Below are 57,671 nucleotides of genomic sequence, written 5' to 3'. Positions count from 1 at the left end.
TTTTAGCCGTTTTAACCCGCGCTTTTTTCGAGGTAAGCATGACCGATTCTACTCATAGATTTTTAACAGCAGAAGAACAACTCAAACTCATCCAACGTGGTACGCACGAAATTATTTCGCAAGACGATTTAATTAAAAAACTCAAAGAAAACCGCCCACTGCGAGTCAAAGCAGGGTTTGACCCGACCGCACCCGATTTGCACTTGGGTCATACGGTTTTAATCAATAAACTCAAGCATTTTCAGGATTTGGGACACCAGGTGTTGTTTTTGATTGGGGATTACACCGCTCGCATTGGCGACCCAACGGGTAAAAATGCCACTCGTCCGCCGTTGTCTGAAGAAAAAATCCTGGAGAATGCCCAAACTTATAAAGAGCAAGTATTTAAAATCCTTGACCCTGCCAAAACCCAAGTGATGTTTAACTCCGAGTGGTTTAGCAAAATGTCGGCAGGCGACATGATTGGTTTGGCAAGCCAGCAAACCGTGTCTCGTATGCTCGAGCGCGATGACTTCTCAAAACGCTATCACAGCCAAACGCCGATTTCGATTCACGAATTTTTGTACCCACTGGTGCAAGGTTATGACTCAGTCGCCATGCAGGCCGATGTTGAGCTAGGTGGTACTGACCAAACCTTTAACCTACTCATGGGTCGCACCTTGCAATCTCGCTATGGTCAAGTGCCACAAGTCTGTATCACCGTGCCGATTTTGGAAGGCTTAGACGGCGTACAAAAAATGAGCAAATCGCTTGGCAATTACATCGGCATTTATGACAGCGCAGGCTCCATGTACCAAAAAATCTTGTCCATGCCAGACACTTTGATTGCGCGTTATTTTGAGCTACTTAGCTTCAAACCCATGGATGAAGTCGAAGCCTTGCTAAAAGACATCGAAAACGGGCGCAATCCGCAAGAAGTCAAACGTATTTTGGCACTAGAGCTGATTGAGCGTTTCCATGACAAAGAAGCCGCCGAAAACGCGCACAAATCAGCAGGCAATCGCTTGGTAGAAGGTGAGTTGCCAGTGGATTTGCCAGAAGTGACGATTAGCCTTGATGGGCAAGCGCAGTTATTTATCACCCAAGTGTTAAACCAAGCCAATTTGGTAAAAAACTCAGCGCAAGCGAAAGACTTTTTGAAAAACCAATCGGTGAAAGTGGATGGGCAGGTGGTGGATGCAGGATTTGCCCTCACTGCAGGACAAACGGTGGTCATTCAAGCAGGCAAAAAAGCGTATGCCAAAGTGACGATTTCCTAAAGTATATTGCTTAACCAATGGTTTTATTTTAAAATGTAGTGACAATATCACTACATTTTTGCTTTTTATAGAGGTCAGTAGCTATGACACAATCAACTATGTATCAATTTCGACTTGATGCCAATGAAAAGCGCCAAGCCTTTGAAGTGTTTGACGAACTGGGTATTAAGCCTGCGCAAGCGATTCGTCTATTTTTACGTCAAGTTACGGCAACAAAGTCTATTCCGTTTGACGTCGCAATTCCTAACGCCACCACGCAACGTGCGATGCAAGACGTTGAAGCCATGATTGCAGACAAGCAAGCCCGATTTAGCAGTAACAAGGAATTGTTTGATGCCCTCGAAAAAGCCGATTAATTCAAAACGCACGAATTTACCAAGAGCCTCAGATTTTACCAAAGATTTTTTGAATGATTGGCAAAGGCTAGTGAAAACAGGGCGTTATGACATGGTCAGGCTCAAAGAAGTCATGCTGTTATTAATTGCCAATAATGAGCCGTTAGGGGCAGAGTGGAAAGACCATGAACTAAAAGGAAATTGGGCAGGATTTCGAGAGTTACATGTGGGTGGCGATTTTTTATTAATCTACAAAATTCAAACCATCACAAAATTTGAAACAGTTTATTTTACTCGTGCAGGAACACATAACGAATTATTTGAATAAAAAGGGATTTAAAAATGAAAGCCATCTTCCTCGACCGAGCCACCTTTTCCGCTGATTTAGCATTAGCACCCCCACACGAACTGAGCGACTATCAAGTGTATGCGCAAACGCCCAATGACCCCAAAATCATCATTGAGCGTTGCCAAGACGCGGATATTGTCATCACCAATAAAGTTGAGCTTACCGCCGAAATTATCGCGCAGCTCCCAAAGCTCAAACTCATCCAACTGACCGCCACAGGGATGAACAACGTCGATAAAGACGCTTGTGACAAGCACGGCATTACTGTTAAAAACGTCGCAGGCTATGCGGTCAAAAGCGTCCCCGAGCATACCTTTATGCTGATACTCTCAGCCATGCGAGCGGCTCGCCACTATCATCATGAAGTGGTCAAGGGTGACTGGCAAAAAGATGGTCGCTTTTGTCTGCTCGATACACCACTCATTGACCTTGAAAGCAAAACGCTGGGCATTATTGGCTATGGCACGATTGGCAAACGGGTTGGGGAAATTGCCAAAGTCTTTGGTATGACAGTATTGATAGCCGAACACCAAAACAAACCGCCAAGAAATAGCGACTATAGCGCGTTTGATGATGTCCTTGCTCAGTCCGATGTCATTACCCTGCATTGTCCATTGACCGAGCAAACGCAGCATTTAGTGAATGCCGATAGCATTGCCAAGATGACAAAAAAACCGTTGATTATCAATGTCGCGCGCGGTGGCGTGGTCGATAGTCAGGCAGTGGCTGATGCCGTTACACAAGGTAAATTATTGGGCTATGGGGCAGATGTGTTTGAATATGAACCGATTAAAGACAACGACCCATTACTCACACTTAAAGACCACCCAAGAGTGATTTTTACCCCCCATAATGCGTGGGGAAGCGTCAATGCCCAGCTTAACCTATGGGACATACTGTGTCAGCAAGTGCAAGAGTTTATCCAACTATCGCATAAGGGAAAATAACGAAAATAACGGAAAATAAATATGACAAGTAAACTGCAATTTCAGGACCTAATTATCGGCACAGGTAAAACTGCCGAGCGTGGGGCACTGATTACCGCGCATTACACGGGCTATCTGCCAGATGGCACGGTATTTGACTCATCGCATCACCGCGGGCAACCCTTTGAAGCTGTGATTGGCACAGGGCGGGTGATTAAAGGTTGGGACGTGGGCGTTTTGGGTGGCGAATACGCCCAAAAAATCGGCTATCAAGCCCAAGTTGAAAACCCTGCCAATCTCATAGCCATGCAAGTTGGTGGCAAGCGCAAACTCATTGTGCCAAGTCACTTGGCGTATGGTGAGCGCCAAATCGGAAAAATCCCGCCAAATTCAGACTTAACCTTTGAAATTGAATTATTGGATGTCAAAACTCGTGATTGAGATTACATTGGGTATTTATCAGCACTACAAAGGCAATCTGTATCAAGTGCTGCACATCGCCAAACATAGCGAAACTGAAGAGGAGTTGGTCGTCTACCGTGCGCTCTACCAAGCGTATGGGGTTTGGGTGCGACCGCTTGCGATGTTTGCCGAAACGGTGGAAGTCAATGGCGAAGCTGTGCCAAGATTTAAGCTGATAAAACCGCTAGACAGTTAAGTTTGGCGGTAATTGATATAAAAATAACCGACAACAAAAAACCCCAAACTAATAAGCTTGGGGTTAATCGATTTATACCTAAGACAAATGATGGTGGCGTGGGGCAGGATCGAACTGCCGACACACGGATTTTCAATCCGTTGCTCTACCGACTGAGCTACCGCGCCATGTTTGTCAGCATCAGTATTTGAGCGGCTATTAAACTAAAAATCGCCAAAGGTGTCAAGCACTATTTTAAACTTTTTGCAAAAAGTTGCTAGTAACTGGCAAAATACCCATTTATATCAACTCGTACATGGCTAAAATACGATGAATCGCACCGCAGCCCGGTACAAACTTGGTATTGCCTTTTTTGCGCTCAATGTCGGTGACTTGTTTGACAAATTTGGGGGCAAGACCGCGCCCGCGATTGGCAGGATGTAGTACGATGTACTGTAGCAAGCGGCTAGACTCGATGCCTTCATTGAAGCAGCCAATCGCGGCAATCGGTTTTTCATTAAACATCCCCAAATAAAGGATATCACCTTTGGCGAAGGCCTTTTCAAAAAACGCCACAGCATCACGACCTGTAGTAAACTCAGGCGAGCTGTCGTACAATTTTTCCACCCGCAATTTGAGTTCAGGGTCGTCAATGCTGTTGTTTTCAAAGTTATTGATGGCAACGGATTCTAATGGCATAAAGCCCTCCTTGTTAATTAGCTCACGTTTTAATTAGCGCACGTTTTAATTAGCGCATGGTGATTTAGTATAAAATAGTCACTAGGATACCAACAAACTTATAAGTGTTATTCCGTGTTTTTTGCTAAAAATAAAAGCTTGCAAGGCGTTGGTAAGGCGTTGGCAAGCCGTGATGGCTTTTTTAGCTTAACCAAATCTTGGATAGACTCTGTGAAATGATGATGTGTTTTTCAAAACAACCTGCTCGATGCCGTCCACTAACGGCGGGCGAAAAAGTCATCGCGGGTAGCGTATTTGGTGATACGTTACAGCTTGATAGTATACGCCTAAAAACCGCATGGTGGGTGCTCAAAGGCTATGCGGTCAGTCCCAACGGTCATGTGTATTTTCATCCAGCAGATTTTTGTGATGATTTTAGTCAGCAAAATGTCTATCTGCGCGCGTGGCTGGTACATGAATTGACCCATGTTTGGCAAATCCAACAAGGCATTAAGGTGTTTCGCCGCGCCCTGCTTAATCGGCGCTATCGCTACGAGCTGCAAGCCAATAAGCCATTTGGTCGTTATGGCATAGAGCAGCAAGCGCGTATGGTGGAAGATTATTATCGAAAACGTGAGCTCAAACAGGATTATGAGCCATTACTCGCCTTTATTCCGTTTGCCAGTTTACAGTCTGCCACCGCTTAGCGTTATCAACTCTCTGTGTCGCTGTCACTACCTAATGTTTGTAGCGATTGCGGTGGTTTTTTTAGCATAATTGCGGGATAGATGGGTGTCTTAAGGTTCAGTTAAGCTAAATCTGTATGATAGCCTCATCCTAAATTTAGTTATTATATAATGGCTATTTTTTGGTGCATTTGGATAAGGTGAGTAATCGTATGTCAGTGAATAACTCTCGATGGGTAGCATGGCGTCAGCAAGGTATTAATGCTTATGTGATGATGGGTATTGTCGCGCTATTTTTGACCCTGACCGCAAACGTTACTTTCTTTGATAAAGCCACTGAAGTCTATCCGTTTGCCCAGCATATTGGGTTTATCGGCTCATTGCCGTTGGTACTATGTGGTGTGATGCTACTGGTTATTGTGCTGCTTAGCTATCGTTATACCCTTAAAGCGGTATTGATTTTTTTGCTATTGACCGCGGCAGTCACGGCGTATTTTACTGATACCTATGGCACTGTCTATGATGTCAATATGCTACAAAACGCGCTACAAACCGATAAAGCAGAAAGCGCTGATTTGTTTAACGTCAATTTTATCTTACGCATTTTATTGCTTGGGGTATTGCCTAGTGTGTGGGTGGTGTGGCAAAAGGTCACATTTCCGCCCATTAAGCGCAGCATATTGCAGCGCGGCTTGACGTATTTGGTCAGCCTTGGCTTGGTGGTGTTACCGATTTTGGCGATGAGTAAAAATTACGCCAGTTTTTTCCGTGAGCATAAACAGCTTCGTAGCTATACCAATCCTGCAACCCCTGTCTATGCACTGGGTAAACTTGCCAGTATACAGCTCAAACAAGCACAAGCTCCCAAAACCCAAATCATGCATGCCACCGATGCGGTACAGGTGAGCAATCCCAGCACCCGTAAGCCAAAACTGGTGGTATTGGTGGTCGGGGAAACCGCGCGCGGCGACCATGTGCAGCTAAATGGGTATAACCGAACCACCTTCCCGCAGATGGCAGCGACGGCTGGGGTAACTAATTTTAACCAAGTCATCGCCTGTGGTACCTCAACCGCTTATTCGGTGCCTTGTATGTTTAGTTATGTCGGTATGAAAGACTACGATGTGGATACCGCCAACTACCAAGAAAACGTACTTGATACCTTACATCGCCTAAAGGTCAATATCTTGTGGCGTGATAACAACTCAAGCTCAAAAGGCGTCACTAATCGTTTGCCCGCGGCAGATTTTGTCGATTATAAAACCGCGCGCAACAATACGATGTGTAATACCAACCCCTATGGCGAGTGCCGCGATGTGGGTATGCTAGTAGGCTTAGATGACTACGTCAAACAACTAGCTAACCAGAATACGCTTAACCAGGACACCCTAATTGTGCTGCACCAAATGGGTAATCACGGACCTGCGTATTTTAAACGATATGATAAGCAATTTGAAAAATTCACCCCAGTCTGCCAAAGCAATGAACTTGCCAAATGCGACCCACAAAGCGTGATTAATGCCTTTGACAATGCGCTACTTGCCACCGATGACTTTTTGGCAAAAACGGTGAACTGGTTAGGCAAATATGACAGCACCCACCAAGTAGCGATGCTGTATGTCAGTGACCACGGTGAAAGTCTGGGCGAAAATGGCATTTATTTACATGGTATGCCTTATAAAATCGCACCTAAAGCGCAAAAACACGTCGCATCGATGTTTTGGGCAGGTAAACACTCAGGCATTCAAGCAGTGCCATCTAATACTGAGCTCACCCATGATGCTATTACCCCAACCTTGTTAAAACTGTTTGATGTGCGTGCGCAAACCGTACAAGGCAAACCCTTGTTTATCAAGTAAAGTTATCCAGTAAAGTTATCCAGTAAAGCTATTTGGGTAATTAGAGCCATTTAAGTAATGTTAGACATAACAAGTGCGTCCAACTCCAGCGACAGTGATGGCAAGATAGATGGTTCAAAATAGATGAGTATACAGATCGCTAAATTAAAAAATTTTGCCAGTAGGCAGACCGCGCTCGGACTGGTGCTGGCGATTATCTTTACGCTAACGCTGGAGCACAGCGCCATTGATGTAGCCATCAGTCAGTATTTTTATTCCCCCACAGATGGCTGGCTGCTTGCCAAAGAGTCACTACTCCCTAACTTAATTTTTTATACCATTCCCAAAAGATTATTAATTGCGTTTGAAATCTATATGGCAATCGCATGGCTACAACGCTACTTATTACAACGCCATCCATCAAGTCACTGGCTTGCCAAGCAACAGGTATGGTTTAAGCCTTTTAAGCGACTATCACTGACCGAAATGGGCTATCTATTCGTCGTGATGGTATTGGTACCTTTGATTATCGCATCGCTTAAAGGGGTGACGCATGTGGTGTGTCCCAATCACTTGCAAATTTTTGGCGGTGAATATCGCTATCTCACGATACTAGAAGATATCCAAGCCGGCACCCGCTCAAAATGTTTCCCTGCGGCGCATGCCAGTGCTGGGTTTGCCCTGTATGCTTGGGCGTTTATCCCAAGTCTTTGGCACAAGCGCTGGCAAATCGCAGCGATGGTGACGGTGATAGCTTGGCTAATGGGTGGGTATAAAATGTTGATAGGTGACCATTTTTTCAGTCATACGCTAGTATCTATGAGCTTGGCATGGGGGATTTGCGCGGCAGTGGCATGGGCTTGGTGTCGGTTCTACGCCAAAGATGCATCCGCAAAAAATTCATAATGCTAACAGTTCATCGTATAAAAGCATAAAGGTATAAAAAAGCGTTGAGGAATACCCCACGCTTTTTTTGGTTTCATGGCTAGCTTAACCGATTGATGGTCATCACTACTTTATAGCCACCCGGATGACTGGCAGTTAAGCGAGAAGGCAGTTTATCGTTACTGTTGCTATAGCTAAAGCTGGCTGTCCAATCGCCATTTTGGGCACTGATTAGACGATTAGTGCTGTCTTTTTTACCATTGGCATCACTGGGTGCTGGCTGTCCTTGAATCCAGTAAGGCAGCTGTGAGATGGGCGCTTGCCAACCGGTTGCACGTAATAGCAATTCTTCAGGGTTAGCGGCATTGATGGTGCCTTTTTCGTTGGTTAACGTCGCAGATTGACCATTGTAGCTGATTTTGGTTTGACCGGCATTCATCGCACCGGCAATCTCAATCGCAAAGTTCTGACCTTGCTGTGTCCAAATATAAAACGCACTGCCTGCCTGCTGCGGCGTGGTCATGCCAATTTTACCATTGATGGTAAATTGCGCGCTTGATAGCGTACTTGTGTCCGCTTGCTCAGTAGTGGTAGTCGATGGCGCCGTGGCAGTTTGGGTATTGACCATAGGGGTTGTCATCCCTGTGGCGACAGGCTTGGCTGGGATTGGCTTAGTTGTTGCCTGTACTGACTGACAGCCTGTTAGCAGCATACTACTGATGCCCAAACAGGCAATAGTTAACCCCGTGACTTTGCTGGTGACCGCTGGTAATAAATGCATAATATCCTCAAATGTTAATCAAATTTGTTAATCAAGTTTTCATCAAATGTTAACTGGTTTTGCTCAAGTATGATTGTTTAAAAAACTGATGGGTAAACTATAAATAGCCATTGTTAAGCCTGTTTTGCTTAACTGCTCAAATTGGTGAAAAAGCGGTTATTATTTATCTCTCGTTTTCCTGCTATTTACCTGTCATCTATCTGCTTTACAACCTTCATTGCTCGCTAGTCGTCATGCTTAGAGACGATTTTAGACAGCGCTATTGTAGATTTTCGGGTTGATAACCGAGTTCATTGACCAAAATTTGGTTGATGCGAGCCGCTTCTTTTTGGTTGCCCAAATTTAAGTAAGCTTGTTGTAGCAGCAGGCCGCTAATCACATCGGGTACGATATCAAAATTATCTGATAACAGACTAATGACGATAGCGTTATCAGACTGATGCAGCGCTTGTTGCGACAATATTTGCCGCGCCTTTAAACCGACTTCTTTGTCATTGATTAATGCCGTCAGTAGGGCGGTCACCTCTTCATTATTTTGTTTTAAATTGACCAAGGTTTGCGCATATTCGAGTTGATAATCCACATTTGTCGGTGCAAGGCGAATCAACTCTTTTAACAGTCGCAGTTTACTGACGTCATCATCATCGGGCAGTAACAATACCTTGGCAAATAAAATATCGGTATTATTGGGTAAACTGGTTTGTGCGCTATTAAGTAAAGCTAACGCTTGCGCGGTTTGGTTATTTTTTTGCAAAATGTTGGCTTGCATGATGTAGCTTTGCGGTGCAAAACTGTCAAATTGTTCCCGTAATTTGATGCTACTGGCAATCGCTTCCTCAAAACGATTTTGCGAGATTAATAAATCAATCTGTTGCTGTCTGGCTTTGAGCACCAAGTCAGGTTGCATCACTTTGCCATAGTAGCCAATCGCATCATTGAGTAGGTTCTGGCGTTCGGCACTGACAGCCAAATAATAATTGGCTTGGTCCTTAAAGTTGGGGCTGGCAATCAACGCTTTGAGCAAGCGATCTGCTGCGGCGTATTTTTTTAAATCAATACCCACCAAAGCGGCCAGTAGTTTGATTTCTTCATCTGCCAAAAACTGCTGATTAGTACGGGCATTGAGCTGTTGCCAGACCTGCGCGCTTTTGCCTTGCTTTAGCATATAGCGAATTTGATAGACAAATAGCGCTTTATTGTCAGGCACGGTTTTACGCGCCTGCGCAATAAACACAATCACTTGATTACTGGGCGATAACGCTTGCAGAATATCTGCTTTTAACGTCAAAAAAGCCGGGCTTTTTGGGTTGGTTTTAAGCGCCCGATTAATCGCCACTAACGCGGCTTTGGGCTGTTGAAACTGTAGCAACAGACCTGCTTTCATGACCAGTAGTGAAGGGTTGTTTTTGATGTCTAATCGATTGAGCGTAGCAAGCAGTTCAGCTTGGTCACGGGTTTCGGTGGGATAAATCCCAATCAAAATCTGACTTAAATCAGCGTCAGGATCGTACTGTAAAATTTGATTGAGCTTTTCACCGGCTAATTCATACTCGTGCGCTTTGAGTGCCAAATGGGTCACATAAAAAATCGCCGGCACATGGTCAGGGTTTTGCTGCTGCCAAGCGTTGGCAAAAGCGAGCGACAACTGTGGCGGTTCATTTTGTAAAGATAAACCCAGTGCGCGTTCAAAGACGGGGGCAGCATCCGCTAAAAAAGACTGCTGCTTATAGGTCGCTAACGCCTGATCGATACGACCGCGATCTGCGGCAAACTCTGCCATCAAAATCGCATACAGGCTGGGCTGGGTGACGGCATTGGCAACATTTTTCTCTAGGCTAGTAGGTTGCAATATCGGCGGCGTAGGACGCGCCGTAGGTTTGGCAGCAGCTTTGTGGGTGCTGACCACAGCACTCGGCTTATTAACAGACTGACTAGCGGATGCAAAATTTGCCCCCGCACTAAAAACCGCTGGGCTAAACAATAAGCTCGCCAACGTGAGCGTAGTCGCGACTACATTTTTGCCTAAAGCAGTAAAATTAAATACATCAAGTGGTTTTAGGTTAGATTTCAGATTAGGCTTTAGTTTGACAAAGAGTTGATACGGTGTTGATAAATGCATCGGTAAATAAATCGATAAACAATAAGGCTTGACATATTTCGACGCAAAAAAGCGTGGATTGATGGTACAACCACGCATAGCACAACAAGCCGATGAAATAACCGCTGGAAACAACTTTCGCATTTAGCTCGCTTGGACAGTAACGTACCTAAAAATCACAGTCAGTATTACAATCAGTGACAAGTAAGATGTAACAAAATGTTCATGATAAAATTGAATTATACGGCTACGACGGGTTCAACTATGTAGAATTATGGTTAAATCGTATGGGTAAATAGCAACCAAACGAGCAGATGTGGCAGAGTTAAGTAAAAAAATACCATAATAGCTCGACTGACTGTTCAAAATTCTAGGCATGCTAGACATGTTAATGCGTTAAATTGTAATGCTTTAAAGCGTGGCTAAAGAATTTCCCTGAATCAAAAAAGCAGGATGTTTTTCATTTGTTATTAGCAATGGTATAATAATCCACTTTTCTACTTTACTTTTATTAAGTGGTTATTATTAAGTTGCTGTAGGTTTGTTGATATTGCCACTTTTCCCCCTGTGTTATCAAGCATGACAAATGTCGATAGGCTGATATGGGCTGGATGTCGCTTAGCTAGCACACTTAGCTAGCAAACTTGGGTTCACAAAAATCGGCTTTGATAAACGCGGTCATTTTTAAGGTCATTACGTTATATGCAGCTTCTGGTTATTGGGTTAAATCATAAAACAGCGCCAGTTGCCATGCGTGAGCAATTGGCGTTTGCTGCTGAAGATTTGCCGATTGCCCTAGATTCGCTCAAAGCGATCACCCAAGGCGCGGTGATTTTATCGACCTGCAACCGCACTGAAATCTATGCGCTAGCCCCCGAAGGACAGACCCTTACTAGTACGATGTCACAAGTGATTGAATGGCTAGCGGCTTTTAAAAACACGCCCATGCAAAAAATCGCGCCACACCTGTATCAATATCAAAATAACCATGCACTGCTACATTGGGTACGGGTAGCGTCTGGGCTAGACTCGATGATTTTGGGCGAGCCGCAGATTTTGGGACAAATCAAACAGGCGGTGCGCCAATCCCGTGCCAAAGAAGCTATCTCGAGTAAGCTTAGCTGGGTGATTCAGCAGGTATTTGCCGCCGCCAAACAAGTGCGTAACGAAACGCGGGTAGGCTCACAAGCGGTGTCGTTAGGCTTTGCCGCCGCCAAATTGGTGACCCAAATTTTTCAAAAACCTAGCAACAACACTTTGCTGGTGGTCGCGGCAGGTGAGATGAATCGGTTGGTTGCGACCAATATTGCAGGTTTAGGTGTCGGCAAAGTCATCATCTGTAATCGTAGTCCTGAGCGTGCCGCGCTGCTTGCCTCTGAGCTTGAAACGATTGTGCCGCAGATTGAGATTACCCCGCTTGATCAATTACCCAGCGTGTTGCCGCAAGCGGATATTGTAACCAGCTGTAGCGGTAGCTTATATACCTTGATTGATAAAACCATGGTGAAACAGGCGTTAAAACAGCGCCGTCATCAGCCCATGTTAATGATTGATTTGGCCGTGCCTCGCGATATTGACCCTACCGTCAGTGAGCTAGATGACGTGTATTTATACTCAATCGATGATTTACAACATGTGATTGCAGGCAACCTTGAACAGCGTCGCCAAGCTGCCGTAGAAGCAGAATTATTGGTGAGCCAAATCGTGGTGGCGATTGAGCGCAAATACTTGGTGCGCCAAGTGGGTCAGGATATTCAGCAGTACCGTGAGCAAGCCAAACACCATGCGGATATGATTTTAAGCCAATCCTTACAGCAGCTTGCCGATGGTCATGCAGCCGAAGCCGTGTTAACCGAACTGACCCGTAAACTCACCCAAACGTTAACCCATGCACCCTCTAAACTATTGCGAGAAACGGCCAGCGAACAGCCCGTAGAAACCGTCAATTTTGTCGCACAACATCTGACCCATGCCTTTCGCAAAGACAAATGCCCCTATCTCACCCATAACAACACCCTGCTTGATGACGAGCCAGCGTCACCGTCTTTTGACAATCAATAATTAACAAGCAATAATTTTCCTATTGCTGAGCTTTTAAGCCCAAGTTTTTAAGCGCAAGTTTTCGCTACAAGCGGCGGCTAGCTTTTTTGCATCAAATTTGTAATACTTAAAATTGCTCTGCTAACTCTGATAACAATGGCGTCGATTAGGATTTGCTATGTTTACTTGCCCACCGATACTACCGTATTTTACCCCACTGCCTGTGCTTAGCCTGCAAGGCGAAGCCAATCTTGGCATACCCGCTTGGTTAGCAGTAGTGGAAGCGGACTTGGATAAGGCGTTGGTATCTGGCACACCGATTCGCCAAGTCGTCATGGGGCGCTGCTGTGCGATTGATAGTATGATGGCAGCCTTATTTGAGTTGTATGAACTCGATCAAACCGATTTGACGCTGTTTGCCACAGGAGGGTATGGGCGTGGGGAGTTGCACCCGTTTTCGGATGTGGATTTATTGCTGTTAAGTCCAAACCCGATTGATGAAGCATTGAATCAAAAAATTTCGCCGTTCGTCGCCAAGCTTTGGGATATTGGGATTGATCCTGCTTTGGTGGTGCGCTCCGTTGAAGAATGCGATGAGGCTTGTCACGATGATATCACGGTAGCAACAAGTCTGTTAGAAGCACGAATTTTGGTAGGCAATGTTGCCCAAGCTGGGTTGCCGATGCAGCTACTCAATAAAAACTGGTCACAAACCAAGTTTTATGAGGCCAAAATGGCAGAAGCCAAAGAGCGCTATCTTAAACATAATTCGACGGAGTATAACCTAGAGCCTGACCTTAAAAACGCGCCTGGGGGCTTGCGAGATATTCATACTGTCGGCTGGATTAGTAAGCGCTATTTTCGCGTGACAAACTTGTTTGGACTGGTGCAGCAAGAATTTATTACCGAAAAAGAATTTGATGAGCTGCAAGAAGCAGAAGATTTTTTGTGGTTGATTCGCCATCATCTGCACAAAATTGCCAAACGCAATGAAAACCGTGTTTTATTTGACTATCAGCGCCTGATTGCTGAGCGCATCGGTTACCGTGACAATTCGCATCCCAATGCCGCAGTTGAGCAGTTTATGCGCGATTATTACCGCTATGCCATGTCAAACTCAACATTGTCTGAAATGCTCACCCAGCACTACTATGAAACGTTGATTGAGGCGCGTCTACCTGATGAACAGCGCCCGGTGAGAAAGGTGATTAATGAGCGCTTCAAACTGGTCGGTGATCGCATTGCGGTGACGCATACGCGGGTGTTTGCCCAACATCCGACCGCGATTTTAGAAATGTTTTTGTTGATGGGTCAGCAAAATATTCGCCATATTCGTACCCGCACGCTAAGGATTTTGAAAATCGCTGCACGCGGCATTGATGAGCATTTTCGCAATGATCCCGTCAATAAAGCTATGTTTATGGACAATCTCAAAGAGCAAAATCTGCTATTTTGGCGACTGCGAGTCATGAAACGTTATGGCGTGCTAGGTAGCTATTTGCCTGCTTTTGGGCAAATTACTGGGTTGATGCAATATGACTTATTCCACCGTTATACGGTGGATGCCCATATTTTGATGTTGATACGTATGTTGCACCGCTTTACCGATGACAATTATGTTGATACCTATCCGCTTGTCAGTGGTATCTACCGCCGTATTGACCGTAAAGAGATGCTGGTGTTGGCCGCGATTTTTCATGATATTGCCAAAGGTCGGGGCGGTGACCACAGTGAACTTGGTGAGCAAGATGCCATCAAGTTTTGCTTGTCCCATGGCTTGAGCCAAGCCGATGCCGAGCTTGTCGGCTGGTTGGTGTCTCAGCATTTATTGATGTCGATGACCGCGCAGAAAAAAGACATCTCTGACCCCGAAGTTGTCGCAGAATTTGCCGATAAAGTCGGAAATGTGACTTATTTGAATTATTTGTATGTGCTCACCGTTGCCGATATGAATGCCACCAACCCACAGCTTTGGAACAGTTGGCGCGCAACCTTGATGCGTCAACTATATACCCAAACCCGCCGTATCCTGCGGGCTGATATCGATGCGCCGATGAACCGCCAAGACATGATTGCCAGTAACAAGCAAAGTGCCCGTGATTTGCTAGCGGTTGATAATGGCTTGGCTGACATTGAAAGCCTGTGGGACGGGCTAGGGGAAGAGTATTTTTTGCGTGAAGTCCCAAGCGATATTGTTTGGCATTCCAAAGCCATCATGGCGCATGATGAGGTACAAAAACAACGCACAGAGAGCGAGCAACCCGAGCCGCTGATTATTTTGCGTGAACATCGTGAGTTGGCACTCGATGCTGTGCAAGTGTTTATCTATACCCATGACCAATCCAATTTATTTGCGGTGACCATGACCGTGTTTGACCAAATGGATTTGGACGTACTCGATGCGCGCGTCATCACCGCCTCGCGAGATTTTGCCCTAGATTCTTACGTACTGCTTGACCGACATGGCACACTGCTCACTGATACCGAGCGCCAAACTGAGCTCGTTGAGCGTCTAAAACAAGCCTTTATTAGCCCAACGCTGCCTGAGGTGGCGCAGCGACGCATGCCCAGACAGCTCAAGCATTTTCATGTGCCCACCAAAGTGTCTTTTAGTTTTAACCCGCAATCCAATCAGCATATGATGATTTTGGAAACCCTTGACCAGCCAGCCTTGCTTGCGCGTGTGGGGCAGGTGTTTTTGGCGCATGATATTGAAGTGCATTTTGCCCGCATTACCACATTGGGTGAGCGCGCCGAAGATATGTTCTTTATCACTGACCATGAAGACAAACCGCTATCGGATGAGCGACTAGAAAAACTCAAACAGGCATTGGTAGAAACGCTGAATGTCAGTTAACTTGTCAGTGGAAAAATTCGGTGGCAAGCAAGCCCAATCGTAAGCCTAAGTGCAAGCCCAATTACAAGTAAGCTACTGGGTTTGATTACTTTTGGTTGCGCGCCAAATACACCATTAGGCAAACCATGGCAATGAGCGCGATACCTGCCCCTACATAACCCACCATCGCCAGTCCTAGGCTGGCAATCACCAATCCACCGACGAACGCGCCGCCGCCGATACCGATGTTATAAATTCCTGAAAAAATTGACATCGCTACATCAGTGGCATTCGGCGCAAGCTGCAATACGCGTAGCTGCAAAGCAAGGCTAATCGCCGTAATTGCCAAGCCCCATAGCATCGCTAAGGCAAGCCATAAGATTGGCACATGGGGCAGCCAAGCGGATGCCAACAACGAAAACAGCAGCGTTGCCATCGCGCTAATCAAAAACGCCCGTGGAAAACGGTCATAAAAGTGCCCAAATAGCCAGCTCGCTAGCAACCCTGCCACCCCAAAACTCAGCAAAATCACCGTGGCAAATTGCTGACTAAACTGACTAATCGTCAGCATATAAGGCTCAATATAACTATATGCCGTAAAGTGTGCCGTCACACATAGCACAGTGAGTGTATAGACAGTGAGCAAGGGGATATTATTAAAAATACTGGGTAAACTTGCCGCTGAGCCGACATCTTTGCTCGGCAGTTTTGGTAAAATCCACCACACCATAATCATTGCCAACAGCGCAGCCGCGCCAATCGTACCAAACGTCATCCGCCACCCAAGCCACTGCCCAACCATCCGACCTAACGGCAGCCCAAGCACCGTCGCCAGCGCGCTACCCATCGACAGTAGCCCCAAGGCCTTGGTTTGACGATCTTTGGGCGCCACACGCACCACAAGGCTTGCGGTAATTGACCAAAACACCGCATGCGCTAGCGCAATCAATGCCCGTCCAACCAACAGCATGGCAAAACTTTGCGCCATCACCGACACCGCATGCCCCCCGATAAAGATAACAAATAATGCTATCAATAGCTTGCGCCGTTCGATACGGGCAGTGACAAGCATGGCAGGGAGCGACAAAATAGCCACAATCCAAGCATAGATGGTGATCATATGCCCCACCGTTTCTACCGGCATAGCAAAGCTATGACCAATGTCAGACAGCAGCGCAATTGGCACAAATTCGGTGGTATTAAAAATAAATGCCGAAATCGCCATGACAATCACGCGCCACTGGCGAATTTGGTTGGGATAGTTGGGATTGGACTGGGTGTGTTGACGTAACTGGTGAAAATGACTCATTGCGGACAGGATGGCTAAGGCTGATGGCATACCTTAGCGGCTCACTCTATAAAATAAAAGCAATTTTACGTTATTTTATGATGAAAATAACTTTGACAGTAAAAAATCGACTCATAGGGTATCGCGATAACCCAATGCAGAGCGGATAAATTACTCATACAGTCATCCGCTATACCCACTAGCCAAGCCACATAGGGATGAGGGGTTAGAAAACTGGCAGTCAATCTAACTATTTACCTTTGGACAAAATCGCCACTTGACGGATATAAGTGTGTAAATCAGCCACACTCTCTTCCATCAGTTCATCATCTTGGGTGTATTCGGCGTAGGCAATCCAAATCAGTAGCTGCTTGATGGTGTTGAATTCACTGTCAAAAAAGGTTTTGGTAAATTGTTTTAAGGTATTGTCATCTTGCAAATTTAGGCGCGTTTGCCAACTTTCAATTTTGGCTTGTTGCTCAGGGCTAAAGGTATGGCGAAATAAAAATTCGACAATCGCATGCGGTTCTTCTTCAGCCAGTAATTTGCCCAAACGCTTGATGTGACGTTTACGTGCTTCATGGCTGGTGATATCGGCAAGCTGCAGCAAGTCATCCAAAAAAAACTCACTGGCAGGGAGTGCCTTCATTTGTTTTTTTGACAAATTGGCAAGCGGCTCAGCCAGTCGCTGTAGGCGTTCATGGGCTTTTTTTAGTTCGGTACGGCTAACCGCCATATCCATTTCAGCAAAATTAATCATTTATCAATCTCAAAGTTATCAATCATCAGTACAAAGTTGATTCAAAACGTGCTACCAGCGATTTTTTTCACGGTGCTTGATACGTACTACCATCTCTTTGGGTAGCGACTGGGTCAGTGATTCGCCCAATTTCTCTGCGATATACACAGAGCGGTGTTTGCCCCCAGTACAGCCGATAGCGATGGTCACGGTATGGCGATTGTTGTGCAAAAAAGGCGGCAGCCATTTTTTAAAAAAAGCGATAATATCATTCGCCATGTCATCTACTTCGCTATAGTCATCAAAAAATGCTTTGACATCATCATCTAACCCTGTCTGGTTGCGCAGTTCAATCTTCCAATGGGGGTTTGGTAGGGTACGCACATCAAAAATAAAATCGGCATCAATCGGTGCCCCATATTTAAACCCAAAGGATAAAATATTGACGGTTACCGCATTATCCACGCCCAAATGATCGCGGATGACTTCTTTGAGTTGGTGGATATTAAGCAGGCTTGTGTCAATTTTGATATCAGCGCGGATGGCAATCGGCTCTAAAATATCGATTTCTTTTTTGATGGCATTGGGTAGATTACCCGACACCGCCATTAACGGATGCAGACGGCGCGTGGCATCAAACCGTGCCACCAGGACGCTTTCTTGGGCAGTCACATACAGTATTTTAATCGCCGGTTTGCTATAAGTCTCTATCAGCTTATGATAAACCTCGGCAAACCGCGATAAGTCCGCTTGTGGCGAGCGTACATCGATACCAATAGCGATTTTATAAATTTGGCTGTCATGTACAAGTTTATCAATGGCACTAGGGACTAGCGAAAGTGGCAAATTATCAATTGGATAATAGCCAAAGTCTTCCATAATATTGAGAACCGATGTCTTACCCGAGCCTGAACGTCCTGAAACAATGATAACTTGTAGCGTTGACATAGTTAATCCTTCACAGATGCGGTGGTAGGTTGTCGATTAAAATCACTAGCCGATTGCTGACCCAATTGCTGATTCAATTCCGGACTAAATTCCTGATTTAACTCCCGGCTAAACTCTAAATTATCTAAAAGCCGTGTTTTCTTGCCCAAAAAAGCGGCGGTCAAAATTACCAAGTCTTTATCAGTGGGCTTCGGCGGTTGTAATAAGCGATTTTTAACTTCCAAATAATCCACTTTAAAGCCTGAATCAGCCACCGTCACGCGATTTAACTTATCGATTGCGCCGGCAATAATTTTGTCAAAATCGGCAAAATTGGCAGTTGTTAACTCATTGGCAAGCTGTTGCAAGCTTTTTTGCAAGGTTGGGGCAAGTTGACGTTCTGCTTCGCTTAGGTATTGATTGCGAGACGATAATGCCAAACCGTCCTCAGCCCGCACGATATCTACCCCGACAATCTCAATCGGGAAATTTAGCTCAGCGACCAACTGGCGGATAATCGCAAGTTGTTGATAGTCTTTTTTGCCAAAAACAGCCATGTCAGGTTGGACGATATTAAACAGTTTACTGACCACCAAGCCGACACCATCAAAGTGGGTGGGGCGAGTGTTGGCACACAAGATTTTACTGATATCGCCTGACAGCACTTGCACGTTGTTAGGGTAGGTTGGGTACATTTCTTCCACGCTTGGGGCAAATACAAAATTTGCCCCCGCCTCGGTAAGTTTTGCCACATCGGCCTCTAGCGTGCGTGGGTAGGTATCAAAGTCTTCACCCACACCAAATTGGGTTGGGTTAACAAACACACTGACCACCACGATATCGGCAAGTTCCTTGGCTTTTTTGACGAGGGTCACGTGACCGCTGTGCAAATTGCCCATCGTGGGGACCAGCGCTATCTTTGGCGCGGCCGCTTGATGGCGTAAAGGTTTTAAGGTGTCACGTAATGCGCTGATGGTATGAAATACTTGCATTTTTTTGCCTTTATGATCACTAAAAACTATGGGCTGGCGTTGGGAACGTACGGTCTTTGACCGCTTTATGATAGGCTTTAAACGCTCCGGTGATATCTTTGGTTTCGTTATGCTCGTCGGTCAAAAAGTCTTTGACAAATTTCGCAGGTTTACGGGTATATACCCCAAGCATATCGTGCATGACCAGCACTTGACCATCACACTCCACGCCTGCGCCAATACCAATCACTGGCACGGGGAAAGTGTCACGCACTTTTTTGGCAAGCTCAGCAGGGACGCATTCGAGCAGTAAAATAGCTGCACCCGCCTCTACCACTGCTTGACAGTCAGCCATGAGTTTTTCCGCTTGGGCATCGGTTTTGCCTTGTACTTTGTAGCCACCAAACACATTCACGGATTGCGGCGTCAAGCCTAGATGCACACAGGTCGGCACGCCGTTGTTGGCAAGCACCGACACGATTTCGGCAAGCTCGGCACCGCCTTCGATTTTGACCACATGCGCACCGGCTTGCATCACCGCTTGGCTGGCATCGAGTGCGCGCTCAAGCGTGGCAACGCTCATAAAAGGTAAATCACATAAAATCAGTGCATGACTGTTGGCACGAGTCACGTTTTGGGTATGATACACCATGTCTGCGATGGTCACCGGCAAGGTTGAGGTTTGTCCTTGCACCACCATGCCAAGGCTATCGCCAATCAAAATCGTATCAATCGCTGCAACTTGCATAGCTGCTGCAAAACTGGCGTCATAACATGTCAAACACGAGAACGTCTCGCCATTGGCTTTGAGTTTGTTTAAGGTGGATAAGGTCACAGGTAATTTAGGCTTGGTCGTCGCTGCGGCAGATGTTGACTCAGTTGTTGAATCAGGGTTAGATTCTAGGTTGCTAACGTAGCTCATGCGGTTTCCTTTAAAAAAGCAAGGTTAAAAGAATCAAGGGTAAAAGAAGTAAAGCTAAAAGAAGCAAGGGCAAAAGAAACAGGCAAAACAAGAAATAGCGAAAACAAAAAACGTTACTTTATCAATGGTTTAATTTTTTGCGATTTCAAATCCATAGCACCAATAATTTGTTAATTTTTACAAAAATCTATGTTAACTGATATGGGTTAAACTACGGTCAATTTTTCCAAGCCCTGCCACTGTTGACTGGTCGGTAAGTCTGCCAATTTTTGCCCATTTACCATAAGGGTCGGGTCAAGCTCTAGCATCGGAATCAGCACAAAATTACGCGCAAATAAACCCTCATGTGGCACGGTTAAACGTGCATGGTTGATTGTGTCATCGCCATACAACAGTACATCGACATCCAAACTACGTTCACCCCAGTGGCGCAAACGTGTGCGCTTGGCAGCGCTCTCCAAACTTTGGCAAAAATCCAATAAGGCTAAGGGCGCCAAATCGGTATCAACTTTTACCACGGCATTAAAAAAATCGGGCTGGTCGGTGACCCCAAAGGCTTTGGATTGATACAGTGATGATGCTGTAACATTGGCAAAGTGCGGCGATGCGTAAAACGCCGCAATAGCATTGGCAATATGCTGCCTTGGCGTACCAAGCGCGTTTGCGATATTGCCACCCAAACCGATATAGCACGTAATCATGGCTGATGACCGTCGATTTTGACCGCGCGTTTGCGGGTGCGTTTTGGCGCTACCGGTGCCTCGTCCTTCGTCACCGCTTCTGCTGAGATTTTGCTATCAGCAACCGCTTTTTTACGCGTTCGTGGCGCTCGCTTTGGCTTTGGCTGTACCACGCCATTGTCAATCATTGATTCATTGGGTGCCGAGTGCTTGACGGTGTCAGTGTCAGTGCGAATGTCAGTACCAATATCAGTATTGGCATGAGTATGAGTCACCGCCTGATTGTCGGTGCTTTGTCTGACGGGCGTTGGGCTGACAGGTTCGCCACGCAAATCAATAGCAGATGTTGTGATATCCGCTTGCTGGCGTTGCTCCAAAATCGACCAGTTTGAGCTGGGGGTGCGTCGCGCACGTTTGGCAGGTACACTGGCTGCCGATAAATAGGCTTTGTCGCGTTTGCGTGAGCGACTTAGTTGTGAATTATTTGGGTGTGAATCATTTGGGTGTGAACTATTTGGGCGTGCACTTGTCTCAGCATAAGCTGATACCGAATCAGGAACTATCGGCTGGTAAGGGTGGTCATGGTTTTTTGGCGCTATGATTGGCGCTACGATAAGTGACTTAGCGGGTGCCGAGTTGGTGTGGCTGGCAAGCGATAACTGCTGCAGCTGGGCTTTTTCAAGTTGCTGCTGCTGTGTTAGTTTGTGCGCTTTGCTAGATAGCGCGGTATCTTGCAGCAGTTCATGCTCGATTTGGCTATTTGCTGCCAATGGCAAACCACGTCGTTCGCGGCGGCGCTTTCCATGACTCAAATCGCTACCCATGTCTGCCTCATTATCACGCACTGCATCGCTAGTTTGGTAAGCAACACTGTCGTCCTCAAAACTGGTTTGATTGACAATATTCGCAAAGCGCAAACGCACCAATTCAAGGTCAAACTCATCAATCGCTTGTTGCTGCTGTTTGGCACCTAGGGTTTGAAACCACGCCCACCAATGTCCCATGCCGTTGGTACTTTCATCATCAAGCGTAATGGGCACGCCATGTTGTTTGGCAAGCGCTTGGTTTTTGGCTTCCACTTGCTCACGCATCATCAAAAAGTCATAGGCAGCGCGAAAACGCGGGTTTTCAAACAGCTTTTGCAGATTTTTTTTGCGCGGCTGGGCAAGTCTTGGCTGCATGAGCCAAATATCTTTAATAAACTGCTCGGCAAACTTGGGCATGGCCGTGTGCTGGCGCTGCTTGTCCAAGACTTTATTGGCGGCTTGGTTTTGCGCATCGCTAAACGGTGTGTTCTTTTTAAACTTATCCAATAAATACAGATAGTTTTCCCACAAAATAGTCGCATAAAAGAACGCAGGGTTAATGCTTTTACCACTACCTATGCGCCTATCGGTATTTATGGTGACTTGGTTGAGTAGTGGTGTCACGGTTGTTGGTGGATAAAACAACAACTGGGAAAACGCACCATAATCAAATAGCAGCGGTAACATCGGCACCAAGTAGCCGCCTGTAAACATTTTTTGCGTTTCATCGTACAAGCGGTGAGGGGATACTTGCGCCAATAATGCCCAGTTTTGCGCGTTAAATTGTTGGTTTAAGGCATTGTCAAAATCAAACTGCAATTTTGCTTTAAAACGCAGGGCACGTAACAGACGTACAGGGTCTTCTTCCACCCGTTTTTGGGTGTCTCCGAGCAGACGGATGGTGCGGTTTTCAACATCTTTGAGCCCCCCACAAAAATCATAAACGATATCGTCAAATGGCTGATAGTACAGGGCATTGATACTAAAATCGCGGCGCACCACATCTTGATAGATATCACCCCACACATTGTCACGCATAATCATGCCGTCTTCGGTGAGATGATTGTTGTCCTTAGGCGGCGCGCGAAAGGTGGCAACTTCAATCATATCGCGACCAGAATACACATGACACAGCTGAAAACGCCGTCCGATGATGCGGCAGCGTTTGCCAAATACTTCTTTGATTTGGTTGGGGGTGGCGTTGGTCACAGCATCAAAGTCTTTGGGCTTTAAGCCTAACAAGGCATCACGCACCCCACCACCGACGATGTAGGCTTCAAAACCCGCCTGCGTCAGTGTGCTAATCACTTCTTTGATGGAGTTGGGTAAATCAGCTTTGTTTAAGCCCAGTTTTTTGGCATCACGCCGAGCCGACTGTCTATCTAAAATATAATCGGTTGGGATATTGCCAGCAGCGGTTGCCGTGCTAGGTGATTTGCGAGTTTTTTTTGCCATGTATAGTAACCAAAATCCATGAAAACGGCAGAAATTTATTAGCGGTTAGTGTACCAAATTTCTGCCTAACTAGGGATATTAATTCACGGTTACAAAAAATCCAGTGAGCGAAAATATTGTCTACTGATTGATTATCTGTAGGACGTGAGCGCTACAGGATGAGATGGTTTGCTTGCTAGTACAGAATATATAAAAGATGAGAATAGGCTTGTGATGATTGTCAATGCTTTATTGAACTATCATTATTGGGTGGTAATGCGGTGGCGATTTTTATCGACAGTCGCTTTACCGATACCTTTGACGTTGGCTAGGTCATCCGCTGTGGCAAACGGCGCTATCATTTGCCGGTATAAAATAATTTGCTGGGCTTTTTTGGCGCCGATACCATCAAGCTGTGTAAGCTGTGCTTCACTGGCGGTATTGATATTAATCACTTTGGGCGAATTGGCAAGGACATTTGCAGAGGGTTTTGTGGTGCCACCGTTAGTCCCAGTCAAATTTGTCACTGCCAAAAAAGCCTGCTCGGGCGTCAAGGTTGGGGTACATACTTGCGCCTGTGCGGGCATTGCCCATATACTTAGAACTAAAATGGCTAGAACTAAAATGGCAAAAATCGAGCCAACTAATAATCGAAAAATCATTGCTTTAACGGTCAAATCCCTTTTGACTCAGTATACCTTGCCAACGCCTCTGTAACAATCAATCTTGGGCAATAAAAAAGCCAAACTTAGCACAAACTTAGCTAAAAAACTGTTTTAGCAAAAAAATGTACACGGCTTGTAAACAGGGTATTAGCTGTCAATAACACTAGGCCCTAAAACCTAAAACCTAAAACCTAAAACATAGCCCGTGCTCAAATCCCTTATACAAATTTTTCATGCTGTTTTGCCAAATCCCACAAGTTATCCATTTCCTCTAAGCTAGCAGTTTCAGGGGTTTTACCGATTTTAGCGAGCTCATCTTCAATAAAGCCAAAACGAGAGCGAAATTTATGCACGGTGGTCAAAGTCGCTTTTTCGCTATCAATGCCCAGTTTGCGGGCAATGTTGACTAGGGCAAAAAAACAATCCCCCAGTTCTTTTTCTAGCAGCGCTTTTTGCGCAGGTGTCGGTTTTTGACCATCGATTGGTAAGATTTCTTTGAGCTCTGCCACTTCTTCATCCAATTTGTCCACCGCACCCGACACCACATCCCAATCAAAACCGACTTTATTGGCAGTTTTTTGTAGTTCTTGCGCTTGCATCAAAGCTGAGCCTGCCTTGACCGCATCAAGGGTGCGGCGATGGTTTGCCAGTTTACCCTGTTTGGCTTTTTCGGCATTTTCCAAGGCTTTGATTTCATCCCAGCGTTTTTTGACATCTTCATCGGTTTTCAGATTTTCTTTGTCGAACACATGCGGGTGACGGCGAATGAGTTTTTGTTGTAAGGTGAAAATCACCTCACTGATATCAAACTGCTGCTGCTCTTGGTATAAACAAGCGTGAAAAACCACTTGTAGCAGCACATCGCCAAGCTCACCCTTAATGTCGTCAATGTCGCCTGATTGTATGGCTTCGACAAGCTCATAGGTTTCTTCTAGGGCGTAGGGAATGAGGCTATCGTTGGTTTGTTTTTTATCCCAAGGGCAGTCTTGGCGCAGTCGTGCCATTAAGGCAATGAGGTCGGCAAAATTGGAAGTTGGTTGCATCGTTATCTCTAAAGGGTGATTGATAGTAAATGATGAAAAATTCACAATATAATTGACCTAGCTATTTTAGCGCATTTGACATGGCAATCTAAGTCCATTGGTAAGTATTTGCCTTGACAGTCTAGATGCCTAAAATACAGAGGCTTTAAATACAAATACCTAAAACACAGAGGCTGCAAAATAATCGTTGTCATTGCTATGCCATTTTGTCAAACTATAGTGATATTGGCAAAAACTTACCTAATTTAAAAATAAAAGAGATATCAAGGCTAAAAATACGCGACGGTTTCGCTAATTTTTGCTGCGATTTGTAAGGTTCCATCACCCATGATTACAACTATCTTTGTCATTGGGGCAGGCTATGTCGGTCTGTCCAATGCGGTACTTTTAGCCCAGCCCAAACTTGCTAACCAAGTCACCTTGGTCGATATCGACGCCCAAAAGATTGCCCAATTACAACAGCAAGCGTCGCCGATTGACGATGCGTTGATTGCGCAGTTCTTGGCAACCCAGTCACTGAATTTAGCGGCGCAGTTGGTGAGTGAGGCGGATTTTTCAGCCGCAGATTTGGTGATTATTGCCACACCGACCAACTACGATGTCGCCACTGGCAAATTCGATACCTCATCGGTAGAGGCCAGTATCCAAACCGTACGCGCTCACAACGCACAAGTACCGATTGTGATCAAATCGACTGTGCCGATTGGATTTACCCGTGACATGCAGGCAAAATTTGATACGCGTATCTTATTTATGCCGGAGTTTTTGCGGGAAGGCAAAGCGTTATATGACAATCTTCATCCATCACGTATTATCGTTGGCTGTGATATAAACCATGTGCCAGCGCTGCAAGATGTTTGTCACCAATTAATCACCCAATACCAAACTGCCAGCGAACAAACCGACACGCCAAGCCAAATCATGCCGCCCACCGAGGCGGAGGCGGTCAAACTATTTGCCAATAGCTACCTTGCCACACGCATTGCATTTTTTAACGAGTTAGATAGCTTTGCCGAAAGCATGGGGCTTGATAGTGAGTCGATTATCACCGGTGTGAGCTTAGACCCGCGGATTGGCATGCATTACAACAACCCATCATTTGGGTATGGTGGCTATTGTCTACCCAAAGATACTCAACAGCTCAAAGCCAATTATGAAGGGATTCCTGCCAATGTGATTCATGCGGTGGTGGATGCCAACAATACCCGCAAACGCTTTGTTGCCCGTCAAATTATCGCCAAGCAGCCTAATACCGTGGGTGTGTACCGCTTGAGCATGAAAAAAGATGCCGATAACTTTAGAGATTCTGCAATTTTGGACATTATTGAACTGCTCAAACAACATGCCATTGATGTACAAATCTATGAGCCCAGTCTGTCGTCACCGCAGTTTATGGATTGTCCCGTAGTCAATGATTTAGCGAGTTTTTTGGAAACGAGCGATGTGATTGTCGCGAACCGATTACATCCCGAATTAGCGCACGTCGAGGCAAAAGTGTATAGCCGCGATGTGTTTGGTGATAGCTGATCATTGCCAGTGAATAACTGATTGTGAATAATTAACAGTTAATTGAATGACATTCTTAATTCTTAATCCCATGAGCCACGTATATGAATGATTTTTCTCCCATCACAATTTCGTCTTTTAAAGCCTATGACATCCGCGGCGAACTCGGTAAAAATCTTGACGAGGACATCGCCTACCGTATCGGACGTGCTTTCGCCCAATTTTTAAGTGCACCGCTATCAAATCAGCAAAAATCAGCGATTGTGATTGGCTGTGACATTCGCCCCAGTAGTGAAGCCCTGAAAAAAGCCACCATACAAGGTATATTAGATGCAGGCATCGATGTGATTGATTTGGGCATGACAGGCACTGAAGAAGTGTATTTTGCCACCAGCCACTATGGCGCGATTGGCGGTATTGAAGTGACCGCCAGTCACAACCCCATTAATTATAACGGGCTAAAATTGGTGCGTGAACAGTCAAAACCCATTAGCGCGGATACCGGCTTGGCAGACATTCAACAAATCGCAGAAAAAGGCGCGTTCAAAGCGGCAGCCAGTAAAGGCGAGTATCAGTTAAAAGCAGACAAAACCGCCTATATCGACCACCTGATAAGCTATATTGACGTTAACGCGTTACGACCTTTGACAGTGGTCGTCAACTGTGGCAACGGTAGTGCTGCGCCAACGATTGATTTGCTTGAGCAGCGTCTACAAGCTGCCAACGCGCCTATTAATTTTGTCAAAATCAATCATGCGCCCGATGGCAGTTTTCCCAATGGTATTCCCAATCCCATGATTATTGCCAACCGTAAAGTGACAGCAGACAAGCTGTTGGCGGAGAAAGCGGACTTAGCGATAGCGTTTGATGGCGATTTTGACCGCTGTTTTTTCTTTGATGAAAACGCTCGATTCTTGGAAGGCACTTATGTAGTGGGGGTGCTTGCCAAAGCTTTCTTGGATAAAAATCCTGCCGAGGCGATTGTCTATGACCCGCGCAATATCTTAAATACCGAAAGCGTCATCGCGGCGGCCGGTGGCAAAGCGACCATCAGTAAGTCAGGGCATTCTTTTATCAAACAAGTCATGCGTGAAAACAACGCAGTGTATGGCGGTGAGATGTCTGCGCATCATTATTTTCGCGATTTTAACTACTGCGATAGTGGCATGATTCCTTGGTTATTGGTGATTGAGCTGCTATCAAAATCAGGTAAAACAGAGGCGCCAAAAAAACTGTCGCAACTGGTTGATGAGATGATTGCCGCTTTTCCTATCTCAGGTGAGATTAACTTTAAATTAGACGGTATCACTGCGCCTGCGGTGTTGGCAAAACTTGAAGATAGCTACCCACAATTTGATAGCCAAACGGCGACCTTTGATAAACTCGATGGCTTGTCGGTCAATTTTCCACGCTGGCGCTTTAATGTCCGCGCTTCCAACACTGAGCCACTGATTCGTCTCAATGTCGAAGCAAGCGGTGATAAAATGCTATTGGATGAAAAAACCAAACAGCTAGAAAATTGGATTGTGGCACAAGGCGGCACGCCAGCCGACCACTAGGTTTTATTAACTACCATAAAAAAGCCGTTTCAACGTTAATTCATTGAAACGGCTTTTTACTATTTAAGCTAAAACCATCTGGGCTAAAACTATTAATCTTCAGCAAATGGCTGTCGGATTATTTACCACCACGCTCAGCACGGGCTTTATTGATGAGATAGTTAACTACTTGTGGCACTTTACCATCCTCACCCTCCACAACGTATTTGCCATCAACGACAACCGCAGGCACCCCTGACAGTTGGAAGCGCTGCGCCGCATCTTTTGAACGCGCGATACGGGTATTCACCGCAAAAGAATTGTACATGCTGTTAAATTTATTGATATCCACGCCTTTTGATGCGTACCATTGACCGATAGAGGCTTGGTCAAACAATTTTTGGCGGTCTTTTTGAATGGCGTCAAACATCGCTTGGTGGGTTTTGCCTTGATAACCTAATAACTGTGCGGCATAAAAACCGCGCGCGTTTTGTTCCCACACAGGGTTCATCGCAGCTGGCGTCTGCATAAACACCACATCAGCTGGCAATTTTTTTGACCACTGTGCCATGTAAGGTTCTAATTTGTAGCAGTGAGGGCAACCATACCAAAAAAATTCACGAACAATGATTTTATTGCCTTCAATTTTCTCTGGGTTTGCAAGCACCTTATAGTCTTGACCCGCTACAAAATCTGCAGCTTGGGTTGATAAACTGGTCAAGCCGATTGCAGCGGCGATTGCGGTCATTGCTAATTTTTTCATGGTTGCCTCATTAACAGTCAAATCATAGGGTCTAGCACGGCTCATATCTTATAGTATGTTATAGAAAATCGCTTGCTAGCAGGGCTCAAAATACGAAAATACCTGCGCGTTATACTATCATAAATTAAGGACGTGCCTAAGTGTAATACTTTGTAAACTAAAAAAAACTACACTGGTGAAAAAAATAAGCAATATGTTAATTAAATTTTCTAAATAAAAAAGCATACTTTTTTAAGTTTAATTTATCAGTCATATTTAAAGTTGGAAGGTTATGAGATTATGCAGCAATAAGCTACTTTACCCTACAAATTTATTCTACAATTTTACGCTATCAGCCTGCCACATAAATTCTACAGCGAATGGGCTAAAAACTGTTAGAATAAGGCTATTTTTGATGGCAATTGTGGTTAGCAAGCAACCGCATTTCAAAAAACGCGATAACACGCTATTGAAGTAACGCTATTAAAGTAAAAAGTATCGAATTAAAAAAATAGCGAAGTAAAAATCAAACGGAACTATCATCATGACACAACCGAATCTACAGCAAAACGTCGACTTACAAGAAGTACAAAAATTCACCGACCTTGCCAATGAATGGTGGGACAAATCAGGTGCGTTTGCCACACTGCACCAAATCAATCCGCTACGCTTAAACTGGATTGAACAGCAAACCATCGCCCGCCAGCAATCAGGCTTAACAGGCAAAAAAGTGTTAGATGTCGGCTGTGGTGGTGGTATTTTGTCGCATAGCATGGCAGTGCGAGGCGCCACGGTGACGGGTATTGATTTGGGAGAAGCCAACATCAAGGCAGCACAAATCCATGCCGAGCAAACTAGCCAAGCGATTGATTTTGCTTGTGTTGCTGTAGAAGATTTTGCCAAAGCGCACGCTGGTGAGTTTGATGTGGTGACTTGTATGGAAATGCTCGAGCACGTGCCAGACCCACAGTCCATTATCAATGCTTGTTTTACCCTGCTCAAACCCAATGGCGTATTGGTACTATCGACCATCAATCGCAACCCAAAATCCTACCTGTTTGCGGTGATTGGCGCTGAATACTTATTACGCTTGTTGCCACGCGGCACACATGATTATGAAAAATTCATCACCCCAGCCGAGCTAGATCGCTTTGCCCAGCGTGCAGGCTGCAAACGTCAAGATTTAATTGGCTTACATTACAATCCACTTATCAAGCACTATTGGCTGGCACAAAATGTTGACGTTAACTACATGATGGCGGTATATAAGCCTCAGTAGTTGGCTTTACCTAAATATTAATCGTTGATTTGAGCAAAAAATGACTGAAAAATGCCAAGCCGTATTGTTTGACCTTGATGGTACCTTGATTGATACGGCACCTGATTTTATCCGGATTATTAAGGTGATGTGCGCCAAACACCAGCACCCAGCGCCCAGTGATACCGCCATTCGCGAGCAAGTTTCTGCAGGCGCCAGAGCGATGGTCAAGCTAATGTTTGGCGAGCTTGCCGATGTGACTGAGGATGACCCAACCTTGTTGGCTTATCGGCAAGAGTTTTTGGACACCTATGAGGCCGATATCTGTGTCGATAGCCGCTTGTTTGATGGGCTTGATTCGCTGCTAAAAAACTTGGAATCACGTGGTATTGTATGGGGCATTGTCACCAATAAGCCGCGTTATTTGGCGGAAAATTTGTTAGAGAAACTTGAGCTAACTGAGCGCTGTGCGGTACTGGTATGCCCTGATGATGTCAAACATACCAAACCTGACCCAGAGCCCATGTATTTGGCAGTAGCGCGGTTGAACGAACAACTCGGGCGTCAGCTACAGCCTGAAAATTGTGTGTATGTCGGTGACCATATCCGTGACATTCAAGCGGGCAATGCGGCGAATATGCGCACGATTTTGGCAGCTTATGGCTACATTCCCCCTGAAGACCAAGCGGATTTGGGCAGTTGGGGTGCAGATAACATAATCCATAGCGTCGCTGAATTGACCGCTTTGCTGGGCGATTGGACGGATGCTTTAGCGGACACTTAAACAAGCAACTAGGCGCTTGATGCATAGACAAGGTGTTAACAATTTGCCCGATTTTTAGGGAATTTTTTAGCGAGCTTTTGAGAAAAATTTTGAGGAAACTATGACTTTAGCAACCCATGATGATATCCGTAACTTTATCCCACCTGCCGATTGTCTAAAAGGTAAAAATATTTTGGTCACAGGGGCAGGTGATGGCATCGGTAAAGCAGCAGCGCTAAGCTATGCAAAATATGGCGCGACCGTGCTACTACTCGGCAAAACCGCGAGCAAGCTTGAAGCTGTATATGACCTAATTGAAGCAGAAGGCGGTGCACAGCCTGCCATGTTACTGATGAATCTAGAGAGCGCAAGCTACACAGAAATGCAGCAATTGGCGATTTTGATTGAGCGTGAAGTCGGGCATTTAGACGGTGTTTTACACAATGCAGGGTTGCTCGGTGTATTGACCCCACTTGAAATGTATGACCCGATTATTTTTGAGCAAGTGATGAAAGTCAATTTTAATGCCACCTTTACCCTTACCCAAGCTTTGCTACCGCTACTCAAATCTGCGCAAAGTGGCTCAGTGGTGTTTACCTCTAGTAGTGTCGGCAGCCGTCCACGCGCGTTTTGGGGGGCGTATGCGCTGTCAAAATTGGCGGTAGAGGGGATGAGCGATATTTTCACCCAAGAAACCCAAAAAACCACCACCCTGCGCTTTAACTGCATCAATCCCGGTGCCACGCGTACCCAAATGCGGGCTGCTGCCTATCCGAGCGAAAACCCCAACACCTTGCTTGCGCCCGAAGACTTGATGAGTGCGTATGTTGCCTTGATGAGTGATGAAGCGGCAGGTATCAAAGGTCAGGTGATTGATTTACAGCCACAATAAAATGGCGCGATGACGGCGTTAATACGCTATTGAAATTTGATAAAACCACTACCATATTATTATGGTTAACCTATTAAAATCTAAGGAAAAATATGGCAAGTGGTTGGGCTGCGGATGGCGCAGAAAACGAGCAAATTGAAGCGACTATTAATGATGCGATTGAACGGGCAAAACGGGCATTGCCACAGGGTGAGAGTCTAACTCATTGTGAGGAGTGCGATGCCCCAATCCCTGAAGCACGGCGTCTTGCGATGCCTGGGGTGCACTTGTGCGTGCGTTGTCAACAATCGCTAGAACAGCATCAGCAAAAAGTTGAGCTATTTAATCGCCGTGGTAGTAAGGATAGCCAATTGCGCTAAGCACATTGGCTAACGCTACAGTTCATAATAATGACAGCTTATAAAAATTTTTCAAGCGGCAGGTGCGATAGCATCCATACTAATGTACGCTGCCAAGGCTTGGTTTGTGGCTCTTCATCATAGGTGACGATTTGACCGTTCTCGAGCGTTGACCACTGAATATTGTCATCTTTGAGCGACAAGGTGTAGCTGGTTGTTGGCAAGGCTTGCAAAAATTCATTGCGGATTTTGTTGGCAAGTATAGGGTGGGCGATGGCAACGCCAAGTTCGGTATTGGTCAAGGCTGAACGCGGATCAAAGTTGAACGAGCCGATATACACCTTTTCACCATCGCTTTCAAACGTTTTGGCATGCAAGCTGGTGGCAGAGCTTCCCGTCAAGTATGAATCACGCAGATTGTCTTTGATGGCATTGGGCTTTAGTTCATATAGCTTGACCCCAGCTTTGAGTAAGTCTTTGCGGTGTTTGGCATAGCCAGAATGCACCAGCTTGACATCGGTAGCGCTCATGGCATTGGTCAAAATATTCACCGCTACGCCTTTTTTTGCAAGGTTGATAAAATAGTCTTTGCCTTGCTCCGTGGGCACAAAATACGCAGAGATTAAATTGAGTTCACGGCTGATTTTACCTAAGCTTTGGTTGATGTCTAACCCTTGGGTATTGGCTTTGCTACCCAGTTTGTCAGGATTGTCCGTCAATAGCTGGACGCTTGCCCAGTAGAGCGGCAATTTTTGTTTTTTGATTTGGTTGACGAAGTCGATTGCCACCAAGCGCTTTAGATAGTCGTTTTTCAGCTTTAGCACTGGGTCGAGTTGTTGTGATGCGGGTTTATCAGCTTTTTGGGTTTTTGGGGTGAACACTTGGTTTAGGGCAGATGGCTCAGGTTTTTTGACCAAATCGGTGATAGGAAAAGCCAGTTTATGGTTCCAATATTGGTCAAATGCTTGTGACATCTGCGGCACAATATGCCCAACCATCAGCACATCTAGGTCAGAAAATACCATCTCTTGGTTTAAAGAAAAATACTCATCCCCGATATTGCGCCCGCCCGTGATGGTGATTTGGCTATCGGCGGTGATGGATTTATTGTGCATACGATGATTGAGCCGCTCAAAATCGCCCACAAACCCTAGCCAGCGCCACGAGCGAAAACGATTGCGGTTCATCAATCTCACTTCAATATTGGGGTGTTCATTGAGTACCCACAGCGTTGGGTCGAGACCACGGGTATTGTTGTCATCTATTAACAATCGCACGCGCACACCGCGCTCTGCCGCTTCTTTGATGGCTTGAAACATCAGATTGCCAGTGATGTCGTTATTCCAAATATAGTACTGCACATCTAGCGTTTTCTCTGCGGTGCTAATGAGCAGCATACGAGCGGCAAACGCATCCATGCCATCTGGCAAGGGATAAACGCCCGTTTTTTGTGGATTGCTTTTAACCAACTCTGCGATGCCATCGGCCATGCTTTGCGAGCCAAATTGGCGAAAACGGCTGGAGGGCTCATCAGGTGGCATATCGGTTGCCACCGTTTTTTGATGGTCTTTGGTAATGACAGCGGTTTGATAGGTGCTGGATTTGCCCGTGTTGGCAGGCAGACGACCCCACCAGGCGATAAAAAACAAAATCGCCATAGCTACCAAAAATAGGCTGGCTAAAAAAATAAGACGACGTTTGAACAGGGGTCTTAGCATGATGGCACTCACCAAGGTCAATTAAGCCATGGGTTAAATTAGTTAAATTGACGCCCAATAAATTTGACGGTTTCATCCTTGGCTTTTTTGACGGCAAGCTTGCGGTTTTGTCCCAGCAGTAATTTGATTTGCCACAGTTTTTCTTGATACAAGGTTGTTGCAGGCGTGTGATACATGGCATTGATGATGCGTTTGCTCGCCAAGACGGCATCGGGGGAGCGATTACTTAATTCTGTGACCAAATTCTTCGCAACTGCCATTGGCGTGTCGCTTAGATGGCTGACCACACCGTAGTCAAAGGCCTGCTGCCCATCAAAAATCCGTGCCGTCATCGCTAACTCCTTGGCGATGTCCGCGCGTAGCACCCCCATCGCAGACCGGGTCAATCCCATATCCGCTACCAGTCCCCATTTGGCTTCCATAATGGCAAATTGGCAATCCGCTGTGGCGATACGAATATCGGTCGCCAGTGCCAACTGTAGTCCTGCGCCAAGGCAATGTCCATGCAATATACTGATGACAGGCATCGGCAGTTCTCGCCACACAAGGCACACTTTTTGAAATTTACTTTGAAACGGTTTGATAAGCTCCCAAGCGACCTGTTTTAGGTTTTTTGGGTTGTTTAAATCCGCCAAATCAATGCCGGTAGAAAAGCTTTTACCTTCACCTGCCAAAATCACCGCCCGCACGTCCGTCCATGTGGTGAGCAGGTGGGCTAAATCAGTGAGTTTATCCATCAACGCAAAACTTAACGCATTGCGCTTGTCAATCCGTGTCAGCCAAACAATGACGCTATCATCACCGCTAAGTTCCAACCGCACATCGGGCGCAAGGTTATCGTTTGCCGCTTTGATCCGCTGCGCTAAAGACACAGCAGTAGCACGCTGATAAAATGGCAAAAACCCTACACCCGGCAATATTTTTGATACCGACAAAACCGACATATGCATCCTTAAAATTTAACTGTCCCAATAAACTTAAAAAAATGTTGCGAAAACGCAAAGATTTGCAATCATTAATCTCACTTTACTGATTTTGTTGGTTGGGCACAAGAGGCGATATCGGACGATACGTTTAAGAAAGGTAACGTGAAATGGCAAGTATGCTAAACCTAGGCGGCATTATGGTGATGGGTGTCAAATCATCTTCCAAGTCATGTCGTTTTCTTTGAGCTGGGCATATTTGAGTGCAGGGAATTGACTCAAATCAGCCTGTGCCAAGTTATCAAGCGCTTGTAGCATTTGCTCATAATAAGGTGCCAAAATGGCAAATTGCGCAGGTGAGCTATTGTTGATATTTAGCAAGCACTTGTCTTCAAGATTTTGGCTAGCTTGACGTAGCTGTGGTACGCCCGTATAACGACTCGCCCCTAAAATGCGATGCGCCGCGTGGGACAAGGCTTGTCTGTCGTGGCGCTGCCAAGCTTGCTGCAAGTCACTTTTTTCCTGCTCAATTGATTCAATCAGCAGGGTAATTAAATTGGCTGCCAAATCAGGCTTACCTGCTACCCGCATCACCGCATCATCCCAATCAATGACCGCAAGACTTGCTAGTGACTCAGCGCTATGCTGACTGCTGACTGATGGTAGGCTTGGCAGATTAGCGTTGTCATCGGTGGTAGTCGCTGAGGCGGCTAATGGCGTATGAGCAAATACGGCACTCTCTTTGGGGGTTGCAGGTGCAGTACGCAGGTTATTTGCCCCAGAGGCTATAGGCGCTATCGACCGCGCCGAGATGGGTGAGTTGATAGCAGATTTGTCAGAAGCCACATCAGCGGTTGAGTCAAAAGTCACATCAGCGGACGCGGACGTGCTGTGTTTGCCCAACCAGCGTTGCAGGATTTGCAATAACTGGGCTTGACTGATTGGTTTGCCCACATAGTCGTCAATCCCAGATGCCAATAATGTATCGCGTTCATCCGATAGGCTATGCGCGGTCAGGGCAATAATCGGAATATGTTTATGTCCTGCTTGCGTTTCAACCTTACGGATTTGGATGGCGGCTTCACTGCCTGACATTCTTGGCATTTGAATGTCCATAAAGATCAAATCCACGGCGGTATCGCTTTGCGACTGGTGGGTGGTGATGTACTCAATGGCGTCAAACCCACTATTAACCGTCACCACATTAATGCTCAGCTCAGCCAATAACGCTTCTAGTACCAATAAATTGGGAAGATGGTCATCTACGGCAAGCACAGTAAAGCCATGCCACTGCGGCAGTGTGGGCTCTTGGCTGCTGGCAGAATTGCTATCGAGCAGCTGATAAAGCTGGCGACGATCGAGCGGCTGATACAAGGCTTGTGCTTGGTAACGCGACAACAATTCTGGCTCAAGATTGACCTGATAGCCAAATAGTAGCAATTTACCGGCATAATGTAAGCGTACTTGTTTGAGCAGCGACGTGGTGTCCTCAGTGGTACCATTGTCCACGATGACCCAATCCCAATGATTGCCTGTTTCTTTGAGCGATTCAAGTAGGCTTGCTAGCGTACTTGCGGTAGTAATGGCAATCGGCAATTCGCGCAGCGAGCCTTTTAACACTTGTAAGCTTGCAGGATGGTCAATCCAAACCAAAATATTTACCGCAGCAGTGGTATCAGCCGCCACATAACCGGCATCGGTTTTTGGCGGGACGATGGCAGGTAACTGCCAAATGGGGTCATGGATAAGCAGCCGCTGCTGCTCTTGGTTACTGATGGTCATCGGCAAGGTAAACCAAAACGTCGTGCCTTTGATTTTGTGCGATTGGCTCGCATCACCCGCTTGCTCAGTGGCGTTGTCATAAAAACCAATATTGCCGCCCATCAGATAGGTAAGCTGTTTTGAAATCACCAACCCCAACCCCGTACCGCCGTACTGGCGAGTAATCGAAGGATCGCCTTGCGAAAAACTTTGAAACAGCACTTTTTGATGCTCAGGCGAAATCCCTCGCCCTGTGTCTTGCACACTGATATGAATTAAATCATCAATGTCATCATCCAGACTGACCCGCACAATGACCTCGCCATCATCGGTAAATTTGATGGCGTTGTTAACAAGATTGGTCAAAACCTGCTTGGTGCGTAACGCATCCCCTACTAGATAATGCGGCACATCGTCATAGAAGAACACCGCCAGCCGTAAATCTTTCTCTGCCGCGAGTGGCGATAGCATATCCACCACATCGTAGATACTGGCATACAGGTCAAATTCATGACTATCCAGTACCAGTTTGCCGGCTTCAATCTTAGAAAAATCAAGCACGTCATTGACCAGTGCTAATAGGTGCGCTGAAGACTTACGAATCGTTTGCACGTACAAGTCTTGCTCGGCATTTAAGCCGCCATGACGGGATAATAGGTTGATAAAGCCGTCAATACTGTTAAGTGGGGTGCGTAATTCGTGACTGATATTGGCTAAAAATGCTGATTTGGTTTGACTGGCTGAAACCGCCGCATCACGCGCATTGCGAATTGAGATGTTTTGCATTTCCATCTCGTCAAAAGCCAATCGCAAATCATCTTCGGTCTGTTCGGCGTGATTTTTGAGTTCTTGGAAACTTTTATGCAGACGTCTTAAGGTCTTGACCAAGTCCTGTTGCAGCTGGTTGATTTCACCACTGGCGTTGATGGTCATCGGTTTATACAGGTTGTTGGCGTTGGTGCGCTGCAAATGTAACCGCATCTCATAAATCGGCGCAATCCAGCGTCTGGCATATATGTGGGTGGTCAATAGCAGCAGTAAAATAGTAAAGAGTCCGGTAATCGCTAACGCCAACATCACTTGATAGCGAGCCACTTGTAGCGGCTCATTATCAATATTGACAATAAGCCACAAGGTCGGTAGTGGGGCAGTCGCATTGACGGGCGGGCTTAATACCAATTTTCGACCAAATAAACTACTATCCTTGCTATTAAATAGGCTGTTGGATTGGGTGTTGAGCTGCGTGAGCAAATAAGTTTGCTGTGTATTGCTTTGCGCCTCAAGGTGGCGTCCCAAAAAAGGCAACAAGCGCGGATTGGGCTGTTGTGACAAATCACCAAAACTGACCAACACGTTGCTTTGTTCGTTGACAATCGCCACGCCTTGCAAGTGTTTGTCGTTGATGGCATTTTGTAGGGCAAATTTCACACTGGCTTGTAGCGCCGCCAGTTCTTTGGGTGACAGCTCAGCTTTATTTGCACTGTCTTTGTTTAAGTCATTAGTCTGAGTGCTAGTTGTAGATAGTGCTTGGTTGATTTTAATCAGATTCGTCTGCATGGAAGCGGCGACTGGCTGCAGAGTCACCAGCAAATTATCGGCGGTTGATTGCTGAATGGTACGCGCAGCACGACTGGTATCCGATAACACCAAAAAACCACCCGTCAACGCGAGTGCGCTAATCGGCAAAAACACCAACAGTATCAACTGTCCATAAGCGGTGGAAAAATCCAAGTGAAATCGTTTGCTCACATTGCTAGCCTTGCATCAGCCTAATTTAGGCATCAGATTTTTTATCAGGGTTTTGGGGTATAGCGTTTCATTTTATAGGATTTTAGCCAATTTTGCTTGTGTCGCTGGGGTTTTTGTCGCAAGTAAATTTTTGACAAGTCTATACCCCAGCAAAAAATCGAGATAAAATCAGATGGGGTAGCGGTTGAAAAATGACTGGCACAATAATCATGATTCGCAACTGACGGGTGATACGAATTTTGCTAAACTACGCGCGCAATCCAAAAAATTTACTGTTAAAAAAACTAATCAACGCTAGCTAATCTATAAGCTAGACTAAATGCGTCTGCGCAAAACTCGTATTATCAAAAGTTCATGGCCAAAAACTAAGGTTGTCTTATGACCCATAATAATTTCATCACTGAAACCAGCACGCTCAATGACTGCATTGGACATACACCACTGGTCAAGCTGGCGCGATTTGCACCGCAAACCGACCAAGGTACAGCCACACTGCTTGCCAAACTTGAAGGCAACAATCCAGCGGGCTCAGTGAAAGACCGCCCTGCCTATAACATGTTTTATCAAGCGGAACTGCGTGGCACTATCAAGCCAGGCGACACCATCATTGAGGCCACCAGTGGCAATACAGGCATCGCCCTTGCCATGGTCGCGGCAATGCGCGGCTATGCCATGACGCTGATTATGCCTAGCAACTCTACCCAAGAGCGTAAAGACGCGATGGCAGCGTATGGGGCGACACTGATTGAAGTCGATAACATGGAATCGGCACGCGACCTTGCTCAGCAAATGCAGGCAGAAGGCAAAGGCATCGTACTCGATCAGTTTAACAACCCTGACAACAAACAAGCGCATTATCTGACCACAGGTCCTGAGATTTGGCAGCAAACCAATGGCACGATTACCCACTTTATTAGCTCAATGGGGACCACAGGCACCATCATGGGCGTGTCCAAATACCTAAAAGAACAAAACCCAAACGTGCAAATTATCGGTTTACAGCCCGCTGAAGGTGCTAATATCGCAGGAATTCGTAGATGGCCAGCCGCTTATTTGCCAAAGATTTTTGAGCCAAGTTTGGTGGATAGGGTGATGGACATCGATCAGCACGATGCGGAAGTGTTTATGCGTAAGCTTGCCCGCGAAGAAGGGATTTTTGCGGGGGTATCATCCGGTGGTGCGGCGTGGGCAGCGTACCAAATCGCTAAAGAACACCCGGATGCGGTGATTGCATTTATCGTCTGTGACCGTGGCGATCGTTATCTATCAACAGGGTTGTTTGGTGTTAAAGATGACGCTTAATACCCAATAACCTAAAGAAGAAACTAACAAGGAAGTATTATGGCTACGCCAGCGCCGATTTTAGTATTTGATATCGAAACCATACCCGATGTTGCCACAGGCAAGCGGCTATACCCTGAGTTGGCTAGGTTATCGGATAACGATGCCATGACCAAGCTTATGGCACTGCGTGAGCAAGATGTTGGGCATCCTTTTATGCCCCTGCCCTTGCACCAAATCGCTTGTCTTTCGGTGTTGTGGGTCGCGGGCGGCAAAATGACCCTCAAATCGCTGTCGCTGGCTGACCATAGCGAAGCGCAAATGATTCAAACCTTTTTTAATGCCATTGAAAAAAATCCGTTGTTGGTGAGCTGGAATGGCAAGGGCTTTGATATACCCGTCATGGTGTATCGAGCGTTACAGCATGGTCTAACCGCGCCCAAGCTGTTTAGCCAAACCGGTGAGATGAGATACAACAACTATATCAACCGGTATCATGACCGTCATACCGATTTGATGGTGAAGCTTGCCATGAATAGCACGTCGCAAAAACTCGATGTCGTGGCATCCCTATGCGGCTTTGCAGGCAAGCAAGCGTTGGACGGCTATGATGTGGTGCCTATGGTGCAAGCAGAGGCATGGGATAAGCTCACCACCTATTGTGAAAGTGATGTGCTCAATACTTGGCTGATTTTTTTGCGCTACCAACGACTGACGGGACAATTTTCAGCGCAGCAAAGCGAGCAATGGGAATCCACCACCCGAGACTATCTGCAATCGTTCACCAATCAAGACAATAGCCTGCGCCATGATAAATTTTTGCAAGCGTGGCAACCTGCTAGCAATTTAGCCGCTGACCAGCATGTCACTGATATTGCCATCACTCAGCCGCCATCTGATACCCCAACCACCCAAGTAGAATCATCATGAATACCATTTTTCCACCCAGCCAAGTGGTGGCACTGCCCATCCATCAATCTGAGCAAACCTTTCCTGTCCGCCGCGTGTATTGCGTGGGGCGCAACTATGCCGACCACGCCCGCGAAATGGGCAGTGACCCAGACCGTGAGCCGCCATTTTTCTTTTGTAAAGCCGGTGACAGCGAGTCGATTATTGCGGTTCGACCCGATAGCATTGCCCAATTGCCTTATCCGACTAAAACGCAAGCGCTACATTATGAAGTAGAATTGGTGGTTGCGATTGGCAAAGCGGGTGCCAATGTGAGTGTATCACAGGCACATAACTTGATTTTTGGCTATGCCGTGGGGCTCGACATGACGCGCCGCGACTTGCAAAACGAAATGAAAAAATCGGGTCGCCCGTGGGAGATTGGCAAGGCGTTTGACTATTCGGCACCCATTGGCGAAATTTATCCCGTTGCTAGCGTTGCTGAGATACAACAAGCAAATATTTCACTGGCGGTGAATGGCGAGCCCAAACAACAAGGCAATATCAATCAGTTAATCTGGAATGTGGCAGAGACCATTGCCAATTTATCTGAGTTTTTTGAGCTCAAAGCAGGGGATTTGATTTTTACAGGGACGCCAGCGGGCGTCGGTGCGGTGGTCAAAGGCGATACCATCCTCGCGCAAATTGACGGACTGGGTAAAATTGAGTTGCTGGTTGTGTAAAACTTCGAGTATAAAAGATGAAAAAAGGCGCTAATAACAGCGCCTTTTTTATTAAGATGATTAATTTTATTGTTACGTTTGTTATAGCACTTTTTCAATCTGAAAACCCATTTTTTGCATGAGTTCAGCTTTATCAAACGGCGCAAGGCTGGCACGAGTAAATGGCTTGTCTTTAAGATAAGTTCTTGTTACCCGCTGTAAATCATCAAGGCTGACCGCCAAGATTTTGGCACGCATCGCTTGTTGCCACTCTTTGCCGCGACTATGCAACTCAGCAAACAGCGCCTTCACCGCTTCACCCGCCGGACTTGCGGGCTTATCCATGCCTGCCATCAATCCTAAAATCGCTTCTTCAATCCAAGCATCGGTTTTTTCGCCTGTAGTTTGCGCGAGTAACCAATCAATACTACCCAAGAAGTCATCAAACGTGGCTTGGTCACGCGGGTCACGGTAGCTATAAAACTTGAAAGAGCAGGCATTGCTATCATAGCTCGCGCCGCCGCCATACGCCCCGCCTTGCTCGCGAATGGTACGATGCAGATAGTTGTTGCGTAGTACGCTTGAGAGCACCATCAAGGCAGGGGCATCTGGATGGTTGGTCGGCACGGCATCAAAGACAAGCGCATGATGAAATACATTGGTTTGCGCAAGCCACGCGATATCGCTACTGTCAGTGGTAATGGGCGATTCGATTAAGGTAGCGGTAGGCTCGTCAACAGGCGCTTGCCAGCTCTCGCTAATCGCTTGTTGCAGCGTGGGTAATATCTCTGCTTCGGCGATGATGAGTGCTTGTTTTGGCAAGGCTTTGATGTAGCGATGTAAATTGTCTAAGCGCTCTCCCAGCTTTTGCCACGCACTGCTATCTTGCTCCGCTTGCTGCAAAAATTCAGTTAAGCTATTTAATGCAGGCAAACCACCGCGTACATATTCAAGACGGGCGATTTTACTGGTGTTACGGCTCGCTGTTTGCATGGCATACGCATGACCTGCATTGGCAAGACGCGATTGCCAGCCCATTTGTTTTTGGGTCAGTAGCTCTTCCATCCGCGCATATTCAGTAAAAATAGTGTCGTTGAGTACTTCTTTAAGCAACTCAATCGCTTCAAATTTACGTGACAATGAGCGGGTAGCGACCACCAAAAAGCTATCCATTTTTTCGGGATTATCAGGTGACGTGCGCTGGCTGATTCTGACAGTCACACCGCTTGAATGACGTGCTTGCCGCGCTTGAAATGCCAAAGCATCGTGTTTGCGCGTGCCCACTTCGCTGATCAAACTCAGATACGTTGGTAAATCTGGGTGATTGATGAGCGCTTCATGTCCCTCTAGGGGCATAATCACTTGATAATAGTACAGACCGTTGGTGCCTGCTTCATATTCATACAACGTACTTGGCACACCGCTTAAAATGATATCGCGCTTTTTACCTGTTTTAAATTGAATTTGGGCAGGAATATCCGCCAATCCCACTTTGGGTAGCAAATCCACATCATCAGGCGTAGCTTGGCGTTCGGCAAGGGCTTTGGCTTGGCTGATGAGCGCATTACGGGTGTCATCGGTCAGTGCCGCTTCAATGGTGTCAAGTTTGGCTTGCTCATCCTTGGCTTGTTGCTCAGATTTGCTCGCATCAGGGATGAGTGTCAAGCGCACGCGGTGCGGATTGTCGAGCAAAAATTTGCGAATCAAATCGGCGATAAAATCAGGATTTTGTACTTGCTCACGTAGCCAGTTTAGGTTTTCATCGATATCCCACACATGCATGGGGTCGCCGTCGTGGATAGCAGTACTAAAGCCTTCTAGCATCAAATTTAGACCATATGGCATACTATCGCCACCGATATGACGTTGGTCGATTTCGATTTGGTGCAAAATGGTTTCAATCGCTTCACTGTCCACAGGCTGGTCCGCCACTTGTTTGAGTAAGTCCAAAATCCCTTGCTCAATGGCATCGCCATGCTCAGGCTCAGAGCCACGGACACCCGCATAAAACACCATCTGATAATGGCTGTCATCCAAGCCCAGTAGCGGCGTCGGGGCAGATGCCAGCGGATGGCTATCGAGATACGCCCGCAGCGGCGAACCTGCATGTTCAACCAATACGCCTTCAAGTAGTCGCATAGCCAGACGCTGCTTACCGTCTAAAATCGATGGTAATAACCATGCCATGACGTGGTGCGTTTGTTTGGGTTTCACCGTATCGACACTGTAAGTGTCGGTCACGCTGATTGGCGCGGTCAATGATTTTTCGAGTCGTGAGGCGTGTTTTTGCCCTCTAGCAAACGCTTTGCCTGCTACCGCCAATCCATCCTCATGGATACGGGCTTGGGTCTCTGCCACAGGGATATTGCCGAAGCTCATCACCACCGCATTGCTTGGGTGATAGTGACTTTGATGAAACTTGACCAAATCAGCGTGGGTCAGCTCGGTAATGGCAGCAGGCTCACCGCCAGAATTGTAGTGATAAGTGGTTGTGGGGAATAAATGACGCGCCAGCGTGTGATACAACTGGTCAATCTCGCCACTCATCGCGCCTTTCATTTCATTAAATACAATGCCTTTATACTGTGGTTTGCCGTCATCATCAAGCTCCACACGAATCCCTTCTTGGGCAAAATCGAGCGGATTTAAACTTGGGAAAAATGTCGCATCTAAATACACCGACAACAAGTTAAAATAATCTTGACGGTTTTGGGTGGCAAACGGATACGCCGTCCAATCTGCCGCGGTAAACGCATTCATAAACGTATTGAGCGAGCGCTTAATCATGCTAAAAAACGGGTCGCGCACGGGATATTTTTCAGAGCCACATAGACTGGTATGCTCCAAAATATGCGCCTCACCGCGGTCGGTCATCGGCTGGGTGCGAAAGCCAATCATAAAGGCATTTTCATCACTCGGGTGGGCGAGATGATAATGAATCAACCCAGTGGCGTTATGTTCGCTCACCAGCACATCAAGCGATAGCGCATCGATGCGCTCATGAGAGCGTAGGGTAAAAGCAGGGTGTAGAGTCAAATCTAAAGCAGAGTCGTGAGAAGTTGCGGGCATGAAGTTACCTGTGTGTCATCATAATATTTGTCAAAATTTATCAGCAAAACCAACGATAAAAACAAACAGAAAGTATAGCAGTTTTGTCGGATTTATTTTGAGTTAAATGGGGTCAAAACCTGCTTTATAAAGGCAAAAAAAACACAGATACCACAGATAACACAGCGCCAATCATTTGCCCGTGTCAGCCAATTTTCAGATATTAACTTTGACGGTTTTAATTTACAATGACACCACATTGAATTTAACTCATCTATTTTTTCCAAAATCGTTAAAAAGGAACCACAATGGCAAAAATCGTCGCCATCGGCAATGCGTTAGTCGACAGTGAATTTGTCGTCACCGATGCACAGCTTCACGCCACAGGCCTGACCAAAGGCAATATGACCCTAGCCAGTCACAGTGAGCAAGCTGACCTCATCGCCTCGCTCACCACGCAAAACATCACCGCAACCAAACAAGCCGGCGGTGGCTCGGCTGCCAACAGTATCTATGCCGCTGCAAGCCTTGGTAGCGATACTTTTTACGCTTGCCGAGTCGGTGAAGATGAGGCAGGGCGTTTTTATTTGGCTGATTTAAATGCCGCAGGTATCAAGACATCTACCAAGTCATTTGCTGATGGTACTACAGGCAGTTGTATGGTGATGGTGACCCCAGATGGCGAGCGCACCATGCAAACGCATTTGGGCACTTCAGCAGAAATCAGTGAAACCGATATTGAGTTTGATGCGCTCAATGATGCTGATTGGTTGTATCTTGAAGGTTATCTCGCTATGTCACCCTCGGTACAACAGGCGATTGCCCAGCTAAAACAACAAGCCAAAGCCAAAGGCGCTAAAATCGCGGTCAGTTTTGCCGACCCTGCCGTGGTCAAATTTGGTCGTGAAGGACTTGATGCGATGCTAGAGGGTGGCGTGGATGCGGTGTTTTGTAACTGTGATGAAGCGCAGCTATTTACCAACCAAACCAGTCATTCTCAAGCGGCAGCAGCGTTATTGTCAGTTGCCAATATGGCAGTGGTGACCAATGGCGCAGCAGGGTCAATCGTTGCCGTGCGAGACGATGTTTCACGTGAAACAAAATTGATTGACGTGGCATCGCTAGCCGTTGACCAAGTGCTAGATACCAATGGCGCAGGGGATAATTTTGCGGGCAGTTTTTTATACGCGCTATCGCAAGGCCATGCGTTGGCAGATTGTGGCAAATTAGCCAGTAGCGTCGCAAGTCAAATTATTCAGCAGTTCGGACCCCGTCTCAAACCGGCGCAATACCAAGCCATTTTCCAATCAACCTTAACATAGCACGTTGCTAATAAGGCGGATTTTGACAACCTATTTTGACAATCTAATAAAAAAGCCCTAGTTTTAGCTAGGGCTTGTGCTGATAAAGCTAATCAATTAAGCGGTTTCGTTGAACAGCTCACGACCAATCAGCATACGCCGTACTTCGCTGGTACCTGCGCCAATCTCATATAGCTTGGCATCACGCCAAATACGACCCAGTGGATACTCGTTGGTATAGCCATTGCCGCCAAAGATTTGGATACCTTCCCCTGCCATCCAAGTGGCTTTTTCCGCTGTCCACAAAATCACGCTGGCGCAGTCTTTACGTACTTGGCGCACATGGTCTGAGCCTAACATATCCAAGTTTTTGCCCACGGTGTAGAGAAAGCTGCGCCCTGCCTGTAAGGTGGTGTACATGTCCGCCACTTTACCTTGAATCAACTGGAATTCACCAATGGCTTGACCAAATTGTTTGCGATCGTGGATGTAGGGAATGACATTGTCCATCACCGCTTGCATCAGCCCAATGGGACCTGCAGCCAGTACCGCACGCTCGTAGTCCAAGCCACTCATCAATACTTTAACGCCGTTGTTAAGACCACCCAGAATGTTGTCGCTTGGCACTTCGACATTGTCAAATACCATCTCGCCTGTGTGGCTACCGCGCATACCGAGTTTGTCGAGTTTTTGCGCGGTATAAAAGCCTTTCATGCCTTTTTCTACCAAAAACGCGGTGATGCCTTTTGCCCCAAGCTCTGGGTTGGTTTTGGCATACACCACCATCACATCGGCATCCGGTCCATTGGTAATCCACATTTTTGAGCCGTTTAATACATATACGCCACCTTTGTTTTCGGCACGTAGTTTCATGCTGGTGACATCTGAGCCGGCACCGGGCTCACTCATGGCTAAGGCGCCGATGAATTCACCGCTGATGAGTTTTGGCAAGTATTTTTGTTTTTGGGCGTCTGTACCGTTGCGTTTGATTTGGTTGATACATAAATTGGAGTGTGCGCCATAGCTTAGCGCCACTGAGCCTGATGCGCGGCTGATTTCTTCCATCGCCACCATGTGCGCCACATAGCCCATGTCCACGCCGCCGTAGGTTTCGGGTACAGTGATGCCATGCAGCCCAAGCTCGCCCATTTTTTGCCACAGGTCCATCGGGAATTGGTCGGTGCGGTCAAGCTCGGCAGCGCGTGGGGCGATTTCGGCATCGGCAAAGGCTTTGACGGTTTCGCGTAGGGCGTTGATGTCATCGCCAAGTTGGTAATCGAGTCCTAAGTTCATAGTCATTCCTTGTTTATTAACTGACTGTTAAAGATTTACGTTTATTTAAAATCGCTGTTGCCACCTTTGAGCCGTTTTGTCTGCCCAAAAACGCGCTGATTTTTTGTCCGACATCGACCAGTTTGTCGAGGTCAATGCCCGTTTCAATGCCCATGCCATGTAGCAGATATACCACATCTTCGGTGGCAACATTGCCGGTTGCGCCTTTGGCATATGGACAGCCGCCAAGCCCTGCCACCGAGGTATCAAACTGCCATACCCCCATTTGTAATGCCGCTAAGGTATTGCTAAGTGCTTGACCATAGGTGTCATGAAAATGCCCAGAGATATTGTCAATATCAATATAACGCAAGGCAGCATCCAACGCTTTTTGCACCTTGATAGGCGTGCCCACGCCGATGGTATCGGCAATACCAATATGTTCAGCGCCAATGGCAACGAGTTTTTCTGTCACATAGGCGACTTTATCGGGGTGAATCTCGCCTTCATACGGACAGCCCACGGTGCAAGAGATGACACCGCGCACTTTGATGCCATGTGCTTTGGCGGCGTAAGCCACGGGGGAAAAACGCTCGATACTCTCAGCGATGGTACAGTTGATATTTTTTTGGCTAAAAGCTTCACTCGCTGAGCCAAAAATCACCACTTCATAATCGGCAAATTGGTCACGGTGGGCAAGGGCGGCATCAAAGCCTTTCATATTAGGTGTGAGCACCGAATATACCACGTCATCACGTTTGCTAATGTCATCTAATACCGCATCATTGTCCGCCATTTGTGGTACCCACTTTGGCGACACGAAACTGGTGGCTTCAAGCTTGCGCACCCCTGCATCAATCAAGCCGTTAATCAACTCAATTTTGACATCGCTGGGTACGGTTTGTTTTTCGTTTTGTAGTCCGTCTCTTGCGCCCACGTCGATGATTTTGACAAAATTTGGATAGTTCATGATTGGCTGTCCGTATCAAGTTTTAATAGCTCATCGCCATCGGATACCAAATCCCCTGCTTTGAACAGCAACTCTGCCACCGTGCCATTAGCAGGGGCATTGATGGTATGCTCAATTTTCATGGCTTCAATCACCGCCAAGGCTTGACCTTTTTTCACTTCATCGCCCACATTGACCCGAAACGCCACCACTTGACCTGGCATGGGCGATTTTAGGCTGCCGCCATCTTGGGGCTCGATGCCCACATGCGCCATGCTATCCACCAAGGTGATGACATCGCTGGCATGATTTGAGAACACATATACTTGCTCATTGTGTCGCCATGCCTGCATCTGTTGGCGCTTGCCGGCTGTTTCTCCGTCACTTAGCCATAGCGTGAAGGTATCATCGGCAGTGGGCAAATAACGAACATCGCCTTGATAGATGGGCGTGACAACGTCCGCGTCTTGTTTTTCCGCTTTGGCAATGGTGTTAATCGTTAGATGAAATGCCTGTTCCTTGGCTTGCTCGTTAATTTGGCTGATAACCGCACGTAGTGGCTTATCGTGATACACCAAATCAAACGGACGCTCATAGTGGCTATACGCGCGCCATGCGTCGGTTTTGCTAAAGGGGTCGTGGTTTTGGGTTTGCGCTTCTTGTGCAAGCTCTTTGACAATCGCGGTGGCTACTAACCAAGGTAGTTCACCACGCTGCTGTCCAAACAGTACGTCTTTTTCACGCTCAATCAATGCGGTATCAAGATTGGCATATTTGAACGAATCTGATTGCACCACGTGACGCAAAAACGCCACGTTGTTGGGCAGACCGACAATACGGGTTTCTGCCAAGGCTTGGTCTAGTTTAGCAAGCGCTTGCTCACGGGTTGGCGCATGGACGATGAGTTTGGCAATCATTGAGTCATAGTACGGACTGATGACATCGCCTTCGCGTACCCCATCATCCACGCGCACATCCGACATCCTAAACTCGCTGTGAGTTGGCGTGCGATAAACGTTTAGCGTACCTGTGGCGGGCAAGAAGTTGTTGTCTGGGTTTTCAGCATTGATACGCGCTTCAATCGCATGGCCATTAATGGTCAAGTCTGCTTGTTGTTTTGGTAACGGCTCACCGCTGGCAACACTCAGTTGCCATTCGACAAGGTCAGTACCGGTAATCGCTTCGGTGACGGGATGTTCTACTTGCAGGCGGGTATTCATTTCCATAAAGTAGAAATTCATGCCACCAAATTTATCTTCGGGTGAACACTCACGTTGCTCTACGATAAATTCAACCGTACCTGCCCCCACATAATTGACCGCTTTTGCCGCCGCGATCGCCGCCGCGCCCATCGCCTCCCGCATTGCCACGCTGACATTGGGGGCAGGGGCTTCTTCGAGCACTTTTTGGTGGCGGCGCTGTACCGAGCAATCACGCTCAAATAAATACACGTAGTTGCCGTGGCTGTCGCCAAAGACTTGAATTTCGATATGGCGGGGACGTAGGGCGTATTTTTCAATCAATACGCTGTCATTGCCAAAGCTGCTAATGGCTTCACGTTGACATGAGCCTAAGGCGTCAATAAAGTCTTCGGTTTTTTCAACTAACCGCATCCCTTTGCCGCCGCCACCAGAGCTGGCTTTGATTAGCACAGGATAGCCAATTTTGTCGGCCTCGCTATGCAAAAATTCGGGGTCTTGGTTGGTGCCATGATACCCTGGAATGAGTGGTACATTGGCAGCTTCCATCAAGCGTTTGGATTCGGCTTTAAGCCCCATCGCGGTGATGGCAGACGCTGGGGGGCCAATGAACACCAAACCCGCATCCACGCACGCTTGGGCAAATTCGTCGTTTTCACTCAAAAACCCGTAGCCTGGGTGAATCGCTTGTGCGCCTGTCTGTTTGGCAGCCTCCAAGATACGCTCCCAACGCAGGTAGCTGTCTTTGGGCGCAGAACCGCCTATATAAATGGCTTCATCACACACGGCTACGTGCTTGGCAAAGCGGTCAGCGTCGGAATATACCGCAACGGTACGCACGCCCAATTTTTTGGCGGTGGCTGCCACGCGGCAAGCAATCTCACCCCGATTGGCTATTAAGATTTTTGAAAACATAATCGTCCCTTTTTATTTTTTCAAGACCGCATCACCGCGAATCTAACTTGGCATACTTATAAAATTTGGCTTATAAAATCCAGCTTTTTACCTCAGTTATTTTATCTGCGTCATTCAAGCCAGCTTGGTTTACGTTTTTGCAAAAATGACTGTACGCCTTCTTTACCCTCGGCGGATGCGCGGATATCGGCAATGCCTGCAACGGTATCTTTGATTAACTGCTCATTAATCTCCGCAAATGCCACATCCTGCACCAGTTTTTTACACACCTTGACAGCATTTGGGCTAGCATTGACCAAGTGTTTGACCAAATTATCAAGGGTTTGTGTAAACTCTTCTTCATCCACCCGCTCATGGATAAAACCGATTCTTTTGGCTTCTTTGGCATCAAATACTTCAGCGGTTAAGAAGTACCGATGCGCGGCTCTTGCGCCCATCGCACGAATCACATACGGGCTAATGGTCGCAGGAATCAAGCCAAGTTTGACTTCACTTAAGCAAAAATTGGCGTTTTTAACGCTAATAGCGATATCACAAGCCGCAACCAGACCCATACCGCCGGCATACACATCGCCTTGAATGGCAGCGACAGTCGGTTTTGGACAGTGGTAGATGGTGGCTAGCATTTGCGCAAGCTTGCCTGCGTCTGCTAAGTTTTCATCGTGGCTATAATCCGCCATCGCGCGCATCCAGTTTAGGTCTGCCCCGGCACAAAAGGCTTTGCCATTGGCAGTCAATACCACCACACGCACTTCGTCTTGCGCAGCGCAAAATTGAAACACATCGGTCAGTTCTTGGATGACATCGTCATTAAAGGCATTGCGTTTGTCGGGGCGATTGAGTGTAATGGTCGCTACGTGCTGGTCAATGTCTAACAATAAGCTGTCATAAGTCGGTAATTTCATCGTGTTTTTCCTTTGTTTGTTAGGTAAAGTTGAAGCGTTTTTGATGGTTGCTCAATGGTGATAGAACAACCAACCAAGACTTCCGATTTTACACGCTGAAAATTACATTCTAAATACACCAAAGGTGGTGTCTTCAATCGGTGCGTTATAAGCGGCACTTAAGCCGAGTGCCAATACTTGACGGGTATCGGCTGGGTCAATCACGCCATCATCCCACAGTCTAGCCGAGGCATAATAGGGATGACCTTGCTCATCAAATTGCTGACGCACTGGCGCTTTGAACGCTTCTTCGTCCTCGCTTGACCAGTGCTCACCTTTGGCATGGTATTGGCTGCGTTTGACCGTTGCTAATACTGACGCCGCTTGCTCGCCACCCATCACCGAGATACGCGCATTTGGCCACATCCATAAGAAACGTGGACTGTAGGCACGACCACACATACCATAGTTACCCGCGCCGAATGAGCCGCCGACAATCACGGTAAACTTCGGCACTTTGGCATTGGCAACTGCCATCACCATTTTGGCACCATGACGGGCAATCCCTTCATTTTCGTATTTGCGCCCCACCATAAAGCCTGTGATATTTTGCAGAAACACAAGCGGAATTTTACGTTTGCAGCATAGCTCGATAAAATGGGTGGCTTTTTGCGCTGATTCGCTAAATAAAATACCGTTGTTAGCGATAATACCCACTGGCATACCTTCAATATGTGCAAAACCACACACCAACGTTGTGCCAAAGCGTGCTTTAAACTCATCAAACTCACTGCCATCGACGATACGTGCAATGATTTCACGGATATCAAAGGGCTTACGGGTGTCAGTTGGGATGATGCCGTACAATTCTTTGGCGTCGTATTTGGGTGGACGCGGGGTTTTTTGCGCGGTAGCGTGGTGGATGGGTGTTTTTTGTTGGTTTAAATTGCCGATGATGTTGCGCGCCAGTGATAACGCGTGCAAATCGTTTTGGGCAAGGTGGTCAACCACGCCTGACAGACGGGTATGCACATCGCCACCGCCTAAGTCTTCGGCGGTCACTTCTTCACCTGTGGCAGCTTTGACCAGCGGCGGTCCACCCAAAAAAATCGTCCCTTGATCTTTGACGATAATCGACTCGTCACTCATGGCGGGTACATAGGCACCACCTGCAGTACAGCTACCCATGACCACGGCGATTTGGGGAATGCCTTCGGCGCTCATATTGGCTTGGTTAAAGAAGATGCGACCAAAGTGATCTTTATCTGGGAATACTTCATCTTGGTTGGGTAAGTTCGCGCCGCCAGAGTCGACCAAATAGATACATGGCAAGCGGTTTTCTCGCGCGATTTCTTGCGCCCGTAAATGTTTTTTGACCGTCATCGGGTAGTAAGTGCCGCCTTTGACGGTGGCATCGTTACACACAATCATACAGTCAATACCAGCGACGCGACCAATGCCAGCAATCACGCCTGCGGCAGGGATATCGGCATCATACATGCCATACGCTGCCATCGGTGAGACTTCCAAAAATGGCGTACCGGCATCCAGCAAGCGCTCGACGCGTTCACGCGGCAATAGCTTACCTCGAGCCACATGTTTGGCGCGGGCGGACTTAGAGCCGCCCTGAGCAATGACCGCAAGTTTGGCTTTGAGGTCATCAACGATAGTTTGCATGGCAGCGGCATTGGCTTGAAATTCCGCGCCATTTGGGCTTAATTTACTTTGGATAACCGTCATTGTAAATCCTAATTCTGTCAAAGGGTGCAGCTAAATTGCTATTAGATGCCCTCTGTATTTATGTTAAGTTTTTGCTGAAGTTGAAAATTTAGAGTCCCAATTCTTGTGTCATCGCTTCCACGATTTTGAATTTTTGAATTTTACCCGTGACGGTCATTGGGAACTCGTCGACAAACTTCATGTAAGTCGGTACTTTATAGTGTGCAATGTGATCTTTACAGAAATCACGGATGTCTTGTTCGGTTAAGTTGCTGTCTTTTTTGGGGATAATCCAAGCGGCGAGGACTTCACCAAATTTTTTGTCGGGTACGCCCACGATTTGGACGTCACGGATTTTTGGGTGGCGATATAGGTAGTTTTCGATTTCAACAGGGTAAATGTTTTCACCACCACGAATCACCATGTCTTTACTACGTCCGACGATTTTGACATAGCCTTCTTCGTCCATGGTTGCCAAGTCACCGGTATACATCCAGCCATCGACAATGGCTTCCGCCGTTTTATTGGTGTCATTCCAATAGCCGAGCATGATTGAGTAACCTTTGGTACACAGCTCACCTGTCTCACCGATGCCAAGCGTTTCGCCTGTCTCTGGGTTGACGATTTTGACTTCTAGGTTTGGCTGTACCAGACCTACGGTTGAGACTTGTTTTTCAAGTGGTGTGTGCTGGTTGGTTTGACAAGATACGGGCGATGTTTCGGTCATGCCATAGGCAATGGTGACTTCTTTCATGTGCATTTGGTCAATCACGTGGCGCATGACCTCAATCGGACAGCTTGAGCCTGCCATGATGCCGGTACGTAAAGTCGATAAGTCATAATTGGCAAAGTCTGGGTGGTCAAGCTCGGCGATAAACATGGTCGGTACCCCATGCAGACCTGTACATTTTTCGTTTTGCACGGTTTCAAGTACGGTGATGGGGTCAAAGCCATCGTTGGGATACACAATCGTGCCACCGTGGGTCAAGATGGCAAGGTTGCCCAGTACCATGCCAAAACAGTGGTAGAGCGGGACAGGGATACACAGACGGTCATCGGCAGTGAAGCTCATGGCTTCACCGATGAAATAACCGTTGTTTAAAATGTTGCGGTGGGTAAGCGTCGCGCCTTTAGGCGTGCCTGTGGTGCCACTGGTAAATTGGATATTGATGGGGTTATTGGGGTTGAGCTTTTTGGCACGTTCCGCCACTGCCGGATCATCGGCATCGCCTTCGGCAATCCATGCCGAGAATTTTTGCATATAGCTAAAATCCTCAGTAGACTCTGGGCTGTCAATCCAGATGACCCGTTTGAGATTGGGTAATTGCACGAGCTCTAAATTTTGGTAGCTTTGGTGACGCGCCTCGGGGGCAAGCTCTTGAAGCATCACCGCGTAGTCGCTAGATCTGAAATGGCGCATCAAGACCAGCACTTGGCAGTCGACTTTGTTGATGGCGTATTCAAGCTCAAAGATACGATACGCTGGGTTGATGTTGACCAGTATGATACCGGCTTTGGCAGTCGCCAATTGCATGATGACCCATTCAACGTTGTTGTGTGACCAAATACCCACGCGATCACCTTTTTGCAGACCCATACGAATCATGCTGCTGGCTAGCTGATTGACTTTACGCTGTAGTTCGCGGTAGGTGAGACGAATGTTTTGGTGTGCGGAAATTAAGGCGTCTTTATCGGGGTGTTGTTCCACCATCTGATCAAAAAAATCACCAATGGTCAATTCTATCAGTGGTGTGACCGGTCCTTTATCATAGCTTTGGGTGAGTGGGGCGTTGGCAGATTTCGCACCCATTACGATGCGTGGCAGGGTTAGCACGTCTTTGGTCATGGTAGCATCCTTACTATCGTGTTTTTTATCGTGTTTTTCTATCGTTTTTTTGGGGGGTTTACTAAAGGTATTGACGAAAGCTAGTGAAAACCTCGTGCTTACCTAAGTAAAAAATTTTACCCACTGATTAATACCCAAGTATTCCTTGACTTAAAGTATTGTTATAAAACTCATTTCAATTCATTTTTTTTAAAATTTTTACCGTGTTTAATCATCAATATCTGACATATTAATCAATAAATTATGAACTTGTCAATCTAAAACGAGACAATCTTTATCGAAATAAAAATTATCTTTAGGCTAAAAAAATATTCGATACATATTCAATAGGTATTCAATGACCCTTACTACCCCTAAGCCAGCCACTGATTTGGCTGACCATAAAAAAACCCATCTCACTATGAAAGATGGGTTTGGGTGTCAACAGGGTAAAATGGGATAAATTATTTTTCGCTATAGAGTTTGATGCCGGTAGCAAAGGGGCATTGTTTTAAACGAGCGGCTTGTAGCATCGCATCACGTTGTCCCATGGCAATCGACAGATTATGACGGTTGCCGCCATTGATTGAGCCTAAGCCGACACTCACGGTAGGATAAATACCATGGCGATTGCCCGATACACCAATCCCGATACCTGAAGCTTGCAAACCTGTGCGCTGGTTGGCATTGGCATCAATGTATTGATTGACGCGCGTGTATTCATTGGCAAGCGCAACACAGTCATAGCTTTGGTAATTGTTGGCGGATACATATTCAGGAGTAGGCGTGGTCATACACCCTGTCAAACCTGCCGTGGCGGCCGTCGCTAAAAGTATTGAGCTAGCTAATTTTTTCATCATCCTACTCCCTTATGTTCACTGCTTTAGCCTTAAAATAGGTTGAGCGGTTTAACAAACGCTAGCGTCAAAATACCCATATAGGCAATAAAAGCAATCAACATACCTATTTTGGCTTGATTGGGCGTAGTGGTCTGGCGTGTGGCTTTGACAGTCGCTGAAATGGCAACGATGAGTAACACTATTTTGGCAATCAACCAATGCGGCACTATACCTGCGCCAAATAATGGCATCGCCGTCACCGCGCCTGTTAAAATCACCAAGGCATACATCACGTGGGCGCCGATTTTGGCAGATTTTGGCAAGCCTTGTCCTTTTGGTGCGGTAAATACCAACACGGCTTGCCACAAGAATAAGGCAATTAAAATCAATGCCATCAGCATATGTGCGTGTTTCATACATCAACCTTTTTTATCATAATATAGCGTAAATTAACTCAAGAGGTCTGTGGGTTTAGCTTATGTTGACACTCTTTTTTATCTGTATGTTACCCTGCGTTTTGTCCTGCGCAATTGGGACTTTCGGGAGATTGCCCAACCGCTTGCCATTCTGCTTGGGTATAAGCATGAATTGAAAACGCGTGAATTTGCCCACCGCCTTGTGACAGTAACGTATGGATAAGTCCATACACCAACTGATGACGCTGTACCAAGCGTTTGCCTGCAAATGCCTCACTGACAATGGTCAGTTTAAAATGGGTTTCTTTGCCTTCAAAATAGCCAGCATGGCGCATCGACTCGTTTTCTAGCTGATAGACACTGGGCTGTAACGTTTGCAAACGCGCTGTCACGGCATCGGCAATCGGGGTAGCAAGTTGACTCATGTCGTCCTCGGTTCACTGATTTTATTCATCAAAAATGGGTAGTCAATGACAAACCTAACTGGTCACCACTTACCGCATTTTAGCCATTTTAGCATAGTTTTAAGGTAGCCTAATCTATCAAATTGGTTTGAGGGGCAAAAATAATCTTGTGTCAATACCGCTCAATTTTTCTCTATGTTTGATGGCTCACTAGCTTCTATGATTCACTTCGACCAATATAGCAAGGATAAAATCCCTGCGGCAATTAACGGACCGACCGCCACCCCGCGAAACAATACCACCCCTGCTACTGTGCCAATCATCAGCCCCGTGACCACGTTGGGGTCAACTTTCATTAAATTCACCCCTCTTGCGCCCAGCCAAGTCACCAGCAATCCCACGGCGATGGCCAATAATGAGCGCCAACTGGCAAAAGAGGTCATCAAGGCTTTGCTACTGACTTGCTCGGAGGCGATAGGCGCAATGACCGCAATGGTGAGCAGCAAAATACCCAAGTTGAGTCCATATTGTTGAATATAAGAAAAGATAGGTTGGTTGTTGGGTAAAAATTTGATGATAATTAGCGCAGTCGCACTGACCCAAATCGTGGGATTGTGCACAAAAATACCGCAGCCCAAAATGACGAACAAGACTAGCAAATTAATATCAAGCTGATTCATGAATTTACCCTATAGCGGTGACCAAACGCTTATTATGCCACTGACGATGCCACTGTGCTGTTGAGATAGTTAAAAAACTTCAATCAATCGGTTTTTTTTGACAACTTGTTAGGCTTGCTAGATAAATTGATGGGTAGGTAGATTGTTGAGTAAATTGATGGGCGGTGGATTATTAGGTATCAGCAAATTTTTAATCAACCCAATATTTGTCTTACTAAATTTGCGCACTAAAAAAGCCAATATCAACTCAATATTGGCTTATAAAATACGAAGTTAACATTAACGCTAACGGCTTTGTTGGTACAATGGCATCACACGTGGCAATAATGATTGAATGGTGGCAATACGTGTTGAGCTCACCGGGTGGGTACTTAAAAACTGAGGTGGCTCGCCGCGACCGCCCGCACTCTGCATTTTACGCCATAGGCTGACTGCTGCATTAGGGTCGTAACCTGCCCGTGCCATCAGCTCTAGCCCCATCAAATCAGCTTCCGTTTCTTGGGTGCGGCTATTGGGACGGGAAATACCCAAATCCCCCGCTAAACCTGCTAACTGTGCCTGTCCTTGAGATAGCCCTAATACACTCGCGGCAATACCAATCCCTGTTTGGGTCGCCACCTCACGCGATAGACGCTCACGGGTATGCTCACGTAATGCATGCGCCATCTCATGACCCATGATGGCAGCAATCTCAGCATCGGTTAGACTCAAGCGATCGATAATCCCTGAGTAGAAGACAATTTTACCACCGGGTAATACGTGTGCATTGAGCTCATTACTTTTAATGACATGCACTTCCCAAGACCATTGTCTTGCATCGCTGCGATAGGCACCTGTCTGCGCAATCAGACGCTGAGAAATTTTCTGTAAACGCGCCAACTGTGCCGGATTGGTATCAAGTAGACCTTTCGCACGGGCAGCGGCAATTTCTTGTTGAAAAGCTTGATTTGAAAGTTGTTGCACCTGCTGATCGGATACTACCAACAACTGATTACGGTCGACGCCAATCGCCCCCGTATCAGTGGTGGTTGAGCAACCTGTGGCACCTACCGCAATGACCGATGCCGCCAAACTTGGCATCATAAGTTTTTTTGAAATTTTCATCTTATCGTTATCTCCAAATACAGCAAAAAGGACCAAGAGAAATAGCAAGTTTAAACGCATTATAGCGAAGTCATTAAAAAACAATCTGCTGAGATTTGCAGTAATTGCGTAACGATAGATACATGGTGTGTTTCAGAGTGTGATAAAAAAAACTAATAATTACCCCACTCTCAACACTTTTAAGCGGGGTTGAAACAAAGAAGGCATGAACTTA

Annotated in this window: 49 protein-coding genes and 1 tRNA gene; 21 read left to right on the top strand and 29 right to left on the bottom strand. The window is 46.5% G+C overall.

What is annotated here, in order from left to right; all coding sequences use genetic code 11:
• Positions 1–38: 38 nt before the first annotated feature.
• From tyrS to RTS10_RS08755, 6 genes are all read left to right on the top strand, one after another.
• The gene (gene tyrS / locus RTS10_RS08780; protein WP_312540016.1) at positions 39–1,259 is read left to right on the top strand and encodes a tyrosine--tRNA ligase; all 1,221 of its coding nucleotides are present in this window, start codon (positions 39–41) and stop codon (positions 1,257–1,259) included.
• A gap of 83 nt (positions 1,260–1,342) precedes the next feature.
• A complete protein-coding gene (locus RTS10_RS08775) occupies positions 1,343–1,615 on the top strand; it encodes a type II toxin-antitoxin system RelB/DinJ family antitoxin (RefSeq protein WP_062333167.1) in 273 nt (90 codons plus the stop codon).
• Positions 1,593–1,922, top strand: coding sequence for a type II toxin-antitoxin system YafQ family toxin (locus RTS10_RS08770; RefSeq protein ID WP_050325297.1), 330 nt, complete (start codon positions 1,593–1,595; stop codon positions 1,920–1,922). The genes RTS10_RS08775 and RTS10_RS08770 overlap by 23 nt, the downstream gene beginning before the upstream one ends.
• Before the next feature lie 14 nt (positions 1,923–1,936).
• Positions 1,937–2,890, top strand: coding sequence for a D-2-hydroxyacid dehydrogenase (locus tag RTS10_RS08765; protein ID WP_100274309.1), 954 nt, complete (start codon positions 1,937–1,939; stop codon positions 2,888–2,890).
• A gap of 21 nt (positions 2,891–2,911) precedes the next feature.
• Positions 2,912–3,310, top strand: coding sequence for an FKBP-type peptidyl-prolyl cis-trans isomerase (locus tag RTS10_RS08760; protein ID WP_203171225.1), 399 nt, complete (start codon positions 2,912–2,914; stop codon positions 3,308–3,310).
• Positions 3,291–3,527 (top strand): DUF1653 domain-containing protein, encoded by a 237-nt coding sequence (locus tag RTS10_RS08755; protein WP_286130682.1) that lies wholly within the window; start codon positions 3,291–3,293, stop codon positions 3,525–3,527. Before RTS10_RS08760 ends, RTS10_RS08755 begins: the two co-directional genes overlap by 20 nt.
• Positions 3,528–3,618: 91 nt before the next feature.
• On the opposite strand, the gene RTS10_RS08750 is transcribed toward RTS10_RS08755, so the two are convergent.
• Positions 3,619–3,694: transfer RNA gene (locus RTS10_RS08750), tRNA-Phe, on the bottom strand.
• A gap of 112 nt (positions 3,695–3,806) precedes the next feature.
• Complete coding sequence (locus RTS10_RS08745) at positions 3,807–4,205, bottom strand: hypothetical protein (RefSeq protein ID WP_312540014.1); 399 nt, start codon at positions 4,203–4,205, stop codon at positions 3,807–3,809.
• 215 nt (positions 4,206–4,420) lie between these two features.
• Between RTS10_RS08745 and RTS10_RS08740 the strand changes: the two genes are divergently transcribed.
• The 3 genes from RTS10_RS08740 to RTS10_RS08730 all read left to right on the top strand — a co-directional run bounded on the left by RTS10_RS08740 (position 4,421) and on the right by RTS10_RS08730 (position 7,614).
• Positions 4,421–4,891, top strand: a complete 471-nt coding sequence (locus RTS10_RS08740) for a type IV secretion protein Rhs (RefSeq protein WP_312540012.1) — start codon at positions 4,421–4,423, stop codon at positions 4,889–4,891.
• Positions 4,892–5,082: 191 nt separating this feature from the next.
• Positions 5,083–6,729: a phosphoethanolamine transferase gene (locus tag RTS10_RS08735; RefSeq protein WP_312540010.1), complete on the top strand. Its 1,647-nt coding sequence runs from the start codon at positions 5,083–5,085 to the stop codon at positions 6,727–6,729.
• 123 nt (positions 6,730–6,852) lie between these two features.
• The gene (locus tag RTS10_RS08730) at positions 6,853–7,614 is read left to right on the top strand and encodes a PAP2 family lipid A phosphatase (RefSeq protein ID WP_312540006.1); all 762 of its coding nucleotides are present in this window, start codon (positions 6,853–6,855) and stop codon (positions 7,612–7,614) included.
• A 79-nt stretch (positions 7,615–7,693) separates the two neighbouring features.
• On the opposite strand, the gene lolB is transcribed toward RTS10_RS08730, so the two are convergent.
• Together lolB and RTS10_RS08720 are read right to left on the bottom strand one after the other, a co-directional pair.
• Positions 7,694–8,374, bottom strand: coding sequence for a lipoprotein insertase outer membrane protein LolB (lolB, locus tag RTS10_RS08725; protein WP_312540003.1), 681 nt, complete (start codon positions 8,372–8,374; stop codon positions 7,694–7,696).
• Positions 8,375–8,633: 259 nt separating this feature from the next.
• A complete protein-coding gene (locus RTS10_RS08720) occupies positions 8,634–10,616 on the bottom strand; it encodes a tetratricopeptide repeat protein (RefSeq protein ID WP_312540001.1) in 1,983 nt (660 codons plus the stop codon).
• Positions 10,617–11,174: 558 nt separating this feature from the next.
• Here RTS10_RS08720 and hemA point away from each other — a divergent pair.
• Both hemA and glnD read left to right on the top strand, forming a co-directional pair.
• Positions 11,175–12,533, top strand: a complete 1,359-nt coding sequence (hemA, locus tag RTS10_RS08715; RefSeq protein WP_312539999.1) for a glutamyl-tRNA reductase — start codon at positions 11,175–11,177, stop codon at positions 12,531–12,533.
• Positions 12,534–12,690: 157 nt separating this feature from the next.
• Positions 12,691–15,369 (top strand): [protein-PII] uridylyltransferase, encoded by a 2,679-nt coding sequence (gene glnD, locus RTS10_RS08710; RefSeq protein WP_312539997.1) that lies wholly within the window; start codon positions 12,691–12,693, stop codon positions 15,367–15,369.
• An 85-nt stretch (positions 15,370–15,454) separates the two neighbouring features.
• Here the strand turns inward: glnD and RTS10_RS08705 are convergent, their stop codons facing one another.
• The 9 genes from RTS10_RS08705 to mazG form a co-directional block, all read right to left on the bottom strand.
• Positions 15,455–16,687: a sugar transporter gene (locus tag RTS10_RS08705; RefSeq protein ID WP_312116002.1), complete on the bottom strand. Its 1,233-nt coding sequence runs from the start codon at positions 16,685–16,687 to the stop codon at positions 15,455–15,457.
• A gap of 199 nt (positions 16,688–16,886) precedes the next feature.
• Entirely contained in the window at positions 16,887–17,396 is a 510-nt protein-coding gene (gene yjgA, locus RTS10_RS08700; RefSeq protein ID WP_065253902.1) for a ribosome biogenesis factor YjgA, read from the bottom strand.
• A 51-nt stretch (positions 17,397–17,447) separates the two neighbouring features.
• Positions 17,448–18,323 (bottom strand): RNase adapter RapZ, encoded by an 876-nt coding sequence (gene rapZ, locus RTS10_RS08695; protein WP_159375564.1) that lies wholly within the window; start codon positions 18,321–18,323, stop codon positions 17,448–17,450.
• A gap of 2 nt (positions 18,324–18,325) precedes the next feature.
• Positions 18,326–19,294, bottom strand: a complete 969-nt coding sequence (gene panC, locus RTS10_RS08690) for a pantoate--beta-alanine ligase (RefSeq protein ID WP_312539995.1) — start codon at positions 19,292–19,294, stop codon at positions 18,326–18,328.
• 19 nt (positions 19,295–19,313) lie between these two features.
• Positions 19,314–20,195 (bottom strand): 3-methyl-2-oxobutanoate hydroxymethyltransferase, encoded by an 882-nt coding sequence (gene panB / locus RTS10_RS08685; protein WP_312539994.1) that lies wholly within the window; start codon positions 20,193–20,195, stop codon positions 19,314–19,316.
• A 206-nt stretch (positions 20,196–20,401) separates the two neighbouring features.
• On the bottom strand, positions 20,402–20,896 hold the full coding sequence (gene folK, locus RTS10_RS08680; protein ID WP_219331784.1) for a 2-amino-4-hydroxy-6-hydroxymethyldihydropteridine diphosphokinase: 495 nt from the start codon (positions 20,894–20,896) through the stop codon (positions 20,402–20,404).
• Positions 20,893–23,136 carry a polynucleotide adenylyltransferase PcnB gene (gene pcnB / locus RTS10_RS08675; RefSeq protein ID WP_312539993.1) on the bottom strand — a complete coding sequence of 748 codons (2,244 nt, stop codon included), beginning with the start codon at positions 23,134–23,136 and terminating at the stop codon, positions 20,893–20,895. Before pcnB ends, folK begins: the two co-directional genes overlap by 4 nt.
• Positions 23,137–23,378: 242 nt before the next feature.
• Positions 23,379–23,702 (bottom strand): ComEA family DNA-binding protein, encoded by a 324-nt coding sequence (locus RTS10_RS08670; RefSeq protein ID WP_312539991.1) that lies wholly within the window; start codon positions 23,700–23,702, stop codon positions 23,379–23,381.
• 296 nt (positions 23,703–23,998) lie between these two features.
• Positions 23,999–24,823: a nucleoside triphosphate pyrophosphohydrolase gene (gene mazG, locus RTS10_RS08665; RefSeq protein WP_312539990.1), complete on the bottom strand. Its 825-nt coding sequence runs from the start codon at positions 24,821–24,823 to the stop codon at positions 23,999–24,001.
• A gap of 327 nt (positions 24,824–25,150) precedes the next feature.
• On the opposite strand from mazG, the gene RTS10_RS08660 reads away from it, so the two are divergent.
• Together RTS10_RS08660 and RTS10_RS08655 are read left to right on the top strand one after the other, a co-directional pair.
• Positions 25,151–26,350: a nucleotide sugar dehydrogenase gene (locus RTS10_RS08660; protein ID WP_312539989.1), complete on the top strand. Its 1,200-nt coding sequence runs from the start codon at positions 25,151–25,153 to the stop codon at positions 26,348–26,350.
• A gap of 83 nt (positions 26,351–26,433) precedes the next feature.
• Positions 26,434–27,888 carry a phosphohexomutase domain-containing protein gene (locus tag RTS10_RS08655; RefSeq protein ID WP_312539988.1) on the top strand — a complete coding sequence of 485 codons (1,455 nt, stop codon included), beginning with the start codon at positions 26,434–26,436 and terminating at the stop codon, positions 27,886–27,888.
• Between the two features lie 118 nt (positions 27,889–28,006).
• Here RTS10_RS08655 and RTS10_RS08650 read toward each other — a convergent pair whose 3' ends face one another.
• On the bottom strand, positions 28,007–28,630 hold the full coding sequence (locus tag RTS10_RS08650) for a thiol:disulfide interchange protein DsbA/DsbL (RefSeq protein ID WP_040403627.1): 624 nt from the start codon (positions 28,628–28,630) through the stop codon (positions 28,007–28,009).
• 523 nt (positions 28,631–29,153) lie between these two features.
• Here RTS10_RS08650 and ubiG point away from each other — a divergent pair.
• The 4 genes from ubiG (at position 29,154) to RTS10_RS08630 (ending at position 31,881) form a co-directional block, all read left to right on the top strand.
• Positions 29,154–29,888, top strand: coding sequence for a bifunctional 2-polyprenyl-6-hydroxyphenol methylase/3-demethylubiquinol 3-O-methyltransferase UbiG (gene ubiG / locus RTS10_RS08645; protein ID WP_007116237.1), 735 nt, complete (start codon positions 29,154–29,156; stop codon positions 29,886–29,888).
• Positions 29,889–29,928: 40 nt separating this feature from the next.
• The gene (locus tag RTS10_RS08640) at positions 29,929–30,651 is read left to right on the top strand and encodes an HAD family hydrolase (RefSeq protein ID WP_100274291.1); all 723 of its coding nucleotides are present in this window, start codon (positions 29,929–29,931) and stop codon (positions 30,649–30,651) included.
• Positions 30,652–30,751: 100 nt separating this feature from the next.
• Positions 30,752–31,522, top strand: coding sequence for a YciK family oxidoreductase (locus RTS10_RS08635; RefSeq protein ID WP_062333231.1), 771 nt, complete (start codon positions 30,752–30,754; stop codon positions 31,520–31,522).
• A gap of 92 nt (positions 31,523–31,614) precedes the next feature.
• Positions 31,615–31,881: a DksA/TraR family C4-type zinc finger protein gene (locus tag RTS10_RS08630; protein WP_050325275.1), complete on the top strand. Its 267-nt coding sequence runs from the start codon at positions 31,615–31,617 to the stop codon at positions 31,879–31,881.
• Positions 31,882–31,919: 38 nt separating this feature from the next.
• Here RTS10_RS08630 and RTS10_RS08625 read toward each other — a convergent pair whose 3' ends face one another.
• The 3 genes from RTS10_RS08625 to RTS10_RS08615 form a co-directional block, all read right to left on the bottom strand.
• Positions 31,920–33,578 carry a phospholipase D family protein gene (locus RTS10_RS08625; RefSeq protein ID WP_312539987.1) on the bottom strand — a complete coding sequence of 553 codons (1,659 nt, stop codon included), beginning with the start codon at positions 33,576–33,578 and terminating at the stop codon, positions 31,920–31,922.
• Positions 33,579–33,616: 38 nt separating this feature from the next.
• Positions 33,617–34,522 carry a crotonase/enoyl-CoA hydratase family protein gene (locus RTS10_RS08620; protein WP_312539986.1) on the bottom strand — a complete coding sequence of 302 codons (906 nt, stop codon included), beginning with the start codon at positions 34,520–34,522 and terminating at the stop codon, positions 33,617–33,619.
• Between the two features lie 192 nt (positions 34,523–34,714).
• On the bottom strand, positions 34,715–38,011 hold the full coding sequence (locus RTS10_RS08615; RefSeq protein WP_312539985.1) for an ATP-binding protein: 3,297 nt from the start codon (positions 38,009–38,011) through the stop codon (positions 34,715–34,717).
• A gap of 378 nt (positions 38,012–38,389) precedes the next feature.
• Between RTS10_RS08615 and cysM the strand changes: the two genes are divergently transcribed.
• From cysM to RTS10_RS08600, 3 genes are read left to right on the top strand one after another with little or no spacing between them, the layout of a single operon-like run.
• Complete coding sequence (gene cysM, locus RTS10_RS08610) at positions 38,390–39,313, top strand: cysteine synthase CysM (protein WP_095356306.1); 924 nt, start codon at positions 38,390–38,392, stop codon at positions 39,311–39,313.
• Between the two features lie 39 nt (positions 39,314–39,352).
• Entirely contained in the window at positions 39,353–40,222 is an 870-nt protein-coding gene (locus RTS10_RS08605; protein ID WP_312539982.1) for a 3'-5' exonuclease, read from the top strand.
• Positions 40,219–40,923: a fumarylacetoacetate hydrolase family protein gene (locus RTS10_RS08600; protein WP_312539981.1), complete on the top strand. Its 705-nt coding sequence runs from the start codon at positions 40,219–40,221 to the stop codon at positions 40,921–40,923. Before RTS10_RS08605 ends, RTS10_RS08600 begins: the two co-directional genes overlap by 4 nt.
• 81 nt (positions 40,924–41,004) lie before the next feature.
• On the opposite strand, the gene RTS10_RS08595 is transcribed toward RTS10_RS08600, so the two are convergent.
• A complete protein-coding gene (locus tag RTS10_RS08595) occupies positions 41,005–43,971 on the bottom strand; it encodes an insulinase family protein (protein ID WP_312539980.1) in 2,967 nt (988 codons plus the stop codon).
• Positions 43,972–44,258: 287 nt separating this feature from the next.
• Between RTS10_RS08595 and RTS10_RS08590 the strand changes: the two genes are divergently transcribed.
• The gene (locus RTS10_RS08590) at positions 44,259–45,272 is read left to right on the top strand and encodes an adenosine kinase (protein ID WP_312539978.1); all 1,014 of its coding nucleotides are present in this window, start codon (positions 44,259–44,261) and stop codon (positions 45,270–45,272) included.
• Between the two features lie 96 nt (positions 45,273–45,368).
• Here RTS10_RS08590 and RTS10_RS08585 read toward each other — a convergent pair whose 3' ends face one another.
• The 11 genes from RTS10_RS08585 to RTS10_RS08535 all read right to left on the bottom strand — a co-directional run bounded on the left by RTS10_RS08585 (position 45,369) and on the right by RTS10_RS08535 (position 57,457).
• A complete protein-coding gene (locus RTS10_RS08585; protein WP_312539975.1) occupies positions 45,369–46,544 on the bottom strand; it encodes an isovaleryl-CoA dehydrogenase in 1,176 nt (391 codons plus the stop codon).
• A gap of 16 nt (positions 46,545–46,560) precedes the next feature.
• On the bottom strand, positions 46,561–47,493 hold the full coding sequence (locus tag RTS10_RS08580; protein WP_312539973.1) for a hydroxymethylglutaryl-CoA lyase: 933 nt from the start codon (positions 47,491–47,493) through the stop codon (positions 46,561–46,563).
• Complete coding sequence (locus RTS10_RS08575; protein WP_312539971.1) at positions 47,490–49,586, bottom strand: acetyl/propionyl/methylcrotonyl-CoA carboxylase subunit alpha; 2,097 nt, start codon at positions 49,584–49,586, stop codon at positions 47,490–47,492. The genes RTS10_RS08580 and RTS10_RS08575 overlap by 4 nt, the downstream gene beginning before the upstream one ends.
• Positions 49,587–49,696: 110 nt before the next feature.
• Positions 49,697–50,491 (bottom strand): enoyl-CoA hydratase/isomerase family protein, encoded by a 795-nt coding sequence (locus RTS10_RS08570; protein ID WP_312539970.1) that lies wholly within the window; start codon positions 50,489–50,491, stop codon positions 49,697–49,699.
• A 102-nt stretch (positions 50,492–50,593) separates the two neighbouring features.
• Positions 50,594–52,210, bottom strand: coding sequence for a carboxyl transferase domain-containing protein (locus RTS10_RS08565; RefSeq protein WP_062333270.1), 1,617 nt, complete (start codon positions 52,208–52,210; stop codon positions 50,594–50,596).
• 88 nt (positions 52,211–52,298) lie between these two features.
• A complete protein-coding gene (locus tag RTS10_RS08560) occupies positions 52,299–54,035 on the bottom strand; it encodes an AMP-binding protein (protein ID WP_312539969.1) in 1,737 nt (578 codons plus the stop codon).
• A 443-nt stretch (positions 54,036–54,478) separates the two neighbouring features.
• On the bottom strand, positions 54,479–54,874 hold the full coding sequence (locus tag RTS10_RS08555) for a hypothetical protein (RefSeq protein WP_312539966.1): 396 nt from the start codon (positions 54,872–54,874) through the stop codon (positions 54,479–54,481).
• Between the two features lie 29 nt (positions 54,875–54,903).
• Complete coding sequence (locus RTS10_RS08550) at positions 54,904–55,269, bottom strand: SirB2 family protein (protein ID WP_062333276.1); 366 nt, start codon at positions 55,267–55,269, stop codon at positions 54,904–54,906.
• 89 nt (positions 55,270–55,358) lie between these two features.
• On the bottom strand, positions 55,359–55,694 hold the full coding sequence (locus RTS10_RS08545; RefSeq protein ID WP_036589719.1) for a BolA family protein: 336 nt from the start codon (positions 55,692–55,694) through the stop codon (positions 55,359–55,361).
• 203 nt (positions 55,695–55,897) lie between these two features.
• On the bottom strand, positions 55,898–56,353 hold the full coding sequence (locus RTS10_RS08540; protein WP_007116215.1) for a DUF441 domain-containing protein: 456 nt from the start codon (positions 56,351–56,353) through the stop codon (positions 55,898–55,900).
• A 285-nt stretch (positions 56,354–56,638) separates the two neighbouring features.
• Positions 56,639–57,457 (bottom strand): M48 family metallopeptidase, encoded by an 819-nt coding sequence (locus tag RTS10_RS08535; protein WP_312539965.1) that lies wholly within the window; start codon positions 57,455–57,457, stop codon positions 56,639–56,641.
• Positions 57,458–57,671 lie beyond the last annotated feature (214 nt).

The sequence above is a fragment of the Moraxella sp. CTOTU47616 genome, assembly GCF_032017465.1.
Lineage (GTDB): Bacteria > Pseudomonadota > Gammaproteobacteria > Pseudomonadales > Moraxellaceae > Faucicola > Faucicola tetraodonis.
The sequence above is the reverse complement of the archived record's forward strand: the minus strand, read 5'-3'. Positions and strand labels throughout refer to the sequence as shown.

Coding starts and splice junctions, on each gene's coding strand:
- tyrS (WP_312540016.1), top strand. CDS start 39: ATGACCGATTCTACTCATAGATTTTTAACAGCAGAAGAACAACTCAAA.
- RTS10_RS08775 (WP_062333167.1), top strand. CDS start 1,343: ATGACACAATCAACTATGTATCAATTTCGACTTGATGCCAATGAAAAG.
- RTS10_RS08770 (WP_050325297.1), top strand. CDS start 1,593: ATGCCCTCGAAAAAGCCGATTAATTCAAAACGCACGAATTTACCAAGA.
- RTS10_RS08765 (WP_100274309.1), top strand. CDS start 1,937: ATGAAAGCCATCTTCCTCGACCGAGCCACCTTTTCCGCTGATTTAGCA.
- RTS10_RS08760 (WP_203171225.1), top strand. CDS start 2,912: ATGACAAGTAAACTGCAATTTCAGGACCTAATTATCGGCACAGGTAAA.
- RTS10_RS08755 (WP_286130682.1), top strand. CDS start 3,291: ATGTCAAAACTCGTGATTGAGATTACATTGGGTATTTATCAGCACTAC.
- RTS10_RS08745 (WP_312540014.1), bottom strand. CDS start 4,205: ATGCCATTAGAATCCGTTGCCATCAATAACTTTGAAAACAACAGCATT.
- RTS10_RS08740 (WP_312540012.1), top strand. CDS start 4,421: ATGATGATGTGTTTTTCAAAACAACCTGCTCGATGCCGTCCACTAACG.
- RTS10_RS08735 (WP_312540010.1), top strand. CDS start 5,083: ATGTCAGTGAATAACTCTCGATGGGTAGCATGGCGTCAGCAAGGTATT.
- RTS10_RS08730 (WP_312540006.1), top strand. CDS start 6,853: ATGAGTATACAGATCGCTAAATTAAAAAATTTTGCCAGTAGGCAGACC.
- lolB (WP_312540003.1), bottom strand. CDS start 8,374: ATGCATTTATTACCAGCGGTCACCAGCAAAGTCACGGGGTTAACTATT.
- RTS10_RS08720 (WP_312540001.1), bottom strand. CDS start 10,616: ATGCGAAAGTTGTTTCCAGCGGTTATTTCATCGGCTTGTTGTGCTATG.
- hemA (WP_312539999.1), top strand. CDS start 11,175: ATGCAGCTTCTGGTTATTGGGTTAAATCATAAAACAGCGCCAGTTGCC.
- glnD (WP_312539997.1), top strand. CDS start 12,691: ATGTTTACTTGCCCACCGATACTACCGTATTTTACCCCACTGCCTGTG.
- RTS10_RS08705 (WP_312116002.1), bottom strand. CDS start 16,687: ATGCCATCAGCCTTAGCCATCCTGTCCGCAATGAGTCATTTTCACCAG.
- yjgA (WP_065253902.1), bottom strand. CDS start 17,396: ATGATTAATTTTGCTGAAATGGATATGGCGGTTAGCCGTACCGAACTA.
- rapZ (WP_159375564.1), bottom strand. CDS start 18,323: ATGTCAACGCTACAAGTTATCATTGTTTCAGGACGTTCAGGCTCGGGT.
- panC (WP_312539995.1), bottom strand. CDS start 19,294: ATGCAAGTATTTCATACCATCAGCGCATTACGTGACACCTTAAAACCT.
- panB (WP_312539994.1), bottom strand. CDS start 20,195: ATGAGCTACGTTAGCAACCTAGAATCTAACCCTGATTCAACAACTGAG.
- folK (WP_219331784.1), bottom strand. CDS start 20,896: ATGATTACGTGCTATATCGGTTTGGGTGGCAATATCGCAAACGCGCTT.
- pcnB (WP_312539993.1), bottom strand. CDS start 23,136: ATGGCAAAAAAAACTCGCAAATCACCTAGCACGGCAACCGCTGCTGGC.
- RTS10_RS08670 (WP_312539991.1), bottom strand. CDS start 23,702: ATGCCCGCACAGGCGCAAGTATGTACCCCAACCTTGACGCCCGAGCAG.
- mazG (WP_312539990.1), bottom strand. CDS start 24,823: ATGCAACCAACTTCCAATTTTGCCGACCTCATTGCCTTAATGGCACGA.
- RTS10_RS08660 (WP_312539989.1), top strand. CDS start 25,151: ATGATTACAACTATCTTTGTCATTGGGGCAGGCTATGTCGGTCTGTCC.
- RTS10_RS08655 (WP_312539988.1), top strand. CDS start 26,434: ATGAATGATTTTTCTCCCATCACAATTTCGTCTTTTAAAGCCTATGAC.
- RTS10_RS08650 (WP_040403627.1), bottom strand. CDS start 28,630: ATGAAAAAATTAGCAATGACCGCAATCGCCGCTGCAATCGGCTTGACC.
- ubiG (WP_007116237.1), top strand. CDS start 29,154: ATGACACAACCGAATCTACAGCAAAACGTCGACTTACAAGAAGTACAA.
- RTS10_RS08640 (WP_100274291.1), top strand. CDS start 29,929: ATGACTGAAAAATGCCAAGCCGTATTGTTTGACCTTGATGGTACCTTG.
- RTS10_RS08635 (WP_062333231.1), top strand. CDS start 30,752: ATGACTTTAGCAACCCATGATGATATCCGTAACTTTATCCCACCTGCC.
- RTS10_RS08630 (WP_050325275.1), top strand. CDS start 31,615: ATGGCAAGTGGTTGGGCTGCGGATGGCGCAGAAAACGAGCAAATTGAA.
- RTS10_RS08625 (WP_312539987.1), bottom strand. CDS start 33,578: ATGCTAAGACCCCTGTTCAAACGTCGTCTTATTTTTTTAGCCAGCCTA.
- RTS10_RS08620 (WP_312539986.1), bottom strand. CDS start 34,522: ATGTCGGTTTTGTCGGTATCAAAAATATTGCCGGGTGTAGGGTTTTTG.
- cysM (WP_095356306.1), top strand. CDS start 38,390: ATGACCCATAATAATTTCATCACTGAAACCAGCACGCTCAATGACTGC.
- RTS10_RS08605 (WP_312539982.1), top strand. CDS start 39,353: ATGGCTACGCCAGCGCCGATTTTAGTATTTGATATCGAAACCATACCC.
- RTS10_RS08600 (WP_312539981.1), top strand. CDS start 40,219: ATGAATACCATTTTTCCACCCAGCCAAGTGGTGGCACTGCCCATCCAT.
- RTS10_RS08595 (WP_312539980.1), bottom strand. CDS start 43,971: ATGCCCGCAACTTCTCACGACTCTGCTTTAGATTTGACTCTACACCCT.
- RTS10_RS08590 (WP_312539978.1), top strand. CDS start 44,259: ATGGCAAAAATCGTCGCCATCGGCAATGCGTTAGTCGACAGTGAATTT.
- RTS10_RS08585 (WP_312539975.1), bottom strand. CDS start 46,544: ATGAACTTAGGACTCGATTACCAACTTGGCGATGACATCAACGCCCTA.
- RTS10_RS08580 (WP_312539973.1), bottom strand. CDS start 47,493: ATGAACTATCCAAATTTTGTCAAAATCATCGACGTGGGCGCAAGAGAC.
- RTS10_RS08575 (WP_312539971.1), bottom strand. CDS start 49,586: ATGTTTTCAAAAATCTTAATAGCCAATCGGGGTGAGATTGCTTGCCGC.
- RTS10_RS08570 (WP_312539970.1), bottom strand. CDS start 50,491: ATGAAATTACCGACTTATGACAGCTTATTGTTAGACATTGACCAGCAC.
- RTS10_RS08565 (WP_062333270.1), bottom strand. CDS start 52,210: ATGACGGTTATCCAAAGTAAATTAAGCCCAAATGGCGCGGAATTTCAA.
- RTS10_RS08560 (WP_312539969.1), bottom strand. CDS start 54,035: ATGACCAAAGACGTGCTAACCCTGCCACGCATCGTAATGGGTGCGAAA.
- RTS10_RS08555 (WP_312539966.1), bottom strand. CDS start 54,874: ATGATGAAAAAATTAGCTAGCTCAATACTTTTAGCGACGGCCGCCACG.
- RTS10_RS08550 (WP_062333276.1), bottom strand. CDS start 55,269: ATGAAACACGCACATATGCTGATGGCATTGATTTTAATTGCCTTATTC.
- RTS10_RS08545 (WP_036589719.1), bottom strand. CDS start 55,694: ATGAGTCAACTTGCTACCCCGATTGCCGATGCCGTGACAGCGCGTTTG.
- RTS10_RS08540 (WP_007116215.1), bottom strand. CDS start 56,353: ATGAATCAGCTTGATATTAATTTGCTAGTCTTGTTCGTCATTTTGGGC.
- RTS10_RS08535 (WP_312539965.1), bottom strand. CDS start 57,457: ATGAAAATTTCAAAAAAACTTATGATGCCAAGTTTGGCGGCATCGGTC.